At 39.4% G+C, this 43,713-nt stretch carries 32 protein-coding genes and 3 tRNA genes (1 of these 35 cut by a window edge); 4 read left to right on the top strand and 31 right to left on the bottom strand.

Annotation, left to right across the window (positions count from 1 at the left end; genetic code table 11):
• The 18 genes from NFR29_RS02600 to recQ form a co-directional block, all read right to left on the bottom strand.
• Positions 1–76 (bottom strand) — tRNA-Lys (locus NFR29_RS02600).
• Between the two features lie 4 nt (positions 77–80).
• A tRNA-Gln gene (locus NFR29_RS02595) sits at positions 81–155 on the bottom strand.
• 24 nt (positions 156–179) lie between these two features.
• Positions 180–255: transfer RNA gene (locus tag NFR29_RS02590), tRNA-His, on the bottom strand.
• Positions 256–475: 220 nt separating this feature from the next.
• Positions 476–1,315, bottom strand: coding sequence for a polyamine aminopropyltransferase (gene speE / locus NFR29_RS02585; RefSeq protein WP_251422798.1), 840 nt, complete (start codon positions 1,313–1,315; stop codon positions 476–478).
• Positions 1,316–1,333: 18 nt separating this feature from the next.
• Positions 1,334–1,963, bottom strand: a complete 630-nt coding sequence (locus tag NFR29_RS02580; RefSeq protein ID WP_251422795.1) for a hypothetical protein — start codon at positions 1,961–1,963, stop codon at positions 1,334–1,336.
• Positions 1,964–1,967: 4 nt separating this feature from the next.
• Positions 1,968–2,402 (bottom strand): peptidylprolyl isomerase, encoded by a 435-nt coding sequence (locus tag NFR29_RS02575; RefSeq protein ID WP_251422792.1) that lies wholly within the window; start codon positions 2,400–2,402, stop codon positions 1,968–1,970.
• On the bottom strand, positions 2,399–3,106 hold the full coding sequence (locus NFR29_RS02570) for a tRNA threonylcarbamoyladenosine dehydratase (protein WP_251422789.1): 708 nt from the start codon (positions 3,104–3,106) through the stop codon (positions 2,399–2,401). The genes NFR29_RS02575 and NFR29_RS02570 overlap by 4 nt, the downstream gene beginning before the upstream one ends.
• Complete coding sequence (locus tag NFR29_RS02565) at positions 3,106–3,480, bottom strand: VOC family protein (protein ID WP_251422785.1); 375 nt, start codon at positions 3,478–3,480, stop codon at positions 3,106–3,108. Before NFR29_RS02565 ends, NFR29_RS02570 begins: the two co-directional genes overlap by 1 nt.
• A 67-nt stretch (positions 3,481–3,547) precedes the next feature.
• Positions 3,548–6,628: an AAA family ATPase gene (locus NFR29_RS02560; protein ID WP_251422782.1), complete on the bottom strand. Its 3,081-nt coding sequence runs from the start codon at positions 6,626–6,628 to the stop codon at positions 3,548–3,550.
• A 1-nt stretch (position 6,629) separates the two neighbouring features.
• On the bottom strand, positions 6,630–7,793 hold the full coding sequence (locus NFR29_RS02555; protein ID WP_251422779.1) for an exonuclease SbcCD subunit D: 1,164 nt from the start codon (positions 7,791–7,793) through the stop codon (positions 6,630–6,632).
• Between the two features lie 99 nt (positions 7,794–7,892).
• On the bottom strand, positions 7,893–8,729 hold the full coding sequence (locus tag NFR29_RS02550) for a deoxyribonuclease IV (RefSeq protein WP_251422776.1): 837 nt from the start codon (positions 8,727–8,729) through the stop codon (positions 7,893–7,895).
• A gap of 69 nt (positions 8,730–8,798) precedes the next feature.
• Complete coding sequence (locus tag NFR29_RS02545; RefSeq protein WP_251422773.1) at positions 8,799–9,218, bottom strand: Fur family transcriptional regulator; 420 nt, start codon at positions 9,216–9,218, stop codon at positions 8,799–8,801.
• Positions 9,219–9,457: 239 nt separating this feature from the next.
• A complete protein-coding gene (gene cshA / locus NFR29_RS02540; protein WP_251422770.1) occupies positions 9,458–11,008 on the bottom strand; it encodes a degradosome RNA helicase CshA in 1,551 nt (516 codons plus the stop codon).
• Positions 11,009–11,198: 190 nt separating this feature from the next.
• Positions 11,199–12,683 (bottom strand): aldehyde dehydrogenase family protein, encoded by a 1,485-nt coding sequence (locus tag NFR29_RS02535; RefSeq protein ID WP_251422767.1) that lies wholly within the window; start codon positions 12,681–12,683, stop codon positions 11,199–11,201.
• A gap of 357 nt (positions 12,684–13,040) precedes the next feature.
• On the bottom strand, positions 13,041–15,224 hold the full coding sequence (locus NFR29_RS02530) for a Tex family protein (RefSeq protein WP_251422764.1): 2,184 nt from the start codon (positions 15,222–15,224) through the stop codon (positions 13,041–13,043).
• The gene (locus NFR29_RS02525) at positions 15,224–15,718 is read right to left on the bottom strand and encodes a dihydrofolate reductase (protein WP_251422761.1); all 495 of its coding nucleotides are present in this window, start codon (positions 15,716–15,718) and stop codon (positions 15,224–15,226) included. Before NFR29_RS02525 ends, NFR29_RS02530 begins: the two co-directional genes overlap by 1 nt.
• An 11-nt stretch (positions 15,719–15,729) precedes the next feature.
• Positions 15,730–16,521, bottom strand: coding sequence for a thymidylate synthase (locus NFR29_RS02520; RefSeq protein WP_251422758.1), 792 nt, complete (start codon positions 16,519–16,521; stop codon positions 15,730–15,732).
• Between the two features lie 71 nt (positions 16,522–16,592).
• Complete coding sequence (recQ, locus tag NFR29_RS02515) at positions 16,593–18,464, bottom strand: DNA helicase RecQ (protein WP_251422755.1); 1,872 nt, start codon at positions 18,462–18,464, stop codon at positions 16,593–16,595.
• A gap of 157 nt (positions 18,465–18,621) precedes the next feature.
• On the opposite strand from recQ, the gene putP reads away from it, so the two are divergent.
• A complete protein-coding gene (gene putP, locus NFR29_RS02510) occupies positions 18,622–20,109 on the top strand; it encodes a sodium/proline symporter PutP (protein ID WP_251422752.1) in 1,488 nt (495 codons plus the stop codon).
• Positions 20,110–20,288: 179 nt separating this feature from the next.
• On the opposite strand, the gene NFR29_RS02505 is transcribed toward putP, so the two are convergent.
• The 3 genes from NFR29_RS02505 to nifJ form a co-directional block, all read right to left on the bottom strand.
• Entirely contained in the window at positions 20,289–21,326 is a 1,038-nt protein-coding gene (locus NFR29_RS02505; RefSeq protein WP_251422749.1) for a helix-turn-helix transcriptional regulator, read from the bottom strand.
• A 310-nt stretch (positions 21,327–21,636) separates the two neighbouring features.
• On the bottom strand, positions 21,637–23,226 hold the full coding sequence (locus NFR29_RS02500) for a methyltransferase regulatory domain-containing protein (protein WP_251422746.1): 1,590 nt from the start codon (positions 23,224–23,226) through the stop codon (positions 21,637–21,639).
• Positions 23,227–23,531: 305 nt separating this feature from the next.
• Positions 23,532–27,068 carry a pyruvate:ferredoxin (flavodoxin) oxidoreductase gene (nifJ, locus tag NFR29_RS02495; protein WP_251422744.1) on the bottom strand — a complete coding sequence of 1,179 codons (3,537 nt, stop codon included), beginning with the start codon at positions 27,066–27,068 and terminating at the stop codon, positions 23,532–23,534.
• A 380-nt stretch (positions 27,069–27,448) separates the two neighbouring features.
• Here nifJ and NFR29_RS02490 point away from each other — a divergent pair, with 380 nt between their 5' ends.
• Genes NFR29_RS02490 through NFR29_RS02480 form a run of 3 tightly spaced genes read left to right on the top strand, consistent with a single transcriptional unit; the run spans position 27,449 to position 30,410 of the window.
• Positions 27,449–28,372 (top strand): LysR family transcriptional regulator, encoded by a 924-nt coding sequence (locus NFR29_RS02490; protein ID WP_251422741.1) that lies wholly within the window; start codon positions 27,449–27,451, stop codon positions 28,370–28,372.
• Complete coding sequence (locus tag NFR29_RS02485; RefSeq protein ID WP_251422738.1) at positions 28,372–28,797, top strand: hypothetical protein; 426 nt, start codon at positions 28,372–28,374, stop codon at positions 28,795–28,797. Before NFR29_RS02490 ends, NFR29_RS02485 begins: the two co-directional genes overlap by 1 nt.
• A gap of 11 nt (positions 28,798–28,808) precedes the next feature.
• On the top strand, positions 28,809–30,410 hold the full coding sequence (locus tag NFR29_RS02480) for a potassium/proton antiporter (RefSeq protein WP_251422735.1): 1,602 nt from the start codon (positions 28,809–28,811) through the stop codon (positions 30,408–30,410).
• 160 nt (positions 30,411–30,570) lie between these two features.
• Here the strand turns inward: NFR29_RS02480 and NFR29_RS02475 are convergent, their stop codons facing one another.
• The 10 genes from NFR29_RS02475 to NFR29_RS02430 form a co-directional block, all read right to left on the bottom strand.
• The gene (locus NFR29_RS02475; protein WP_251422732.1) at positions 30,571–31,881 is read right to left on the bottom strand and encodes an MFS transporter; all 1,311 of its coding nucleotides are present in this window, start codon (positions 31,879–31,881) and stop codon (positions 30,571–30,573) included.
• Between the two features lie 112 nt (positions 31,882–31,993).
• Positions 31,994–32,155: a hypothetical protein gene (locus NFR29_RS02470; RefSeq protein WP_251422729.1), complete on the bottom strand. Its 162-nt coding sequence runs from the start codon at positions 32,153–32,155 to the stop codon at positions 31,994–31,996.
• Between the two features lie 322 nt (positions 32,156–32,477).
• Positions 32,478–34,025 carry a citrate lyase subunit alpha gene (gene citF, locus NFR29_RS02465; RefSeq protein ID WP_251422726.1) on the bottom strand — a complete coding sequence of 516 codons (1,548 nt, stop codon included), beginning with the start codon at positions 34,023–34,025 and terminating at the stop codon, positions 32,478–32,480.
• On the bottom strand, positions 34,015–34,980 hold the full coding sequence (locus tag NFR29_RS02460; protein ID WP_251422723.1) for an HpcH/HpaI aldolase/citrate lyase family protein: 966 nt from the start codon (positions 34,978–34,980) through the stop codon (positions 34,015–34,017). Before NFR29_RS02460 ends, citF begins: the two co-directional genes overlap by 11 nt.
• Positions 34,980–35,249 (bottom strand): citrate lyase acyl carrier protein, encoded by a 270-nt coding sequence (gene citD, locus NFR29_RS02455; protein ID WP_251422721.1) that lies wholly within the window; start codon positions 35,247–35,249, stop codon positions 34,980–34,982. The genes NFR29_RS02460 and citD overlap by 1 nt, the downstream gene beginning before the upstream one ends.
• Before the next feature lie 148 nt (positions 35,250–35,397).
• A complete protein-coding gene (locus NFR29_RS02450; protein WP_251422718.1) occupies positions 35,398–36,822 on the bottom strand; it encodes an anion permease in 1,425 nt (474 codons plus the stop codon).
• Between the two features lie 357 nt (positions 36,823–37,179).
• Positions 37,180–38,097, bottom strand: coding sequence for a LysR family transcriptional regulator (locus NFR29_RS02445; protein ID WP_251422715.1), 918 nt, complete (start codon positions 38,095–38,097; stop codon positions 37,180–37,182).
• Between the two features lie 12 nt (positions 38,098–38,109).
• Positions 38,110–38,856, bottom strand: coding sequence for a Bax inhibitor-1/YccA family protein (locus NFR29_RS02440; protein ID WP_251422713.1), 747 nt, complete (start codon positions 38,854–38,856; stop codon positions 38,110–38,112).
• 234 nt (positions 38,857–39,090) lie between these two features.
• Positions 39,091–40,839, bottom strand: coding sequence for a pyruvate kinase (gene pyk, locus NFR29_RS02435; protein WP_251422710.1), 1,749 nt, complete (start codon positions 40,837–40,839; stop codon positions 39,091–39,093).
• A 64-nt stretch (positions 40,840–40,903) separates the two neighbouring features.
• Positions 40,904–43,713: the 3' portion of a DNA polymerase III subunit alpha gene (locus NFR29_RS02430; protein WP_251422707.1), read on the bottom strand. 598 nt of this gene lie beyond the right edge of the window; 2,810 of the gene's 3,408 nt are visible here — the last part of the coding sequence; its start codon lies off the right edge, out of view; it ends in the stop codon at positions 40,904–40,906.

Raw genomic sequence — 43,713 nt, 5'->3', positions numbered from 1 at the left:
TGGTGACTCACCCGCGACTCGAACGCGGGACACCCTGATTAAAAGTCAGGTGCTCTGCCAACTGAGCTAGTGAGTCATGTTGGCAGGGGTGGCTGGGATCGAACCAGCGCATAACGGAGTCAAAGTCCGTTGCCTTACCACTTGGCGACACCCCTGTGTTGATTGCAATATATAGGTTGTGGGGTGAGTAGTGGGGATCGAACCCACGCATAACGGAGCCACAATCCGCCGTGTTAACCGCTTCACCATACCCACCACCTGTAGGCATCATAAAGACTGTGCGTCTTCATAACAAATAATATTATATTGGCTAGGAAGATTTGTGTCAACAACTTTTTCAACTTTCATAAAACTTTTATGTTAGTCATAATTGCCATTGAAATTCACTAACCGTATCCCTCGTGACAAATAAAAAGGGATGCCCACTTATTAGAAATCATCTAATTAAATGGTGCTCCCCTATTATACATATAAACTATTTAGTTGGCAAATAGTTTTTTACAAAATTCGGCAAAGCAAATGCTGCTTTCTGAATCTCATCATTATAATACTTCGTTTCAAAGTTTTGTACCCTATTAGCAGTCCATGTTAATGGGTCATATTTTTTAGACCCCAAAGTGAAACAATGCATACCTGCTGGATACAACGGAATAAACGCAGTATATAATCGAGTAATCGGGAAATGATCGTTAACATAACCAAATACTTTTTCTACTAATGGTTGATGTAACATCGGAGATTCTGTTTGTTGCACAAAAAGACCGTCTTCTTTCAAAGCCTTTAATGTATTTACATAGAACTCTTCTGTAAACAAACCTTCCCCTGGACCAATTGGGTCAGAGCAGTCAACGATAATTACATCGTAATAATTTTCGCTTTCCGCCATAAATCCAATACCATCGCCAATTTTCACAGTCAACTTTGGATGATTTTCAATCATAGCTTTTGCAATAGTTGGGAAATATTCTTTCGCCAACTCAACTACTTTGCCATCAATTTCTACCATAGTCACTTCTTTTACTGCATCATGACGAACGCACTCCCGCGCTACTCCACCATCACCGCCACCGATGATCAAAACCCTTTCTGGATTTGGATGCAAGAATAATGGCACATGAGACATCATCTCATGGTAGATGAACTCTTCTCGCTCAGACGTTTGAAAGACACCATCTAAAGCAAGCATCATACCGTATTCTTTAGATTTAAATACTTTTATTTTTTGAAATTCAGACTCTCCAGAAAACAAAATTTCTTCTGCTTCTGCGCTGAGTCTCAAATGAGGTGTTTGCTCCTCTGTAATCCATTGGCTCATGATGCCCTCCAATTATAATTACGCTTTTTTACTAATATAACAAAAACCACCGCCAAGTATAGTATCTTTCAACCAATTAGAAAGTGAGAAATCTCGAATCTCCCCTTCATCAAAAATACCACACCGTACATCGTCACCGACGCGGAATATTTTATAAATCGGTACCCAGTGCCATGTATAGAGAGCTCGTTCCCTACCTTTATGTCGATTCAAAAAGGCTACTGGAACATCTTGCGCCAGCCCCCTTTCAATAAATGTAGCTGCAGCCTCAACGTCAATGCGAGATGCACAAAACGGAGATACATTGATCATATGCACATCATAAGGCAAGTTAAAATCCACCATCAACTTTTTCAAACCCGCATCCATCCATTGTGTTTTATAAACACCGCCACCAAAGCGAGGTTTAACATAGTTCCACATGATATTCATTCTTTCTAGGGCTTTTTCCTGATTTGATGCTGACGAAAATTCCAACATGCCATCGCGAAACTGAGAGTAACTCAACACTTGAGTCGCCGTTGTAGGACCACAACCGGAAATGCGTTGCCACTCGTCGCCAAACCACTCTTGATCATAACCATGCGAAATATTACCATTCACATCAATATACAACCATTCTGGGTGTTTAATCGATACTTCAGTCATTGTATTAACCTTCGATTACTTCTAGTGTTTCCATGATGTCGCCTTGATCAATTTTATCGACTACATCCATACCTTCAATTACTTTACCAAACACAGTGTGAACACCATCTAAATGAGGTTGTGGTTCATAAACGATAAAGAATTGACTTCCACCTGTATTTGGACCGCGATGAGCCATGGACAACGCACCACGCTCATGTTTATGGGGATTCCCGATTAATTCATCTTTGATTGTATAGCCTGGGCCACCAGTACCATTGCCATTAGGGCAACCACCTTGAGCTACGAAACCAGGAATAACACGATGGAATCGCAAGCCATTGTAAAAACCTTTATTAATAAGATCAATAAAATTTTGTACAGTCCCTGGTGCTTCTTTATCAAATAATTCAATAATAATATCTTGGCCTTTCGCCATATGAATTTTTACTTGTTTCATTGTTTCGGTACCTCCAAAATCGTACGCAACACATGGGCTGCTAATAAAAAACCTGCCACAGGCGGCACAAAGCTACATGTTCCAGGACTCCGACCTTCATCGCGAAACTCTGGTTTTGTTGGTACTTCTCTAGAAAACACCACCAGCTGTTTCTTAATCCCTCGTTTTCTTAACTCTTTGCGCATCACCCGAGCCAATGGATCATTAAATGTTTTATTAATATCTGCAATTTCTAATTTCTCTGGATAAAAACGATTTCCTCCACCCATAGAAGAAATAACAGGAATGCCTTTAGCCTGACAAATTTCAATAACATCCAGTTTCGCTGTCACCATATCAATAGCATCAATAACAAAATCTACCTTAAGACTTTCAATAAAACCAGGATAAGCCTCATCAGTATACATGATGTCATGAGCTTCGATAATGACTTCTGGATTAATGGCTAAAGCTCGCTCTTTGGCCACCTCTACTTTGCGACGACCAATACTGGTGTTAGTCGTAATCATTTGTCGATTTAAATTACTCGGCGCCACCGAGTCTCCATCAATGAGAACAATACGTCCTACACCAGCTCGAACGAGAGCTTCCAAAGCACCCCCTCCTACGCCTCCTACACCAAAAAGCGCGACAGACGTATGTTTTAAAGTATTAATTTTATCGGGTCCTACCAGCCATTCCAAACGGGTTAATAAATATTCCATTAATAGGCACCTGCCGGAATAATTTCAGTCCAATAACCATCAGGATCAGCTACGAAGTAAATCCCCATAGCTTCATTTTCATAGGCTACGACACCCATGTCTTTATGTTTTGCTAACGCCGCTTCATAGTCATCCACATAAAATGCCATATGGAATTCATTGTCCCCCAAGTTATAAGGACAATCCCAATCGCGAAGCCACGTCAATTCCAACTCATGTTGTGTGTGCGGACTTTTTAAATACACTAAGGTAAAAGCTCCACTTGGGTCTTCCAAACGTTTTACTTCTTCAAGAAGGAGCGCCTCTTTATAAAAGTTCAAACTTTTATCTAAATCTTTCACATTAATATTATTGTGAGCAAAAGAAAATTTCATATCGTCTCCTTTTCTGTACAATAATCATTTATTACTCTACCTATTATAGTACCATATTTAGCAAGTACTAGGCTATGACGAAGCGCGCTCGGCTACCATCGTCACGGCGTTCAATTTCTAAATGCGCCGGAATACGTGCTTTCAGTTCTGGAACATGAGAAATAACACCAATCAATCGACCACCATGTTGTAATTCAATCAATGTTTCCATGGCCAATTCCAATGTATCTGGATCTAATGTGCCGAAACCTTCATCGATAAACATAGCATCCATATGAATACCTCCAGCATAACTTTGAACAATATCTGCTAAACCTAATGCTAAAGCCATAGAGGCAAGGAATGTTTCACCACCGGACAATGTATTAGCCGGCCGCGACTGCCCCGTGTAACTATCCATAACAGACAAGTCGAGACCTTGTTTGCCTCGACCACCACTGGTGTAATCAGACCGCTCTAGACTATAGCGATGACGGCTCATAGCCTGCAATCGAACATTTGCAGCATGCACAACTTCATCTAAAATAGCACCTAATACATAGCGCTCAAAGGTGACATTTTTTAAACCTTCATTGCCACCGTTCGCCAAATCACTCAGCTTCCGAACAAACTCAACACGCTGTCTTGTATCCCTAATCGTATCATCTAAAGAAAGTAATGTTTCAAGAGATTGACCAATGATGCGTTCCTCTGCTTCCCATGTCGCTACAGCACCAATCGTTCTATCCCGTTCAACAATGGCCGCATTATACACATCATCACTAACAATCGTTTCAGGCTTATTGAGAGCCTTCAACTTATCTGTAGCAGCATGAAGTACTGCTTCTGCCCGATTTCGTTCATCTCGATAGATTTGTAAGGTCTGTTCATAGTCAGCCAGCCGATCATAAGCGCTAACAATCTCTTCAAATTCAGATTGTGTTAAATTGCGCCCCTCTAATGCTTCAGCAAATAATTGGCCCATCATCTCCGCCTCTCGTTCTTGCTTATTTAGTTGTACGCGCAGAATGTCAACTTTAGATTGAATCCCTATATATCGGGTCTTAATAACCTCTAAAGAATCGGCCAGTTTCTTCCGTTTCCGATCATAGTCATGAATTTCCTGACGCAATAGGTTCAGAGCCTCCTCATCAATGCCGTTCTCTGTACATTGTGATTCTAAAACCTTTATGGTGCCTACCAGTTCTGCCTGTTCTGCCATGGCCAACACTAATGCATCCTTAACACGTTTCTGCTGTGCCTCCCCATAGTGAAATGAGTCCTCCCATCTTTTCAACTCGTCTTGCCAGTGATGTATTTTACCTTGTCGCTCTTCTACCACTGTAACTATATGTCTATAATTGGCTAGCACATTTTCTGCTTCACTTATATAGGCTTTAATTGAGTCTTCTCCCATGTCTCTATCTAAATGCAATTCACTAACTAACCCTTTAATATGACATTGTAAATCGCAAACGGTTTTCTCTTTGTGCTCCACATTCGACTGACCTTTATGAAAGTCTCGCTCTAAGTTTTGCAAAATCAGTTGCAACCCCTCTAATTCCTCTTTTGTAGGCATTTCATCAGGCTCTACTGCTTTATGAGGATGTTCTAAGGAGCCACATACCATACATGGCTTATGCTCTTCTAACTGAAGGGACAATTCGTAAGCATACCCACTATGGAAGGCTGATTCCAGCACTTTTAAAGCTTTCCTCTGTACTGATATAGTAGATTGTAAGTCCTTAATCGCTTCTTCATCTCGCTCTTTTTCTTCCTTAACAGCTGCTAGCGATTGGAAAGAGTTTTGTATTGATTTCAACACATCAAGACGTTTCTGTGCCTCTAATACACGCGCTTCCACAGCTCTATGGTCATTAATAAAACGGTGTCCGTCTTCAATCTTAGTCTTGATCACCTCTATAGAACGAGTTATATCTTCAATCTTATTGCGCCAAGAAAGCTCTTCTTCCTTTAAAGCCTGTATACGCAACTCTTTTTTATCATATTCTTCTTGATAAGTAGCTAATTGACTGCGCACAGTTCGTTGCGCTTCATATTCTTCTAAGATCGATTGTTTCTCACCTATATCAGCTGCTTTACGATCATGTTCATCATACTTATGTTGTAGACTATTACGCTCTTCAGCAACTTTTACAAAAGCTAATTCTTCTTGTTCCAATTCTTTGCTAAGAGTATCTACCGTAGAAGTTAACTTTTCTAACTCCTTATACAGTTCATAAGTTTCACTAAGATTACGAAGACTGTCTACGGTCTTTTCAATAGAGGCTAATTCTTTACCTCTCTCCGCTAATATATGCATGGCTTCTTCAGCATGTTGTACATCCCGTTCTGCCTGCTCATAATCTACCAGAGCTTTCCGGATTAATTCAAAAGAAGCTACCTCTGCAAGAGCTTTTTCTTTAGCCTCTAACAAGCGAATCTTATCCTTCGCCCGTTGGTTCACTAATTCTTTCACTTGTTCGATAGTCACAATGGGTTCATCGCCATATTGCTGAAAAGAGTCCACAATCGCATCCATACGCTGTATTTTATCTTCCACAGCGCTTGTTACTTCTTGCAATTCTTCTTTTAACAGCTCTTGTAATTTCCTATACATATAAGTACTAAACAAGGTATGCAACAATTCTTCTCTCTCGCTAGTAGAAGCAACTAATAATTTCCTAAACTCCCCTTGCGGTAGTAACACAACTTGTATAAATTGATCCTTCCGAAAGCCAATGATGTCTTGAATTCGCTCCCTCACATCAGCTGCAGCGGTAGCAATAACTTCCCATTCTCCATCTTTCAAAGCACTCAGTGTAGCACGAGCCCCTTGGGCTTTCATTCCAGTTCCTCGCTTTTTAGCCACTTCTTGTTTCGGCAATCGCTCTATACGATAGAAACTGTCCCCCACAGAAAAAGTGAAATCCACTAACGTCAAGGTATGAGGTTCTGCAAAATCACTGCGAATAGAATCTGCTTTACGCACTTCTCCACTGGGCTCTCCATATAATGCATATACGATAGCATCTAAAATAGATGTTTTGCCTGCTCCCGTTGGCCCGGAAATGAGAAACATAGAATGGTGTTCTAAATCATTAAAATCCAATGATATGGTACCGCGATAAGGACCAAAGGCCTGTATAGTAAGTGCTATGGGCTTCATATTAGTCCTCCTTTATAATGCGACTCCATAATTGATCAATATACCCTTGTTGCTCAGCAGACAGTGGCTCCTTCCATACAGCTTCGGCAAATTGGTTAAACAATTGCCGCTCATCTAAATGTCTATATACTGGTGCCACATTGTCCATCATGTATTCTTCCATACGGCCTACTAGTTCAATAGTCATACAATGAGGGTATACTTTTCGCAATTTTGCCATTCCATCTAGGATTGGTGCCGTATCTAATAAACGAACCATCATATAATCATCTTTGTGAGCATTGCGTAAACTCTCATTATTTAGCAACTCCTCAAAATACCCGTCTAATACGACTACATCTCGCTTTGCCTCTACAGGTATGGTTTCTACCTGTACATTACCAGAGTGATCCATATCTACAATGGTAAAAGATTTATTATGTGTATGCTCATCAAAAGAGTATTTCAAAGGGGATCCACTATAGCGAATATAGTCAGCCCCCATGCGTTGTGCCCTATGTAAATGACCTAACGCTGTATAGTGAAAGTTTTTAAATACAGCTGGCTTCACGACTTCACTAGCACCAACGGATAAGACTCGTTCCGATCCGCCCAACTCGCCACCACTCACAAAGGCGTGGCTCAAGGCAATTCGTCTCATTCCATCAGGAATTTGACTACTTAAGTAATTACTCCACTGTTGATACATATAATCATAATCATAATGAGCTAACAAAACATCGTTCCCATCTTCTGTAAGAGCTCCTGCAATACGTCGTGGTTCTGCAAAGGGCAACCCACAGATAGCTGCAGGGCCATCATTAAATTCATAAATAAGCGGTGCTTTGCAATGTTCAGGAGTTCCCCAAATAAATACACCCGATTGAGCCATCATAGTACGTCCTAATTCTAATCGTTCTGCACCATCATGATTGCCAGCAATAACGAACAGTGGGATTTTATAATCCATAGCGATACGGGTAATAATGGAATCCCATAACTCAACAGCTTCTACAGGAGGTACAGAGCGATCAAAGATATCGCCAGCCAATAAAAGGCCATCTATGTTAGCCTCTTTAATGATGTTCATCAATTGATGTTCCAGTACATAGGCTTGATCATCTGTTAAATAAGTACCGTAAAAAATCCTGCCTAAATGCCAATCAGCAGTATGTAATAAACGCAAATCTCCACCTCCCATCATTAGTAATCACACATCACCTGTATCTGAACAATATCTATGGATTGCTCACTTATAAAACTATCTTTTTAGAAAATCCCATACTTACGCATTATCTACAATGGATCGAAGCATAGCAATCTCTTTGGCATACCCATCAAGCTCATTAGGTGTTTCTAAGTAAAACGGCAAATGTGTTAACTTTGGATGTGTCACGATGCGTGCAATAGCATCAATGCCAATATGGCCTTCGCCGATTTTTTCATGTCTATCTTTATGAGCACCGCGTGGATTTTTAGAATCATTTAAGTGAATAGCGTGTAATCGGTCCAATCCTACGAGTCGATTAAACTCATCTAATACCCCATCCAAATCGTTGACAATATCGTAATTACCTTCATGGATGTGACAAGTATCTACACAGACTCCAATGTGGTCTTTTAGTTTAACACCATCGATAATGCGAGCAATTTCTTCAAATTTAGACCCCACTTCTGTCCCTTTACCAGCCATGACTTCTAACAATACTTTTGTCTTCATACCAGGGAACAAAATATCATTTAAACAAGCTACAATTTGCACAATACCTTCATCAACGCCTTGTTTCACATGGCTTCCAGGATGAAAGTTATACATCTGGCCCGGTATTAATTCTAAGCGTTCTAAATCTTCTGTCATAGCTTGCTTAGCAAAATTTCTAAGATCTTCTTTGGCAGCACAAGGATTATATGTATAAGGAGCATGCGCTAAAATAGGACCAAAATGATGTTCCTCCATATACGATTGCAACGCTTTAATATCATCTATATCGAGGGCTCGCATACTACCCCCACGAGGGTTGCGTGTGAAATATTGAAATGTATTAGCTCCAATGGAGCTTGCTTCCTTGCCCATATGTAAATAGCCTTTTGCTATCGATAAATGACTGCCTATGATAAACATATAAAATCCTTTCTACACCGCCTGATAGGGAGAAATCCCCTAGTATGTTGCCATACCTAGGGGATTCTATTAGTGACTTTCTTTTTTTGCACATTCTGGGCAAATGCCTTCAAATGTAATTTGTTGTCCTGTTATATGATAATCGCTACCTTGTTCTGCAATTTCAGAAATAGCTTTGGAGTCAACACCCATCAAATCTTCTACTTTATTACAACGAATGCAACGTACGTGAGAATGTGTGTCTGTATCCCAATCATAATGAGCTCGTTCATCGCCTACTTCAAGGACTTTCACGAGACCAATTTTTTCAAAAATTTCCATGGTCTTATATACTGTAGCAAGGCTCATGCTTGGATGAGCGGGGCGCAATGTATGATAAATCATTTCTGCTGTTGGATGGTTGTGAGCACTTCGCAACGCATCATAAATAGCGATACGTTGTGGAGTTACTTTGAATCCTTCGCTTCTTAAAACTCTTGCAATATCCATATCTATTACCTTTCTCCACTTGGACTTACCGAAGGCTATATCTATTTCATGTTATCTTAACAAATAATTATTATTTATTATACTACGTTCTAGTAGATTATACAATATCGAGACTACTACATATAGATAAAATTTCCCTTCACAAAACAAGGCGCATCAATTTGTAGTCACAACAACAATAAAACAGTGGACTTCAAAAGATCCACTGTTTTCTAGCTAGATTATGATTGCTTCTTTATTTAATCTTTAAAATAAGGTTTAAATCCTTCCCCTTCATAACGAGCTTTACGTTCTCCTTTAGAACGGTCATTACGTCGCTCATCACGACGGCCATCTCCTTTGCGATCATCTCGACGACGCTCACTGCGATTACGACGGGAACGGTCTCCATCCCGGCGGCGGTTTCTGTCACCATCACGGCGGCGACGGTCACCACTGCGACCACCGTCTCGGCGACGACGAACGCGCAACGGTTTTTCTTCTGTAATACTAACAGGTGTTGTATCAGGCTCTTTTGTTAATAACTTAAGAGCTGCTGCTAACAACGTTACAGAATCAGTATCATTCAATAATTCTTCCGCACTCATTTTGAATGGTGCAATATCTTCAGGTTTACTTGCCATTTCTAAAATATTTTCAATAGCTAACCGTTGTTGCCCTTCAAGAACTTCACCTAAAGATGGAGCGCGACGTTTTGCAATCTTACGTTTTGTCAAACGTTCAATAGCATGTAAATGCTCGATTTCACGAGGAATTACGAATGTATAAGCTTGACCGGCTTTACCAGCACGACCGGTACGACCTACGCGGTGCGTATAGCTTTCAGGGTCTTGCGGTAAATCGTAGTTATATACGTGAGATACACCAGAAATATCGAGACCGCGCGCAGCTACATCAGTAGCTACGAGAATATCAATCGTTCCTTCTCGGAATTGACGAATTACGCTATCACGTTTTTGTTGTGATAAATCACCATGAATGCCTTCTGCCATATAACCGCGCTTTTTAAGCGCTTCTGTAACTTCATCTACACGGCGTTTGGTACGGGTAAAGATGATAGCTAGCTCTGGCGTTTGCATATCGAACAAGCGGCACAATACATCAAATTTTTGACGATCTTGCACTTCAATATAGTATTGTTCAATCAAATCCATCGTCACTTGTGTCGGTTTCATACGAATAAAAGCGGGATCTGTTAAATACGTTTCTGCTAATTCTTTAATCGCTTTTGGCATCGTAGCAGAGAACAATAATGTTTGATGATCTTCAGGAATGGCACCTAAAATTTTATTAATATCATCAACAAATCCCATATTTAACATTTCATCAGCTTCATCAAGAACGACAACTTTCACGTGGTCAAATGTAATGGAACCACGATCCATATGGTCCATCAAACGGCCTGGTGTAGCTACGATGATTTGTGGATTCTTTTTCAAAGCACGGAATTGACGATTAATATCTTGGCCACCATAAATTGGCAAAGCCGTAATTTTCGTATATTGAGCCATTTTGTTAAGCTCTTCCGCTACTTGAATGGCTAATTCTCGTGTAGGGGATAAAATCACTACTTGAACGTGACGATCGTTACCATCTACGCGTTCCAATACAGGCAAGCCAAATGCTGCTGTCTTACCAGTACCTGTCTGAGCTTGGCCAATCATATCCTTACCGCTCAAGGCTACTGGGATAGCTTCCTGTTGAATTGGCGTTGGCTCTTCAAAGCCCATATCATTTAACGCACGTAGAACAGGTTCGCTAATCATTAATTGTTCAAATTTTTCTAACATCTAATTGTGTTTCCTCCTATTGTGCACCGATTATGCACATTTAAGTAATATACCACACTTCTCTGTGAAAGTTCAATAGGAAAAGACTGCTACCTATAGAGGTAACAGTCTTTTATATTTACCATTTAATTATAATCATTCACTCTACTAGAGATAAGCGAGAATATCATTCCGCCGAATAATAAATAGCTTACTCCACAGGATAGAAACCTGTTGGCTCTTCTTTTAAGTTGATAATGATATTTTTCATTTGTGTGTAATGCTCAAGAATTACTTTATGTGTTTCTCGACCAATACCAGATTGTTTATAACCACCAAACGGAGCCCCTGCTGGGATAGAGTTATATGTATTCACCCATACACGACCAGTTTCAATGCCACGAGCTACGCGAAGTGCACGATTAATATTTTGAGTCCATACACCACCGCCTAAGCCGTAGATGCTATCATTAGCTGCCGCAATAGCTTCTTCTTCGCTATGGAACTTAATCACTACTGCTACAGGCCCAAAAATTTCTTCCTGTGCTACACGCATATCATTTGTTACATTTGTAATCAATGTAGGACGAACGAAGCAACCGTTAGCAAGTTCACCATCTGTAGCGCGAACACCACCAGCAGCAATCGTAGCCCCTTCTTGTTTCGCAATGTCTACATATTCAAGAACTTTATTCACTTGACCTTCGTAAATAACCGCCCCTAATTGCGTATCTTCATTCCAAGGTAAGCCAACTTTTACTTTATCAAATAATTTCGCCAATGCCTCTACGAATTGATCGTAAATTGTATCTTGTACAAAAATACGAGAACCAGCACAGCACACTTGACCTTGGTTAAACAAGATACCTAACATAGCCCCATCAAGAGCTTGTTTCCAATTAGCATCATCAAAGAAAATATTAGCTGATTTACCACCAAGTTCAAGTGTAGCAGGAATCAAACGCTCAGATGCAGCTTTATATACATCTAAACCAACTTCAGTGGAGCCAGTAAAGGCAAGTTTGCTAAATCCTGGATGATCAAGGATATATTGACCAGATTTAGAACCTTTACCTGTGATGATATTTACAACACCAGGAGGTAAAATATCTTTCAACACATCGCCTAATTCTAATAGGCTAAGGGAGGTGTGACTAGATGGTTTAATAACCACTGTACAACCAGCCGCCAAAGCAGGTGCTAATTTCCAAGCAGCCATCAGGAATGGGAAGTTCCAAGGCACGACTTGCCCTACCACACCAATTGGTTCACGCACAACAAGGCTCACAGTATCTTCATCAAATACTTGTGCAGAACCTTCTTCAGAACGCAATACGCCAGCAAAGTAACGGAAGTGATCTGCTGCTAACGGCACATCTACATTCATTGTTTCACGAATTGGCTTACCATTGTCATACGTTTCTACTTTAGCAAAATGCTCTTTTTTAGCATCAATAGCATCAGCAATTTTTAATAACAAATCAGCTCGCTCAATGAGCGATGTTTTCTTCCATGTTTTGAAAGCTTCATTAGCTACTTTTACAGCTCTATCTACATCATCATAAGTGGCTTCCGCACAAACCGCTAATAAATCGCCATTAGCTGGATTATAAGCAGAAAATTCTGCCCCATCAGATGCAGGAACCCACTCATTATTAATTAACAATCCATATCTTTCTTTAAGGTTTAAGCTCATAGCACTACCTCCCGTAAAGGATAACAAATATTAATTTCTTTTATATACTTATCATATACGTTATATTTAATTTTTTTCAATTTAATAATAATTTATCGGTATAGTTATTTTTATGCATTCTCAATAGTTTTTAGTTATGGCAACTCGCTGTATTTATCAAATATTTTAATACTAACCATATGCAATGATAAATTATTTATATATATTAATCATCTAAACCTCGAAAAATTTATTCACATATATTAAATTTTTGTATTTATAAAATAAAAAAGAGGGCACCAAGCCCTCTTTCTCAATTATATTATTAGCTACAACATATTATTTTCAAGAAAACACATCAGTAATATATATACTAATCTATGCTTTTTGTTGTTTCTTTTCCTTCGCTTTTAACGATTTTACAGACAAACCAATTCGATTTCGTTTAACATCAACAGAAATAATTTCCGCTTCAATAATATCCCCCACAGCTACTACATCAGAAGGGTGTTGTTTGGAAGAGCACATTTCACTGCGATGTAACAATCCGTTCGTTTTCAATCCAAAATCTACAAAAGCACCAAAGTCTACTACATTATGAACTGTACCTTTCACTATAGTACCTACTTTGATATCTTCTAAACTCACAACATGTTTACGAGTTAATGGCGCTGGCAAATCTTCCCGAGGGTCACGACCTGGTTTTGCTAGAGCCACCACAATATCTCGTACAGTTGGTACCCCCGCATCAAGCTTAGTAGCCAATTTTTCTATATCTACAAGCGGTAATCTTACCTGTAACGCTTCTAATTGTGACTTATCTTGTAAATCCTCAAGGGTAAACCCTAATTCCCCTACAATACGCTCTGCCAATTCATAAGACTCAGGGTGAACAGACGTATTATCTAATGGATTCTTTGCACCATTGAGACGTAAGAAACCGGCACATTGTGTAAAAGCTGCTGGTCCTAAACGAGGTACTTTCAACAACTGCTTGCGACTCGTAAATTTACCTTCTTCTTGACGGAAAGCAACTATATTTTTTGCTACCGTACTACTGATTCCTGCAATATGTTGCAAAATAGCAGCAGACGCTGTATTTAACTCTACCCCTACATGATTTACAACGGATTCTACCACTTGATCTAATGTATGAGTCAATTGCTTTTGATTTACATCATGCTGGTATTGGCCTACACCGATTGATTTAGGGTCAATTTTTACTGACTCCGCTAATGGGTCTTGCACGCGACGCGCAATGGATACAGCACCTCGAATCGTAACATCTAAATCAGGTAATTCTTCTTTTGCCAATTTAGAGGCGGAGTATACCGAAGCCCCTGCTTCATTAGTAATAATATAATGGCAATCTAGGTTCTCCTCTTCAATCATGGTGGATGCAAACTGTTCCGTCTCATACGAAGCAGTACCATTGCCAATAGATAATAAGCTCACATTGAAAGTTCTAATTTTTTCAGATAAAGCTTTCTGTGCTTCTTTTCTTAATTTCTCACTCTGTGTCAAATAATACGTGCCATAATCAAGTACATTCCCTTGAGCATCGATAATAGCCATTTTACAACCTGTTCGATAGCCTGGATCCAGCCCCATAATAACACGTCCTGCTAAAGGTGGTTGTAACAATAAGTTTTTAAGATTGACCCCAAATACTTTGATGGCTTGTTCATCTGCAAATTCCGTTAATTCATTGCGAATATCTCGTTCTAAAGCAGGGAAAATCAATCGCTTATAAGCATCTGCTACTGCAGCTTCTTTTACATCAGTAAAGATAGACCCATCTTGCTTGTGTAGTCCTCTCACCATATATTGAATGTAGGATTCATCTGGTACGGTAAGAGCCAATTTTAAGGCGCCTAATTTTTCACCACGATTCACCGCTAAAATACGATGGGAAGGCATTTGACGAACCGGTTCAGCATACTCTTTATATTGTAAAAACTGCTGCCCCTCCTCGTCTTCATTAACCAGCTCTGCTTGGATAAAACCTTCTTTCCACATGCGTTTTCGCAAAGTCGCGCGGAAATCAGCACTATCACTTACGATTTCTGCTACAATATCGGAAGCTCCCTGAATAGCGTCCTCTGGCGTTGGCACTTCATCAGACACATAATCTTTCGCTATGTCCAAAGGATTTCCTTGTAATACAGTATCGTTAATGATTATCTCTGCCAACGGCTCCAAACCTCGTTCTCTAGCAACCATAGCACGAGTCCGTTTTTTAGGTCTGTACGGCAAATATAAATCTTCTAATTCTTGTAATTTAGTTGCTTTCTGTAAAGCACTCATCAACTCATCATTCATTTTTTCTTGTTCAGTAATCGAATTGACGATCTCTTCACGGCGCTTTTCTAGATTTCTCAAATATCCGATTCGTTCTTCAATAGTCCGTAATTGTTCATCTAATAATTCGCCTGTTACTTCTTTCCGATAGCGAGCAATAAAGGGAACTGTATTTCCTTCATCTAATAAACCTACAGCAGCTTCCACTTGGCTTGCTTTTACGCCTAATTCTTTACCAATAATGGCAAACATTCTTTCCATTACACTTGTCCTTTTCTATCATATGTTACAAAGCGATGAGGATATGTATTTTTCTCATCCACCACACCATCTACTACATTGGTGACCTCAAAATCATCCTTCTGAAAGGTCGGGAAAGATACGTCTCCATCAAATTCTTGTAGCACTTCTGTAATATACATGCGATCTACATAAGGCAAAAACTCTTTATAAATTTGTGCCCCCCCAATAACAAAAGCCATATCAAGAGATTGTGCAGCCTCATAAGCCTCTTGAGGTGACGAAAAGATGCGAACCCCTTCAGGAGCATTAAAACCTTTGCTTTTGGTTATGACCCAATGTTCCCTGTTAGGTAACAAAAAAGGTAAGCTTTCAAAAGTACGACGACCCATAATAATGACATGACCATTTGTTGTTTTTTTGAAAAATTGCAAATCATTAGGCAAGTGCCAAATCAACGAATTATCTTTGCCAATGACGCCATTTTGAGCAACCGCTACGATTAAAGCTAACATAAATCCTCCTATTATACTGCTACAGTCATAGGTAATTTTCCTAAATGCTCATACCCTTCTAAGGTAATGTCTTCTGGTTTAAAATCATAAAAGTCTTTTACCTCTGGATTGATATGAATAGTAGGCGCCGCTAGGGCTTCTTCACGACGAGCCAATTGTGTCCGCAAAGATTCTACATGATTTTCATAAATATGAGCATTATTGATAACATGTGTAAATTTACCCGCTTTTAATCCTGTTACATGAGCAATCATATGCACTAATGCTGCATATTGGGCTGTGTTAAAAGGAATCCCTAATCCCATATCACCACTGCGTTGTACGAGCATGCAATTGAGGTAACCATCACCTACGTCCCATAATGTTTCATAAGCACATGGTTGCAATGCCATATCCGGCAAATCATCAATATTCCACAACGTCACAATCATACGACGGCTGTCAGGATCTTCTTTAATAGTATTAATAAGATTATCAAGTTGTTTATATTTAGCAATTTGATATCCATAGGCTTTACCAATGGTACCATCTTCACGCATCCATTCATCCCAAACGCGAACATTCATGTCCTGCAATTGACGAACATCGTTAGACTGCATTTGCCAAATCCACAACAATTCTTTAATGGCTGTTTTGAAAGCTACAAATTTTGTTGTCAAAATAGGGAACTCTTGTTGCAAATCAAATTGCATAATTTGTTGCGGTAATTTATAAGTGGCTACGCCTGTCCGGTTTTGACCATAAATACCATGATCCAATATATTTTCTACAATATGTAAATATTGTGTATCTGCTAAGCTCATAGTTATTTCCTTTTATATGTAATAGTTATGTCAAATCAATTAGTATATCTACTGATATCATTATATAGCAATTAATCTTTATAGGTCGAAATGGCACCTAAAAAGGACAGACCATATTTCTTTAATTTGGCTTCACCAACGCCTTTAATATTGCCAAATTCACCTAATGTAGTAGGCCTTATATTGGCTAAATCAATGAGCACCGTATCAGGGAATACAATATAAGGTGGTATACCCGCTTCTATAGCCAACTGTTTTCTATGTTGCCGTAAATGTTCAAATAGTCCGCCTCCCTTAGAACTACGCCCATCACTTCTAGAGGAAGCCCCTTTAGATTTTCTGGACGAAACGACAATATCCTGTCGCACTTCTTCTACTTCTTTATGGCCTGCTAAAACCTCTTCGGCCCCCGCTGTTATGGATAAGACTGGATATTTCCCCATAGAACTGCGTAAATAGCCGGCAGCTAAAAACTGCTGGATTAAGCCTTTTATTTCTGTTTCCCCTACATCGCTTAAATAGCCAAATACAGGCAAAGCATCAAAACCAGCCCTCACAATTCGGTCAGTTCTCTCCCCTCGCACAATAGCGGAAATCATAGATGCACCATACCGTTCTTCTGTGGCAATAATCGCTCTAAATATAGCTTTTGCTTCTTTCGTTACATTCACTACATTACCGCGAGACTGGCAAGAACTGCAATTATCACAATGGTCCCAGAGAGCACTTTCACCGAAGTAAGAGAGCATATATTTTCGCAAGCAAGTACTGGAGAAGCAATAATCAATCATAGCCTGCAATTTTCTCAGTTCTACTAGTTTTCGTTGTTCTCCACTACGAGGATCTCCACCAGATTGATCTACCGTTTGTTCAATCAAATATTTATGAACTTGCACATCTTGGCCGCTGTATAGCAAAATGCATTCTGCTTTGCCTCCATCACGACCAGCTCTACCAGCTTCCTGATAATAGGATTCCATATTCCGCGGCATCTGATAATGCAACACATAGCGCACATTACTTTTATCGATACCCATACCGAAAGCATTGGTAGCTACCATCACTTGTAATTGATCGAAAGCATATTTATTTTGCATATCTTTTCGCATATCGTCAGATAATCCGGCATGGTAATAGCCCGTTTGAATCCCTGCACGCGTCAAATTTTCATAAACTCGTTCCACATCTTTTCTGGTAGAACAATAAATGATGCCATTTTCATGATTATGACGGCGCACATAATCCACCACGTAATCCATACGCTTTGGCGTGCGTATAACAGAAAAGGACAAATTAGGTCTGTCAAATCCCGTTACATACACATTAGCGGCGCCTAGGCCAAGAAGGGACTTAATATCATTTTCTACGGCCTTCGTAGCAGTAGCTGTAAAAGCACCTACAACGGGTCTTTTAGGTAAATCTTGTAACCAATCCCCAATCAATCGATAAGAAGGCCTAAAATCATGCCCCCATTCTGAAATACAGTGAGCTTCGTCAATGATAACTTGTGCAATCGGCAAAGACCTTAGCACATTACAAAAGAAATTTGACCCCAACCGCTCCGGCGCAATATAGAGAATCTTTATGCGTCCACTCCTTACATCGTACATCGTTTTGTTAAATTCTCTTTGTGTCAACGTGCTATTGATGAGAGCTGCCGGTATATTTTGATCTACCAATCCATCCACTTGATCCTTCATCAAGGAAATGAGCGGTGAAAATACGATGGTCAATCCAGGCTTGCAAAGGGCAGGAATTTGGAAACAAATAGATTTACCAGCCCCCGTAGGCATAATGCCGACAACGTCTTCATCTTTCAAAAGGGATGCTATCGGTGCTTCTTGAGCAGGTCTAAAAGATGTATACCCAAAATATGTCTCTAACATATGTAAAGCTCGTTCTTGCATATCTGCCATATTTTTATCACCATTGTTATGAGTCATAAAACCGTAGCACCTCCTTTCAAATACGATAATTATCTATATATTGTATCATAAATTACCCTTCCATGGATAATTTGCCCACCCCTAAATCGCCATAGTATGGTACAATATAGAGTATCTATATTTACTAACTATTCTAAGGAGGTCTTATAAGGGCATGACGCAAGACAACATAATGATAATTATTGCCTTCGCCTTGTATTTAGCACTCATGATGTATATCGGGGTCTATTACTATCGCAAATCAAATAGCATTGGCGACTACATTCTCGGCGGTAGACAACTTGGCCCCTGGATCACTGCACTTAGTGCAGAAGCATCAGACATGAGCGGCTGGATGTTAATGGGTGTACCGGGCCTTGCGTATACAACAGGTATTTCTGGTGTATGGATTGCCGTAGGCCTAACGCTAGGCACTTGGGCCAATTGGCGTTTTGTATCAAGACGACTGCGCAATCATACAGAAGTAGCTAGCGATAGTCTTACATTGCCAGACTATTTAAAAAACCGCTTTCACGACACATCTCATTCTGTAGCTGTCATTTCGGCCTTATTTATTTTAATTTTCTTCCTCATCTACACCTCTTCCGGTTTCGTAGCAGGAGGCAAATTATTTTATACTATTTTCGGTTTAGATTACACCCTATCCTTATTTATTACAGCCGGGATTGTAGTATTCTATACCTTCCTTGGTGGCTTCTTAGCCGTGTCGTGGACCGATTGCATTCAAGGGGCTTTGATGTTCTTTGCCATCCTTGCTGTACCCGTAACGGCTTCTATGTACTTAGGTGGCCCGATTGAGACAATACAGCTTATCAATCAAGAATTCCCTCAAGGATTACAACTCTTTGGTAATGAAAGCGACCTCTTCACCCTTGTGATCGGTATTATTTCCGCTCTTGGTTGGGGTCTTGGTTACTTCGGACAGCCTCATATTCTCGTCAGATTTATGGCTATTTCCGATGCTAAGGATTTAAAAAAATCCACCAATATCGCTATGGTATGGGTAATTATATCTTTATTAGCAGCTATTTTCGTTGGTCTCATCGGCCATGTCTATTTATTACCAGAAAAACTCGTTGGCCCCGATGCCGAAACAGTTTTCTTAGTCTTAACAGAACGCTTGTTTACACCATTCATTGCTGGCCTCATTTGGTCTGCTGTATTAGCCGCTATTATGAGTACCGCATCAGCACAATTATTGGTGACCGCATCAGCTATTGCAAACGACTTCTATGCGAACTTAATTCACAAAGCAGCATCTGATAAAGAACTAGTCTTTGTCAGTCGTATTACTGTATTAATTGTAGCATTAATATCCATTTACTTAGCTCTCGATCCAGATAGCCTAATTTTAACTATGGTTGCCTATGCGTGGGCAGGTTTCGGTGCCGCTTTCGGTCCAGCTATTCTCTTCTCCTTATTCTGGAAGCGAATGACTCGCCAAGGCTGTATTGCTGGTATCGTTATCGGGGGATTAACCGTTCTAATTTGGAAACAATTTGAATTCTTCGGACTCTATGAAATCATTCCTGGTTTCATCTTCTCATCTATAGCAATTTATATTGTAAGTCTCTTAACACCAGTACCGCCAAGACCGGTTTTAAAAGATTACAAGGAAGCAGAAAAATTACACATATTATAAAAAACACCGAATGGATCTCCTGACAAGATTCATTCGGTGTTTTTTATTTCTTTCGCCCTTAAGGCATTATTTCTAATGCTAACATTATAGGATAGTAGAAAACAGATAGTAGAGATTAGAGTTATACGACAAAATCCACGGCAGCCTATAACATATTGTCACTAGTTAGGAATAATATCTTAGGATTCTTTTGTATACTTCTTCAACCCATCTCGAATGGCTTCGCGCACATAGAAAACCATAGACCCAGGAGCTAGAACTTCAACCGTTTCGACATGCTGTAACGCCCATTGTTTAAACGCTTCTCGATTAACGACAGCTTGGCATTCTACCACATCATCTTCAATCATGATGAAATCTACATTGCCATTAAACCATTCTAAAATCTCTCCTACTATGCTCCGATTAGCCATAAATCGGACAGTACTACTATCACCACTTAAAGGATGAATATGATTGCGCATATACTTTTGCACATCAAATCGGACTTCATGTTCATAGCCTTTGATTTCCCGCAACAATTTACGATAATAAATGCGCATTCGCACATCACCTAATCGATTAACCCGAAGGGCTACCATTTCATCGCCCTCATCATAACAACCAATGACATAATATTTGCCTCTATGCATTATTAAGTCAAAAGGATGGAATATATAGGTCTGATCTTTACCAGAAAAAGTTACATCTGGGTGTAAATCTTTATCTACATCTGGTTTATAGTATTTAAAGGAAATCTGTTTATCCTTTGCAATAGCTGTTTCTATACAATCAACATGTTTTAGAAGAACATCATTCATAGATTGAAAAGACGTAGACCCGTCCATATTATTCCCAATAGGATTGTAACAAGGTCCTCCTAAGCTTATCACTTTAGAAATAAGCGTTTCTCGCTCTTTTTCATCAATATTACTTGAACCTAGTAAGCCACTGATAATCCGGTCCAAATCACCATGGGCAAAAAGACGTTTCATATAAAAATTCGAAAATCGTTTTCGCACGCCATCGCGCACAATCGAATCTTGACGGACTATATTAAACTGTTCTTTTTGACATAAATCGTTCACTAATTGGGATAATAATTTTTTACTAATCTTCATCCCATACTCTCCTACCAGTCGTTCTTGCAGTTCATCTTGTGTTAACGGATGATTTTCATCTGTGTCATGTCTTAAAATTTCTAAAAGATACACCAAGGCGTGCTTATTGGAGGCCATATAGTTAGCTCCTTTTCTTATAATATAGAGATTTCAAAATATACGTACTGCACTCTCCTTACCGGTCTGTCTGTCCATATTTGATTGTATATATATTAGCTCCTTTAACAATAGTCTTCTCGTCTATTATTGGTTTACTTCACGACGACGAACACAATCCCCCAATAACAACTACTACACAAACTCTTTTCCTCCCCATCGTAATATTCCCATCAATTCTACACATATGGGTAAGCACCTGTTCTCTGCCGCACAAGCTACACAACCTCTGCATTCTGCTATCTGTTAATGAGCAACATATCCTTGCATACTACTTCATTTTATTTTCTAAGAACCCTAATGTTTCCATCCGCTTTGTAAGCTCTGTATAAAAAGCTTCTGCCATAGCACCTTTATTTTTAGCTCCACTTTCACTAGTTTGAGCAAAAATAATATCTTTAATAGACTTAATAATAGTCGACTTAGCTTTTGGTTTATTTAAAATTTCCATAAACACTAAATCTTCTTCAGAAATATCATCAATGGCTTCATTATACGGAGTAGCTCCATATATATACTCAGTTCCACCGTTAGCAATGGCTTTTACAAAATCGGTAAATCGCTTCGGTACGAAGGATTGGCCTTCCATATAATATGGTTTCACTGGTGGTGTTTTATAAAAGCGCAATCCACCGCGTATAATATGTTCTGCTATAGCTATATATAGCTCATTAACAGCTACTTCTAGGTCAGCATCATCACCGTGAGCTGCTTCATGGGCAGCTTTCAAAATAGCAAGGGCTTCAATCATATTAAACTGGCCCCCGTCTTTTATAATCGCTTGGAACGTATCGCGTAGGAATTCATTACTAAACATAGATAATGCTTCTTCGTCAAACATCATTTGATAAGTAAAGTTATTCATAATCGTACGCATATCCACTGTATTAGCAAGCTCTGGATTAGCTATATTACGATGGATGCGATTTGCCTGATTCGCTTTACAAATAATGGATTTTCTAAAAGACGTATCCAATATAAAGTCTAAATATTGTTCCTGCCCTATTTGATCATTAGGGGCTAGCTTTTCTAATTGATCCGCTATGTCTGTATCAAAACTGCGCACCATAGATAACGTCAAATCTACGTCGCATAGATATGACAAATTATGAGCTGCTAAATGATCGACAAATTGATAAAAATAAATAGGATCATTCGTTGGCTCTAAATGGTCATGACCTACATAGTAATCTTCTTTTTGCATAACCGACCGCAAAGCACCGAGAAATTTACTATTCCGTTCTTTTAAGTTATCATATTTCAAAATTTGACTGCCTACAATGCTACCCACAGTCTTGCCTTTTAAGACTTTTTCTTTGTGATTTAAGTCTTGGCTATCCCGATTAGCAAATAACATCAAGGTCCGCACTTCATCCATCGTATGCCATCCAGGGTAAGTATTATAAGATATATAGGCAAGTCCATTATCTACCAAATAGTCCTCTATTACTGTCATTAATGCATCTTTCACAGAATCATCGACCCAGGAATATACACCGTGAGCGATGATATAGTCGAAAGTCCCTAAATTCTTAGGTATAGAAGCAAGGTCTGCTTGTATTAATTCAATATTAGTCAGCCCTGCTGTAGCAATAATTTCATTACCTTTCCTTACTTGATCTTGAGATAACTCAACACCTACAAAATGAGCTTCTGGATTATACAAAGCTTGGGAAATAATATTGCCACCGTAGGTAGCACCCAATTCTAAAACTTTCGCCGTTTTACTACTCGGTGGTTCTAATCCTACCAATATACCATAGGCTTCTAGCGCCGCTGGCGTAGTGAAGGGAAAAGGCATTGATTTATATCCCAACTCACTATATATAGTTTGCTGTGCATCTTGTTCATTCATATTCATCTAAATATTCCTTAATATGCTATATTAAATATTCCAATATCATTATACCAAAATTCACAAATTTATAAATATATTTTGTATTATTATTCTTATTTACTATTTATGCAAACAAATAAGCATTTAATATGCATAATAGTCATAACTAACATTACCAAAAAGATTAACGTTAATACCTATAAAACAAACCACTCTAATAGTAAGCTACTATATCTATATATAGGCGTTCTAACACCTATAGGTATTCTATAGGTATACAAAAGAGGCACCCTCCAAAGAGAGTGCCTTCTATCGTTTAGAAGTAATTATTATTTAACTTCTTCGAAACCTTTTTGTAAGCGTACATAGCTTAAGCGACGTTCTTTAGCGTCTTGTTCAGTTTTAGCAAACAATTCTTCTGCCACGTCTGGAGCAGCTTTAGCCAAGGAAGCATAACGTACTTCACCTTTAAGGAATTCTTGGAAGCTTTCAGTTGGCTCTTTAGAATCCAAGGAGAATGGATTTTTACCTTCTTCTTTGAGTTGAGGGTTATATCTGTAAAGATCCCAGTAACCAGCTGCAACTGCTTTACGTTGTTCTTCTTGAGCTTTACCCATACCAGCTTTAATACCGTGGTTGATACATGGGCTATAAGCGATAATCAAGGAAGGACCTGGATATGCTTCAGCTTCTGTAATAGCTTTCATCAATTGGTTTTTATCTGCACCCATAGCTACTTGTGCTACGTATACATAACCGTAAGACATAGCCATCATACCAAGGTCTTTTTTCTTAGTACGTTTACCAGAAGCAGCGAATTGAGCAACTGCTGCTACGTTAGTAGATTTAGATGCTTGTCCACCAGTATTAGAGTATACTTCAGTATCAAATACGAAGATATTGATGTCTTCGCCAGAAGCTAATACGTGGTCAACACCGCCGAAACCGATATCGTATGCCCAACCGTCACCACCGAAGATCCAGTGAGAACGTTTTACTAAGAATTGTTCTTTTTCAAGAATTTCTTGTAACTCTGGAGTTGTTGCACCTTCAGCTTTAATTGCTGCTACTAAACGTTCGGAACGTTGACGAGTAGCTGCACCAAGGTTAGCAAATTCCATCCAGTGCTCCAAAGCTTCTTTCAATTCGCCAGTAGCAGTTTCAGCAGCTTTAGCAGCTAATTCTACTAATTGCTCGCGAATTTTTTTAACGCCAATGAACATACCATAACCATATTCAGCATTATCTTCGAACAAAGAGTTCGCCCAAGAAGGACCTTGACCTTGTTGGTTAGTTGTATATGGAGATGCTGGCATGGAAGCGCCCCAGATAGAGGAACAGCCAGTAGCATTGGCAATCATCATACGGTCGCCGAATAATTGAGTTAACAATTTAGCGTAAGGAGTTTCACCGCAACCTGCGCAAGCGCCAGAGAATTCGAACAATGGTTGTTCAAATTGGGAACCTTTAACAGTATCTTTTTTCATTGGATTTTCTTTTACTGGAAGATTTACTGCATAGTTCCAAGCTTCTGCTTGCTCGATTTCAGTATCGATGGAAGTCATTACGATAGCTTTACCTTTAGGAGCTGGACAAATATCAACACAGTTACCGCAACCTAAGCAATCAAGTGGAGATACACCGATGCGGAATTGAAGATCTTGAGCACCTAATGCAGGAATTGTTTCGAAATGTTCTGGAGCCGCTGCTACTTCATCTGCTGTCGCCAAGAATGGTCGAATTGTAGCATGAGGACAAACGAAAGAACATTGGTTACATTGGATACAATTTTCTGGAAGCCATTTTGGAACGAACAATGCAGGACCGCGTTTTTCGTATTTTGCAGTACCAGCAGGCAATGTACCATCTTCATAGCCAGCAAATGCGGATACAGGAAGAGCGTAACCAGCTTGTGCATTGATTGGTTGTGCAATATTTTCTACGAAAGATGGGCAAGATTCGCAACCAGGTTTTACTGTTGCATGACCGTCATCTACTGCATTTTTCCAATCTGCAGGAACGTCAACTTTTACAAGCGCATCAACGCCAGCATCGATAGCAGCATTGTTCATGTCAACAATATTTTGACCTTTTTTACCGTAAGAAGTCACTACGGATTCTTTTAAATATTTAATAGCTTCATCAACAGGGATGATTTCAGTCAATTTGAAGAATGCCGCTTGCGTTACCATGTTGATACGACCGCCAAGACCGATTTCAGAAGCGATTTTCGCAGCATTGATGATGTAGAAATTCAATTCTTTTTCTGCGATTTGACGACGTAATTTAGCTGGTAAATGTTCGTTCAATTCTTCAGGAGACCAAGTACAGTTCAATAAGAATGTACCGCCTTTTTTGATACCGCGGATCAAGTCATACTCATGTACATAGGATTGACGATGACATGCTACGAATTGAGGTTCAGTAATCAAGTAAGGTAAGTTAATAGGGTTTTTACCAAAACGAAGGTGAGACATAGTTACGCCACCAGATTTTTTGGAGTCGTAATCGAAGTATGCTTGTGCATACATATCAGTGTGGTCACCGATGATTTTGATAGCGGATTTATTAGCACCTACAGTACCATCAGAACCGAAGCCCCAGAATTTACATTCAGTCAAACCAGGAGTTTCAACTTCTACGCCTTCAGCACGGTCCAAGGACAAGAATGTTACATCGTCATTGATACCTAATGTGAAGAATTTTTTACCGTTTTCTGCATTTAAGTTATCAAATACAGCTACGATATCTGCAGGGATAACGTCTTTAGAGCTTAAGCCGTAACGACCAGCGATTACTTTTACATTGCGGCCACCGTCGATAACTGCAGCTTGTACGTCTAAGAACAATGGCTCAGCTAAAGCACCTGGCTCTTTAGTGCGGTCAAGAACAGCAATGCGTTCTACAGTTGTAGGAAGAGCTTTCAACAAACGATCTGTTGCGAATGGACGGAACAAATGAACGTTGATGAAACCAACTTTACGGCCCAATTTGTTTAAGTAATCTACAGTAGATTTAACTACTTGTGCAGAGGAGCCCATAGTTACGATTACGTCAGTTGCATCAGGAGCACCATGGTAGTTGAACAATTGGTAATCAGTACCAGCTAATTTATTAACTTCGTTCATGTAATGTTCTACAACGTCTGGAACGTTAAGGTAGAATTTGTTAGATGCTTCACGATGTTGGAAGTAAACGTCAGGGTTTTCTGCAGTACCACGAGTTACAGGCGCATCAGGATTCAACGCATTTTTGCGGAATGCTTTTACAGCGTCCATATCTACTAATGGTTTTAAATCTTCATAGTCCCAAATCTCGATTTTTTGGATTTCGTGAGATGTACGGAAACCGTCGAAGAAGTTAATGAAAGGAACACGAGTTTTGATAGCTGTTAAATGCGCTACTGCAGACAAATCCATTACTTCTTGTACAGAAGATTCAGCTAACATAGCGCAACCAGCTGCACGAGCAGCCATAACATCTTGGTGGTCACCAAAGATAGCCAATGCATGCGCTGCAAGAGCACGAGCTGCTACTTGGAATACACCAGGAAGTAATTCGCCGGCTACTTTATACAAGTTAGGAAGCATCAATAACAAACCTTGAGAGGATGTGAAAGTTGTTGTTAATGCACCAGCTTGTAAGGAACCGTGGAACGCTGCAGCCGCACCTGCTTCAGATTGCATTTCTACGACTTTAACGGTGTTGCCGAAAATGTTTTTACGACCAGATGCAGACCATTCATCAACATGTTCTGGCATTGGAGAAGATGGCGTGATTGGGTAAATCGCAGCAACTTCTGTAAAACCATAAGAAACGTGAGCAGCCGCTTGGTTGCCGTCCATAGTTTTAAATTTACGACTCATGTAATATTGCCTCCTTAAAGCACAAAGCAAAATATAGAACACTTGCTTAATCTATCATTATGTTTAGGAATAATAACCATTACAAACTTGCGTACATGAAAAAATAATGCAATAATATATATGTTATATAATATAGCATTATGTGCGTGAACATATTCGTATGGGTACAATCATATTCCTATATCATAATTTGATACAGCCTTGTACACCTATTATAACGTGCTCGGCCCTATCAAAGCAATATATACAGTGACCGACGCTTTGCCAATATTGCTATTGATGATTTACATATTGTCATAGCTAATGCATTTTAGTAATAAGAATTCTCATTTAATCGTGTCACTTCCTATAACTCTTTTTTTATTCTTAGGGGGTTACCTATGGATTTTCATCATTTAAAATACTTCGTCGAAGTTGCTGACCAAAAGAGCTTTAGTAAAGCTGCGAGAAATTTGCATATTTCTCAATCTGCTATCAGTCGTACAATCAAAGCTTTAGAAGATGAATTGGGCGTAGTGCTTTTCATGCGTAACGCTAAATCTGTAGAACTAACTGATGGCGGTACAATCTTTTTAACTCATGCGAAACGCGTCGTATTTATGTTTGAGCATTTGAAAACGGACTTTGAAAACGAATTCCGTTTGGAACAAGGCTCCATCAGAATTGGCATTCCTCCTATTACGGATGCGCCAATTTTTGCTCAATTATTAGGGGAGTTTAAAAAGGTTTATCCTCAAATCGAACTAGAACTATACGAGCAAGGTTCTAAAAAAGTGGAAATCAGCGTACAAGAAGGTTTAATTGATATCGGTATTATTTGTACAAAACCAAGTCCAAAAGAATTCGAATCCTTCTACCTCACATCAGATCCACTATCTGTTATCATCCCAAAAGCTAATCCATTATCGAAGGAAAAAGAAATTCGTTTAGAAATGCTCTCCGAAGAATCCTTCGTATTGCATAAAGACGATTTCAACTTACACGATGAAATCATTAAGGCATGTAAACATGCTGGGTTCCAACCGCACATCGTATTCGAGACGAGTCAACGTGACCTTATGCTACAAACAGTCAGCGCAGACTTGGCTATCGCCCTCCTTCCATCTCGACTCTGTCCAGAGGTAGGTGAAAATACAGAAGTGTCTACTAAAGTCGTAGTGCGACCTTTAGTACCTGAAATTATTCACACCCTCTTTGTAATTTGGAAAAAAGGCCATTATTTATCCCACGCTTCTCGCTTGTGGTTAGATTTTGTAAATTCCAAATTGCCATTGCCTGGTCTCCAATTGGAGGAACGCCAATAATGAATAAACTGCAAGGGCTCGCAACTAAATTGCGAGCCCTTTTTAAATCAAATAATGCGCCTCTCTGGCTTGTTATTATCATCCTTACTATCGCTATCATTAGCCAACAAGTTCAATTGTCTGAATTAGAAAGTCGTATCGACGCCGACCACGACGGAAGTACAGTTGAAAGTGTAGCTGGTCGACTTTATATTTTAGAAGGAATGTCCAATAAACATGCTTTCGATTTAGATGATATAAGGAAAGCTATTCGACAATTACAAAACGATGGCGCCCATTACGATTGGCAAATTAAACAGCTACAATGGCTTCATCCTGAATTGCCTGTAACACCAACAAACAACGAGACTACGCCTTTAACGTCAAAGGACTTAACAATAGATATGAACCCTGGAAAAGTACCAGATGTTCACAACACTAATTAAAGGAGGCCCTTTTGGAAACAACATTATTCTTATTTGGTGGCATCATCGTCTTATGTATGCTCTTAAATCGCTATATCGATAAACTACCTACGCCCTCTCTATTAATTTTTATTCTCCTCGGTATGTTATTTGGAGAAAATGGTTTATTCAAAATTCAATTTGATAATTATCAAATTGCCAATGACATTTGTACATTCGCCTTAATTTTCATTATGTTCTACGGTGGTTTTGGTACAAATATTCGAGAAGCGAAACCGGTTATCGTTCACTCTGTTCTATTATCCACTATCGGCGTTGCTCTGACAGCAGGTATTACAGGTGCACTTATTCACTTTATATTAGGTCTCTCTTGGATTGAAGCCCTCTTATTCGGCTCTGTTATCGCCTCTACTGATGCAGCATCAGTATTTACATTGCTCCGTACACGCAATTTGAATCTTAAATACAATACGGCCAGTCTCCTAGAAGTCGAATCTGGTTCCAACGACCCGATGTCTTACATGTTGACAGTTGTCTTTGTATCTGCCCTATTAGGTTCTGACGTATCAGTGCCTCTTATGTTATTTAAGCAGATTTCCATTGGTATTCTCTTTGGTGTTGCCATCGCTTATGGAGCAGCCGCCATTTTACGACGCGTTAATTTCTCCATGGCTCAAGGCGGCACAATTTTCTTAGTAGGTGTATCGATTCTAGCCTATGCATTACCTACTATTTTTGAAGGTAATGGTTATCTTAGCGCCTACTTATCTGGTATCTTATTAGGAAAAATGTATTTTCCTGGAAAGCGAGACCTCACTCGCTTCTACGATGTTATTACAAACCTTGCGCAAGTAATGGTATTCTTCTTATTAGGTCTTTTAGTAACACCGGCAGATCTACCTAATACATTCATCCCTGCCTTGATTATTATGTTGATTCTAACATTCATCGCTCGACCTTTATCAGTGTACGGCGTACTCAGACCATTCAGCTGTAATCTACCACAAATTGCTCTCGTTTCTTGGGCTGGTTTGCGTGGCGTAGCATCCATCGTATTCTCCATTTACGTAGTACTCGCTGGTATTCCATTAACCTATAACATCTTCGATATCGTCTTCTGTATCGTTATTTTATCGATGGCATTACAAGGTACATTACTACCAAAAATGTCGAGCCTATTAAATATGATTGACGATAATGTAGACGTGCGAAAAACATTTAACTTCTACCAGGAAGAAATCAATATTAACTTCAATCGCGTAGAAGTACCAGAAACGCATCCATGGGCGCACCAACGCATTCGCGATTTGGGCATGCCCCCAGAAACACTAATTGTCCTTATTATTCGAAATAAAAACAATTTTATCGCCCCTAGCGGCAATACAGAAGTCCTTCCTGGCGATAGACTCGTTATTGCTTCTAAAAAATTCGAAAACCGAGCAAACTTATCCCTTCGGGAAGTACCAATTACATCTGATCACAATTTGAAAGATAAACAATTGAAAGATGCCTCTCAGTATCTAAATGAAGGGGAACTCATCGTCCTTGTTCAACGAGGCAATGAAAACATCATCCCTGCTGGAAATACGTTGATTCTCGAAGGTGATACAATTGTTGTAGCACAATTTGAATAATACTATATAGAAAAAGCCGCACCCTATATTCCTAGAACTCACACATTACTGAAGTTCGTTTACGGAATATAGGGCGCGGCTTTTATAATACTTTCTAAATATAACACCATCATAACAGTAATAGGTATTGTAAAATCATTCACATACACTTATAACTATATTACTTCTGCTCCATTGATTTAGGTAGTGTAATCACTAGTAAAGCAGCTAATAACATACAAGCGCCCATTACATAGTAACCAATATGAAATGCACCGGTATGTTGATTTACAAAACCTAGCATATACGGACCAACCCAACCACCGACATTACCAGCTGAATTAATAAGACCTATTGCACCGGCCGCTGCCGCTCCAGATAAGAAGGTTGTAGGCAAAGTCCACCATACCCCCATACCTGCATATACACCGATAGCCGACAATGAAATAAATAATAAACTAATTTCAGGCGTCGGACTATGAGGTGTAAGAATTAAACCAATAGCGCCAATAAATAGTGGCACAGCTACATGCCAACGTCTTTCATTGCGTTTTGTAGAGGACGAACCACAATAAACTTGAACAATCAATGCTGCTGCCATAGGAATTACAATAGCCCATCCTACCGCACTAGGAGACCATCCCGATAAATTTTTCAATACTTGTGGCATCCAAAAATTAAATCCCCAGAATCCTAAAATCCACAAAAAATAAATTAGCGATAACAATAATACCTTAGGCTCTTTCAAAGCTTGCCAAGTAGTATATTTCTTTACTAAATCTTTCTCTGCTTTTTCTTTTTCTAAAGCCTCAGCAATGTATACCTTCTCTTCCGGTGTTACCCAATCAGCATCTTGAGGCTTTTCTTTCATCCAAAAAGCAAATACAAAGGCAAATACAATAGCAGGGATAGCTTCAATAATAAATAGCGTTTGCCATCCATGTAAACCGAATAAATCTAATTCTAATAAGAACCCTGCTAGCGGTGCACCAATAATACTAGAAAGTAATAAAGACGTCAACATTAAGGATGTAGCTTGTGCTCGTTCACGAGGCAAAAACCAATTAGGAATTAATAAAGAATACATAACCGGATATAAAGAAGCCTCACAAAGACCTAATAAAAAGCGGTATACATAAAATTCAAGCTCTGTTGTCATCGTTGCCATTAATACACAAACAACACCCCAACTAAACATAATACGAGCAACCCATTTCATAGCATTAAATCTAGCTGCTATAAGTGCTGCGGGAACCTCAAACAATACATACCCAACAAAGAATATACCGGCACCCATACCAAAAACTTCAGGAGTCAACCAGGTTAAATCTTCTTTCATTGTTAAACCAGCGTAAGCTATATTTACCCGATCTAAAAAAGCAATAATAGATACAATAAATAATGGAAATACTACATGCCACATACGGCGCCGGTGAAAATCTTGCATATCAACAGACTCTCCAGCTGTAGTCTGTACAACTGACTGACTCATAGAATTCTCCTCTTTTCAACCAATGAATATATATATTATAAAAACTCTTTTTTCATAATAAATAAACAAACGCCCTCTGTCAATAGACAAAGGGCGTTTGTACCGTTATTTATTATGAAATGTTAGGTCTTAAAATCCCTATGTTCATAAGATATTGAATCATATGTGCTTCTGCTTCATCTTTCTTTTCCTCTTCAAGGAAGAAATGACCTGTGCCATGTAATACCTTCAGCGTTGCATGAGGATATGCTTTTGCTATCCAAACTACCTCCACAGTAATTTCGTCATTTCTTGATATATTACATCTTTCTCAATCATATTAATTCTCCTGTTCTTTAGCCTTTATTGGCGAATATAGTTTCATTAATCCAACTACACATTTTCTTCCGTCATAGTAGCAGGCTAAGCATTTATACCTATTATACACTATAAGAGAAACGTTAAAAGACCCTTCTTATGTTCCGTAAACGAACTTCATTTATGTGTGAGTTCTAGGAACATAGGAAGGGTCTTTGATTTAATTATAATCTAATGGGGTAGTGCCACGTAAAGTGGCCATTGTAAGGAACTCTGCCGAACCCTCCCATTAGAACAAATTATAGAGGCTTACGTACCACGTCGATGATGGAACCATCACGGTATTCTACGATAGCAATGATATCTTCATCTTTATCGGATACAGGGATTTCTTCTGGTTTACCAACGAAATCAAAAGCCATTTGTTGCAATTCTTCAATTGTGTAAATTGGCAAATTGCTGTCTTTGAAGCGTTCGATCAAATCAGTACGAACTGGATTGATAGCAATACCGTATTCAGTAACAAGTACGTCTACAGAAGTACCAGGAGTAATCACTGTAGCTACTTTGTCACGAATCATCGGCAAGCGACCACGTACTAATGGACAAGTAATAACTGTACATTTAGCACCCGCTGCTGTATCGGAATGACCACCAGAAGCACCCATCAATACACCATTGGAGTCAGTCATAACGTTTACGTTGAAATCAAGGTCGATTTCAGTCGCGCCTAAGAATACTACGTCTAAGTAGTTTGTTGTACAATCAGCCCAAGGATTTGCATACATGGATGCAGACATTTCGATATGAGCAGGGTTTTTGCCTAAAGATGCAGCTGCTGTTGTATCGAAAGTTTGCGTATCGTAAATAGCACGGATTAAGCCTTCTTCAAGCATACCAGTTAAGATACCAGTAGCACCACCGATAGCAAAGCCCGCTACTTCACCGCGTTTACGTAATTTTTCACCGATGAATTTCGCAACTGTCAATGGCGCACCACCTGCACCTAATTGGAATACGAAACCATCTTTAATAATACCTGCTTGATCAAGGAATTCACCAGCTAATTCAGCGATTTTAATTTGTACAGGGTTTTTAGTGAAACCTACTGCACCAGACGCAATACCTTCTGGATCGCCAATGCTTTCTACTTCTACTACGTAATCAACGTCAGTTTGAGGAATAGCATATTGGTGAACATAATCGATTAAGTTATCTGTAATGATAACAGTTGTGTCTGCATAATGGGAGTCAACTTTAGCATACCCTAATGCCCCACATGCAGATTTACCCATACGGCCTGTGGCATTACCACGAGGATCCGCAGTAGGAGCAGCCATGAAAGCTACGTCAATGTGTACTTCCCCAGATTCAATAGCGCGAGCACGACCACCATGAGAACGAATCACTACAGGGCGTTTTAAAATGCCAGGGTTTTGTGTTAAGAATTTACCAAGACGATCGCGTAAGCCAGATGTTTCAATAGCTGTTACTGTGCCGTCTTGAATCATTTCCACTAAGAAATCATGACATGGGGACAAGGAAGAAGACGCAACAGTAATATCTTTAATACCTTTTGCTTGTACTCGTTCCATAACCATTTTCATAACATAGTCGCCATTGCGCAAATGATGGTGGAAAGACAAAGTCATGCCATCTTTAACGCCAGCTTTTTCAATAGCTTCATCGATAGATGCAACTACTTTATTAGTGCCAACACGGCTCATATGTACAGGTTTGCCTGCACGTTTTACTTTTGGTTCGATAACGAATTCGCCTTGATATACTTCGCGACCTTCAAGGGCTGGAATATGCATTGGGATTTCGCGACCTACTTTATTTAACATCGTATTCTGCTCCTTCCTCTAATTCTACTTTAATGCCTGCTGCACGAGCTTTATCAACAACTCGTTGTGCACGAACTACGATAGGACCGTCGATCATTTTGCCGTCTACAGCAATAACACCTTTATTGTTTCTCAATGCTTCTGCATAGCTGTTAAGCACTTTTACAGAATGAGCAATTTCTTTTTCATCCGGAGTGAATACTTCATGAATGATTTTGATTTGGCTTGGGTGAATGCAAGATTTACCATCATAGCCTAATGCTTTGATAAATTCTACTTCTTCACGGAAACCTTCTGGATCTTTTACATCAGAGAATACTGTATCGATAACACGGATACCCGCTTCGCGAGCAGCATGAAGAATGGTTTGACGAGCAAACAACAACTCTACTGCTGGTTTGCTTTTACCAGTGCGAAGATCTGCACGATAGTCTTCTGCACCTAGAGCGATAGCTACTACGCGAGGTCCGTGACAAATTTCACGAACATTATATAAGCCACGAACGGACTCAATAGCAACAATGATATTAATTGTACCTTCTGGCCACCCATTAGCTTTTTCTACTTCTTCGATTTTTTTAGCTACAATTTCAACTTCAGATACATCTTCTGTTTTAGGAAGACGAATCAAGTCTGGTTTCGCAGGAACGATTACATCAAGGTCATCATAACCATATGGAGTTTGTGTTGGATGGTTGATACGAACCACTGTTTCACCGCGGAACGTACGGGATTTCAAAGCTTCTGCTGTCAAAAGACGAGCTGTATCTTTTTCAGTTACTGCTACGGAATCTTCAATGTCGAACATGATGCTATCAGCACCGTGAATATCAGCACTGTTAATCATTTTAGGTGTATTACCTGGTACGAACATCATGGAGCGAGATAAACGTTTTTTAGCCGCTTCTGTAAGCGGATTAGTTTTTACTTCTGGAAAAGTTTTATCGTTAGCCATTATGCTTTGCTCCCCCTTTCTAATGCACCTAAGATGCGAGCTTTAATAGTATAATCCCAAGCATTTTTATCTTGAACAATTACTTTTACGCCATCAAATCCAGCGTCTTGTACTGTTTTTAAAATAAGCGCTTTAATTTGTTCGCCATATTGACGCATAACTTTGGATGTTAATTCAATTTCGATACCACTAGCAATCGGTTCCACCGTTACTAATGCATCATTTTTTTCGTCGAAGCCAGCTTGTGCTGCTTTTACTAATTGTGCCATGTTGCATCCTTTCTGTAATGAATATAATTATCATATTCTTTTACTTGTAGCAAAAGGCTAGACATTTTGCCATGTCTAGCCCCTTACTAGAACTTATACATCCTCATATAGAGGTTATATACACTTGTTATATAAGATTAATAATTGATTAACCTAGGATACCCAATAAGTCCCACCATGCATAACCGACAGTCATTGTAATAATAAAACATACGATTGCTACGATAGCACCTACAATCCACCAACGATTAACTTCATTGTAGCCAGCACCGAAGATAATTGGAGCTGCTGCACCGCCGTAGTGAGTTAAGGAACCACCATAGGAGTTTGTCGCTGCCAACATAAGAGCTAAGGCTACAGGGTTTGCGCCTGCGGCATAACCTACAGTTAGGAATACTGGTAACATAGCTACTACATACGCACTACCAGAAGCGAATAAGTAACGAACAGCAATACTTAAGACACCGATGATGATCAACGCCACAAGTGCATTGTCCCCGAAGTTGATATTAGCTTGCATGAAGCCAGATAACCAGTCAAAGAATTTTACTTTAGATAATGCACTGGACAAGCCGATAATACCACCAAACCAGATGTATGTATTCCATGCACCTTTAGTTTGTAACATATCATCCCAAGTGATAACCCCACAAACTAAGCTCAAGCCCATGGCTACTAAAGCTACACCAGTTGTACTGATATCTACTTCAATACCAAAACCTTGTTCCAATACGGAAGGCATTGCCCAACCTAATAATGCTAAGAAGAAAATACCAACCAATGTTTTTTCGCTAGTTTTCATTGGTCCTAATTCTTCAAGACCTTCACGAGCGATTTTTTTGTTATCCAAAGTAGTTAATGTTGGACGTTCTACAGCGTAAATTACTGCAGGTACTACTAATAACATAACGAGACCTGGTACGATCATCGCCATGGCCCAGAAGCCCCAGTTCAAATCTACACCAAGAATTTTTTGCATAAAGTCAGCTGCCAATAAGTTTGGAGCCATCGCAGTAGCAAACATTAAGCTTGTTACTTTTGTTACCATGTATGTGTTAACCATTAAATAAGAACCAGCTTTGCGAGCAGTTTCTCCAGGCTCGGAGCCCAATGCTTTAGCAACAGCATTCATGATAGGGAATACAATACCACCAGAACGCGCAGTGTTGGAAGGCGTTACAGGGGAGATTACGAAGTCAAGAAGAGCCGTTACATAGCCTAAACGAAGAACTGTAGAGCCGAACGCACTAATCATATGGTATGCAATACGACGACCAAGGCCAGTTTTTACGAATGCTACACTCAAAGAGAAGGCAGCAAATACAAGCCAAAGAGTTGTAGATGCATAACCAGTTAAAACATTTTTCGCATTATCTAAGAAAATAGCAGATGCTGCGATAGAAACTAATAATACTACTGGAGCTGGCCAAGGTTTTAATACTAAACCAACGATAGCGGATAAATAGAAACCTAATAATCTCCAAGCTTCAACAGATAAGCCTTCTGGAGGAGTGGTAAACCACATAATAATTGGTATTAGCACAAGTACGGCTAATTTCAAAATTCTGTCCATGTCATTTCCTTTCTCGTACAAACACAGGCAAACATAAATAAAATCAAATAATATAATTTCTCAAAATCTATCGTACAAGATAAGTACCTAGATTTCGAAAGTAAATCTACTGTCATTATACTGACAATACAATACCTAGAAAAATATAAGTTCTTTATAGGGGTTATAAAAAAATTTATACCTACTTATCATACCATTTATGCATTTTAGGTATATTTTAACCCTCCAATATGCAAAAAGTGCATGGGTTTTCTCAATTAGAATACTCCATGCACTTTATCTACATTTCTATTAAATTATGTCTATCTCTATACCGATACACTATGACTGAAATAAAAGGCGATTCATAACATTTACTTATGACTGCACCCCATATTCTCTAAAGATGCTATGGTCTACTACGGACTGTTGCTTATAAGTAGTCCGTACATAATCAATAAATGTTTTAACCGCTACTAAATTACTCGCTTCTTTTGTATAGATCATATGAGTATCTCGAGTGATGAGATTACCAGCCATATCTCGTAAAGGACTGACATAGATATCTCGATCTTTACAAGTACCTAGGCCCATATAAGGCAATATAGACCATCCAAGACCAGCCCGTACAAAGTGACGACACGTACTCATCGAATTAACCTCCATCCCTACTGTAGGAGGCCCTTCGAAATGTTCATCGCACCAGTTTTCAATAATATTTGTAACAGATACATCGGTTTGATATCGAATAAATGGTACTTTTGCTAATTCTTTAGGTGCCACTAAATCTTTATAGACCAAACAATACGGTTCCTCTAATAGCAATTCGGACTGCCCAGGCATTTCATAACCACCACGAGCAAAGGCAACCATGCACTCACCAGATTTAAACATTTTCACAATCTGTTGACTATAGGCAGTCTTCACTTGAATATGCACATCGGGATATTGTTCTCTAAATGATTTTAGCAACAATGGTAATTCATAGTCTGCAAAATTAATAGACGATGCAATTTTTAAAGTCCCTTGTATTTTACCTGTAGAAGAAAGCAATTGATATTCCAATGTTTCTTTATCATGAATCATGCGTTTGCAATATTCATAATAAATTTCACCTTGAGGCGTTAAGGTAATCCCTTCTGCTGTACGCAATACCAGAGAATGCCCTACAGTTTCCTCCATGTTACGCAAGCGATAGCTAAGCGCTGGCTGAGAGATAAACAATTTTTCTGCAGCTTTTGTAATATTACCTTCATCTACAACAGTTACAAAGGTGCGCCATTCTCTATCATCCATAGGTTACTCCTGTTATTTTTTATTGCCAAAAATACGCAATAAAGATAAGAAAAGGTTGATAAAGTCTAGATATAAGCTAAGAGCTCCAGCGATTTCAACACGATCAAGGATTGTTTCATCTTCTGTTAAAGCTAAACGAGTAACAGTATTTTTAATCATATTCATATCTACAGCAGTGAAGATAGAGAATACAATAACCCCCGCATAACCCATGAAAAGACTGAAAGAGCTATAGCTAATAGCACTAATCCAACCAATATTGAAATAGTTACCAGCCATAAAAACTAAGCTTACAATGATCATACCTAATACGGCAGCCCCTAAATAAGGCGCTAAACCAGATAAATTCCGCTTTGTTGTTAACCCCACAATGGAGAAAGCAACAAAGAAAGCCAATGCCCCTACTAGAGCGGGCACTGTAGCTTCCATAATGCCATAAGCGGCAGATACAATCGATAAAGTTACACCATTTAAAGCACTATATAAGAAAAACATGCCTCGTAAGGTCATGACATTAGCAGAATAGGTACGCATACTAAACAAGAATACAACACCAATTTCTACAAGAAGCAAAATATTAAAATTCTCTAAGGCAAATCGAGCCCAAGATGGATTCATCAGCGTTGCAATCCCCATTCCCATGGTCGTCAACAAACCAACTACCATCCATAAAATAGAACCTTTTAAACGTTGAGATACAATATTTTCTACTAAAGCTACATCCGATGGGGATGGACTTTGTGTCATATATGGATTCATATTTCCTCCTATACTATTCGTGTATTACCTTTTAATTATACCAAATTTTTTCGATAAACACCAGATAACGGGGCCCCTCTGGGACCCCGTTATTATCTTATAAACCGACTATTATATTCAACAATCCATAGTTTTGTTCATCTATCAATGAACAACAGTCAGTATGACTTCGCACAAAACCAGCACTAGATAGACAATCAAGAATATTCTAACATTATCTAACATTATCTAACATTATCTGGCATTAGCAATGCCAGCAAAGACTTTGCCACGTTCACCATCGATAGTTACTTCTTGACCTTCCAAGAGAATATCGTGAGCATCTTTAGCCCCTAAAATAACAGGAATACCATAAGTAATACCAGCAATAGCACTATCAGAAGTATAGCCATCTTCTACAGAAATAATGCCACCTGCTCGCTTAGCAATAGTCATTAATTCAGGCTCCATAGTACCAACTACAAGGATATCACCAGCTTCAAAGGATTCGTAATTATCTTTATGATTAGCGGCAATAAAGATACGACCAGTTGCAGATTTCCGCAAAATACCATTGCCAGATAACAATACTTGACCGGCAATATGAACGCGAATCATATTTGTCGTCCCTGTTGCACCAGATGGAACGCCAGCGGTAACAACGACTAAATCACCAGACTCTATAGCATTAGCCCCTAATGCAGTAGTAATGGCTTTTTTTACCATTTCATCAGAATTGATGATACCTTCCCCTTTGATCGCCTCTACACCCCAGCACAATTGCATACGGCGCACAGTTTCTTCGTGCGGAGTAATAGCAATAATTTTACAATCTGGTCTGTGACGAGCTACGCTAATTGCTGTATGACCAGATTCAGTACAAGTCAAAATAGCTGCCGCTCCTAAGTCACGCGCAATGCGTACACCTGCTAAACATACCGCATCAGTAGTCGTCAAATCAGTACCGCCTTGCATACGGCTTTGATAATCATAAATGACGGATTGCTCAGTTACTTCTGCAATACGGGTCATCGTTTCTACCGCTTCCACAGGATAAGAGCCATTTGCCGTTTCACCAGATAACATAATAGCATCAGTACCGTCTAAAATAGCATTGGCCACATCACTAGCTTCCGCTCTCGTAGGACGGGGGTTTTGAATCATAGATTCTAACATTTGCGTAGCCGTAATAACAGGCTTTCCAAGGCGATTGCATTTTTCGATCATCATCTTTTGCAATACAGGCACTTCTTCTGCAGGAATTTCAACACCTAAATCGCCACGAGCCACCATAAGTCCATCCGCAACTTCTAAAATTTCATCGATATTTTTTACGCCTTCTGCATTTTCAATTTTCGCAATAATTTTAATATCTTTTTGTTCCGATTCAATAATGCGACGAATGGCAACAATATCTTTACCGCGTTGCATGAAAGAAGCTGCTATGAAGTCCACACCTTGACGGCAGCCAAAGCGCAAATCTTCTTCGTCTTTCTCTGATACAGGCGGTAAGCTGAGGGCTACACCAGGAACAGCAACGCGTTTCCGGTTCCCAATTTCACCGCTATTTTCTACAGTGGTAGTAATCGAATTCCCTTCAATAGCCGTAATCATCAATGTAACAAGGCCATCAGCGAGTAAAATCTTATCCCCTACCGACACATCTTGAGTTAGGCCTTTATGATTAACAGAACTAATTTCTTTTGTTCCTTCCACCTCGTCAGTAGTCAATGTGAAAGTTTGCCCTGCCTCTAAGAATACTTTACCTTCTTTAAATAATCCGAGGCGTACTTCTGGGCCTTTTGTATCGAGAAGAAGAGCAATTGGCTTTTGTACGATCATCGCCGCATCACGGACCATCTGCATCCGTTCAGCTTGCTCTTCATGAGAACCGTGAGAGAAATTAAAGCGCGCCACATTCATGCCGCCGCGCATCATATTTTCCAATACACCTGGTTTATCTGTACCAGGTCCAACAGTACAAACGATTTTTGTTCGTTTCATGGGTCCTCCTATATTGATTGACGTTCTATAGTAACTCTATATGTATTATACCAAATTAATGGTTCTATCGTATCTCTACTGCACCTTCTCCTAAAATCGCTTCTATCTGACGAATTGTTTCTTTATCAGGAGTAAAACACAAATTCTCTGGTAAATTAATGCGCTTTCTCGATTTGTGCAACAATAGCGTTGTCGGCACAGTCCCTGTAAGGGATGATAAGAGTTGCTTTAAAGCCTCACTATTCTCTGGTGTGTCATAAGCATTGCGGATGTGAATATCAACTTGTCGAGCCGTATTGTAATTAACTTTCAGCGGACTGATTCGATCAGCAATAATTTGGACACCTTTTTCGTCTGCATCAATACGTCCTTGTACTTTTACGACCATATCGACAGCCAAGAACGGTTGACTTTGACTATATACTTTAGGGAATGCTACGACTTGACCGGAACCGGAGAAGTCTTCAATGCGCAAAATGCTCATCACTTCATTTCGTTTCGTCATGCGGTCTGATTTTTCTGCAATCAATCCTCCAAAGGTTATGCTTTGTCCGTCAAAACGTTCCGCTTCTTCCATCAATTGGCCTAATTCAAAGAACCCCTCCATTTCACGCATATAACTTTGCAATGGATGGCCTGTAATATAAAAGCCTGTATATTCCTTTTCGTCCCGCAATTTATCGTCTTCTGACAAATCAGGCAAATCAGGAATCAACAATACATCTCCATCTTCTTCAGCATCACCGAAGAGACTCATCGTGCCTAAAGCTTCATTCTTTTGCTGTTTGGCACCAATACTTTGAGCGCTTTCATACATGTTTAAGAGCTGGTTGCGGTTTTCTTTGAAACCATCCATCGCACCGCAGCGGATTAAACTCTCTAAGAGACGTTTATTGACAACTTTGCTATCTACGCGGCGACAGAAATCCATTATCCCTGTGTACAAACCATGTTCTACTCGTTCTTGGATAAGTTTGGCAATAGCATTTTCACCAACATGCTTGATACCACCTAAACCAAAGCGAATCGCATCGCCTTGTACTGTAAAGCTTCGTTCAGAATAGTTTACATCTGGCCCTAATACCTGTACATTATGCTTTTTACAAGAATTGATATAGTACGTTAACTTATCCATATTCTGCATAAAGCTCGTCATCGTAGCAGCCATAAATTCTGGGAAATAATGGGCTTTTAAATACGCTGTTTGATACGCAATATAAGCATAAGCCGCACTATGTGACTTGTTAAAACCATACCCTGCAAAGTATACAAGTAAATCGAATACTTCATTAGCAATGCTTTCACTAATATTATTAGCAATAGCACCAGCTACGAATGATTCCCGTTGCGCTTTAAGAACAGATTCTTTCTTTTTCCCCATAGCACGGCGCATCAAATCCGCTTGACCGAGGGAGAACCCCCCCATAGCAGAGGCGATTTGCATAACTTGTTCTTGGTAAAGAATAACCCCGAAGGTATCTTTCAAGATAGGTTCTAAAATAGGATGCAAATACGTTACTTTCCGTTTGCCATGACGGCGAGCAATAAAGTCTTCTACCATGCCAGACCCTAGCGGTCCTGGTCGATATAAAGCCACTAGAGGAATGAGGTCTTCGAAGTGCTCAGGTTTTAAATCCATTACAAGCTTCGTAATCCCATCTGATTCTAATTGAAATACACCGGATGTATCACCTTTCGTGAGAATATCACAGGCTGCTTTATCATCAAGAGGAATAGCATCAAGGTCTAAATCAATACCACGATTGGCTTTGATCAACTTCAAAGCATCGTTCATTACCGTCAATGTACGGAGCCCTAAAAAGTCCATTTTTAAGAGTCCTAACTCTTCAATATTATCTTTATCGTATTGCGTTACAAAGCCTTCTTCATTGGAGTTTTGTACCGGTACATGGTCATCTAAAGCATCAGCAGAAATTACAACACCCGCTGCATGCGTCGAGGAATTACGAGCAATACCTTCTAGCTTTTGGCCAAAATCAAATAGTTCTCGCACATTGGGATCTGCATCGTAAAGAGCTTTTAAATCTTTCCCTTTTAAAGCCTTTTCCAACGTAATACCCAATTCGTTAGGAATCATTTTAGCAATGCGATTCACTTCCGCTAATGGCAAATCGAGAACCCGTCCTACGTCGCGAATAACGGCGCGAGCTGCTTCTGTACCAAAGGTAATAATCTGAGAAACTCGCTCTTGCCCATATTTACGAGTAACGTATTCGATAGTTTCCCCTCTTCGCTCATAACAGAAGTCAATATCAATATCAGGCATACTAATACGTTCTGGATTGAGGAATCGTTCAAAAAGTAAGTCATACTTTAATGGGTCAAGACCGGTAATACCTAACAAATAAGCTACTACGGATCCTGCCGCTGACCCCCTTCCAGGGCCTACTAAAATATCGTGCTCCCGAGCATAACGAACGTAGTCCCAAACGATGAGGAAGTAATCTTCAAATCCCATTTTGCCGATAACATCTAATTCGTAATCGAGCCGTTCCTTCAATACATCGCTATACTCTCCATAAAGGCGAGGAATCTCACTTTCACAGACCTTACGCAAATAAGACTGTGACGTTTCCCCTACGGGTACATCAAAACGAGGCAAATGATGCTCATCAAAGCGGAATTCTACATTACAACGGTCCGCAATAACAAGGGTATTTTCAATAGCTCCTGGAATATGTCCAAATAGTTCGGCCATTTCATCGCCGCTTTTCATATAGAATTGATCATTAGGGAACTTTAATCGATCTGTTTCAGCACGACGTCGCCCCGTTTGGATACATACGCGAATATCTTGCGCATCTGCATCTTCTTGCATAACATAATGGAAGTCATTAGACGCCACTACACCGA

Origin of the sequence: Veillonella agrestimuris (genome assembly GCF_943193065.1) — a bacterium.
GTDB classification, from domain to species: Bacteria; Bacillota; Negativicutes; order Veillonellales; family Veillonellaceae; genus Veillonella; species Veillonella agrestimuris.
Note: the sequence above shows the minus strand (reverse complement) of the source record. Positions and strands in the feature narration are given on the sequence as shown.

What these genes read in the sequence shown, in the direction of transcription:
- putP (WP_251422752.1), top strand. Translation starts at nt 18,622, where the DNA reads ATGACGCAAGACAACATAATGATAATTATTGCCTTCGCCTTGTATTTA.
- pyk (WP_251422710.1), bottom strand. Translation starts at nt 40,839, where the DNA reads ATGAAACGAACAAAAATCGTTTGTACTGTTGGACCTGGTACAGATAAA.
- NFR29_RS02450 (WP_251422718.1), bottom strand. Translation starts at nt 36,822, where the DNA reads ATGGACAGAATTTTGAAATTAGCCGTACTTGTGCTAATACCAATTATT.
- NFR29_RS02490 (WP_251422741.1), top strand. Translation starts at nt 27,449, where the DNA reads ATGGATTTTCATCATTTAAAATACTTCGTCGAAGTTGCTGACCAAAAG.
- citD (WP_251422721.1), bottom strand. Translation starts at nt 35,249, where the DNA reads ATGGCACAATTAGTAAAAGCAGCACAAGCTGGCTTCGACGAAAAAAAT.
- cshA (WP_251422770.1), bottom strand. Translation starts at nt 11,008, where the DNA reads ATGTTAGAAAAATTTGAACAATTAATGATTAGCGAACCTGTTCTACGT.
- NFR29_RS02560 (WP_251422782.1), bottom strand. Translation starts at nt 6,628, where the DNA reads ATGAAGCCCATAGCACTTACTATACAGGCCTTTGGTCCTTATCGCGGT.
- NFR29_RS02565 (WP_251422785.1), bottom strand. Translation starts at nt 3,480, where the DNA reads ATGAAATTTTCTTTTGCTCACAATAATATTAATGTGAAAGATTTAGAT.
- NFR29_RS02460 (WP_251422723.1), bottom strand. Translation starts at nt 34,980, where the DNA reads ATGGCTAACGATAAAACTTTTCCAGAAGTAAAAACTAATCCGCTTACA.
- NFR29_RS02545 (WP_251422773.1), bottom strand. Translation starts at nt 9,218, where the DNA reads ATGGATATTGCAAGAGTTTTAAGAAGCGAAGGATTCAAAGTAACTCCA.
- NFR29_RS02535 (WP_251422767.1), bottom strand. Translation starts at nt 12,683, where the DNA reads ATGAGCTTAAACCTTAAAGAAAGATATGGATTGTTAATTAATAATGAG.
- NFR29_RS02500 (WP_251422746.1), bottom strand. Translation starts at nt 23,226, where the DNA reads ATGAATATGAATGAACAAGATGCACAGCAAACTATATATAGTGAGTTG.
- speE (WP_251422798.1), bottom strand. Translation starts at nt 1,315, where the DNA reads ATGAGCCAATGGATTACAGAGGAGCAAACACCTCATTTGAGACTCAGC.
- NFR29_RS02485 (WP_251422738.1), top strand. Translation starts at nt 28,372, where the DNA reads ATGAATAAACTGCAAGGGCTCGCAACTAAATTGCGAGCCCTTTTTAAA.
- recQ (WP_251422755.1), bottom strand. Translation starts at nt 18,464, where the DNA reads ATGACTCATAACAATGGTGATAAAAATATGGCAGATATGCAAGAACGA.
- NFR29_RS02440 (WP_251422713.1), bottom strand. Translation starts at nt 38,856, where the DNA reads ATGAATCCATATATGACACAAAGTCCATCCCCATCGGATGTAGCTTTA.
- NFR29_RS02505 (WP_251422749.1), bottom strand. Translation starts at nt 21,326, where the DNA reads ATGGCCTCCAATAAGCACGCCTTGGTGTATCTTTTAGAAATTTTAAGA.
- NFR29_RS02550 (WP_251422776.1), bottom strand. Translation starts at nt 8,729, where the DNA reads ATGTTTATCATAGGCAGTCATTTATCGATAGCAAAAGGCTATTTACAT.
- NFR29_RS02530 (WP_251422764.1), bottom strand. Translation starts at nt 15,224, where the DNA reads ATGGAAAGAATGTTTGCCATTATTGGTAAAGAATTAGGCGTAAAAGCA.
- NFR29_RS02575 (WP_251422792.1), bottom strand. Translation starts at nt 2,402, where the DNA reads ATGAAACAAGTAAAAATTCATATGGCGAAAGGCCAAGATATTATTATT.
- NFR29_RS02570 (WP_251422789.1), bottom strand. Translation starts at nt 3,106, where the DNA reads ATGGAATATTTATTAACCCGTTTGGAATGGCTGGTAGGACCCGATAAA.
- NFR29_RS02520 (WP_251422758.1), bottom strand. Translation starts at nt 16,521, where the DNA reads ATGAGCTTAGCAGATACACAATATTTACATATTGTAGAAAATATATTG.
- nifJ (WP_251422744.1), bottom strand. Translation starts at nt 27,068, where the DNA reads ATGAGTCGTAAATTTAAAACTATGGACGGCAACCAAGCGGCTGCTCAC.
- NFR29_RS02445 (WP_251422715.1), bottom strand. Translation starts at nt 38,097, where the DNA reads ATGGATGATAGAGAATGGCGCACCTTTGTAACTGTTGTAGATGAAGGT.
- NFR29_RS02580 (WP_251422795.1), bottom strand. Translation starts at nt 1,963, where the DNA reads ATGACTGAAGTATCGATTAAACACCCAGAATGGTTGTATATTGATGTG.
- citF (WP_251422726.1), bottom strand. Translation starts at nt 34,025, where the DNA reads ATGTTAAATAAAGTAGGTCGCGAAATCCCAATGCATATTCCAGCCCTT.
- NFR29_RS02525 (WP_251422761.1), bottom strand. Translation starts at nt 15,718, where the DNA reads ATGTTAGCTTTAATCGTAGCGGTTGCTCAAAATGGCGTCATTGGCAAA.
- NFR29_RS02475 (WP_251422732.1), bottom strand. Translation starts at nt 31,881, where the DNA reads ATGAGTCAGTCAGTTGTACAGACTACAGCTGGAGAGTCTGTTGATATG.